The sequence below is a fragment of the Geodermatophilus ruber genome, assembly GCF_900114385.1.
Taxonomy (GTDB): domain Bacteria; phylum Actinomycetota; class Actinomycetes; order Mycobacteriales; family Geodermatophilaceae; genus Geodermatophilus; species Geodermatophilus ruber.
Window position 1 is genome coordinate 1 of record NZ_FOSW01000011.1, and the last position, 54829, is coordinate 54829.

The following is a 54829-nucleotide window of genomic DNA, read 5'->3' on the forward strand; positions in this document are numbered from 1 at the left end:
CCGAAGTCGGCGGTCAGCGCGGTCTCCAGCACGTACTGGCGGCCGTCGAACTCGCGCAGCTCCTTGGGCTTGCTCACCTGGGCGACGGCCCCCTCGGGGGTGTAGCGCACCGGGATGCCGCCGTCGGCGACCAGCGTGCCCACCCCGGTGGGGGTGTAGAAGGCCGGGATGCCCGCGCCGCCGGCGCGCAGCCGCTCGGCCAGCGTGCCCTGGGGGGTCAGCTCCACCTCCAGCTGCCCGGACAGGTAGAGGCGGGCCAGCTCCTTGTTGCCGCCCACGAAGGAGGAGATCGTCCTGGTGATCCGCCCGGCGTAGAGCAGCACCCCCAGGGCCTGGTCGTCCACCCCGCAGTTGTTGCTGATCGTGGTCAGCCGGGAGGCGCCCTGCTCCAGCAGCGCCCCGATCAGCGCGATCGGCACCCCGCACAACCCGAACCCGCCCACCGCCAGCACCGCCCCGTCCGGGACATCGGCCACCGCCGCGGCAGGGCTTTCCACCACCTTGTCCATGCAGTTCTCCTCGTCGGTCTCTCAGGGGCGGGCGGCGGAGGCGCTCGGTGCCTCCGCGCGCTTCTCGGTGATCAGCCGGGGCCGGGCGGCGTACAGCCCGGCGGCGAGCTGGCAGGCCTGGAGGACCAGGAGCAGCGCCAGGCCGGCGCGCCAGCCGCCCGACACGTCGTGGAGCAGGCCGACGGCCAGTGGACCGGTCGCGGCCAGCAGGTAACCGGCGCTCTGCGCGGCGGCCGAGAGCCGGCCGGTCTGGGCGACGTCCCGGGTGCGCACCAGCACGAGCGTCATGGCCAACGGGAAGAGCAGGCCGGTGCCCAGCCCGTAGAGCAGCGCCCACACGGCAGGTGCGGCCGCGGGCGCCACCAGCAGGCCGACGATCGCGACCACGATGGGCAGGCCGCCGGCGAGCACCCAGGGGGTCTGGCCGGGACGGCGGGCGGCCAGCGGCGGCACCACCAGCGCGCACGGGGCGCCCAGCGCGGCGGCGACCGCGAGCAGCCCACCGGCGGCGGCGGGGGAGAGCCCGGCGTCGTCCTCCAGGATGTTCGCCAGCCAGGTGAGCATCGCGTAGAACGACAGCGACTGGAGCCCGAAGAAGGCGGTCACGGCGAGCGCCACCCGGTCCCGCAGCACGGCGGCCACCGGCAGGCGGGCCGCCGGGGGGCCGGGTTCGACCCGCCGGCGCCGGGCGAGGACCGCGACCCCCGCGGTGGCCGCCAGCACCGGCAGCAGCCACAGCGCCAGACCGGCCGTGGCGCTGCCGCCCGCGGCGGTCAGCGGCTGCGCCAGGCCGGCACCGAAGCTGGCCGAGAGCGCCATCGACGCGGTCGTCGCCCCCAGGACGGCGGCGCTGCGCGGCCCGTACTCCGCCCGGACGGCGGCCGGCAGCAGCACGTTGCAGACCGCGATCCCCCCGGAGAGCAGCACGGTCCCGGCGAACAGCCCCCAGGTGCCGGCCAGGCGCAGCGCCACGCCCGCCGCGAGGACCGCGGCGCCGACCAGCACGGCGCGGTGGACGCCGAGCCGCGCGGCGAGCGCCGGGGCGGTGGGGGAGAGCAGGCCGAAGCAGACCAGGGGCAGGGAGGTGAGCACCGCGAGCACCGTCGTGGAGACGGCGAGCTCGTCGCTCAGCACCCCGAGGACCGGGCCCACGGCGGCGAACGGGGCGCGCAAGCACAGCGCGAGCAGGACCAGGGCGGCGGCGGGCGCCAGCAGCACCAGCCACCGCATCCGGCCGCGAGGCGGCGTGGTCGGCGGGGGCGTCACGTCGCGCGACGCCGCGTGCGCAGCAGGTCGTGCTCGATGTCGGCGGCCGTCCGCAGCAGCGCCGGGACGAGCTCCTCCTCCAGCTGGGCCATCGAGGTCCGGCTGGCGTGCGCCGAGATGTTGAGCGCGGCCACGACCTCGCCGTCGTCGCCGCGGATGGGCGCCGCGGTCGAGCGCAGCCCCTGCTCGAGCTCCTGGTCGACCAGGGCGTAGCCCTGCCGGCGCACCTGCTCCACCGCGGCCCGCAGCTCGACCGGGTCGGTCACGGTGCGCTCGGTGTACGGGGTGAGCACGGCCCGCTGCAGGTAGGCCACGAGGTCGGCGTGGGACAGGCCGGCCAGGAGCACCCGGCCCATCGAGGTGGCGTGGGCGGGTAGGCGGGTGCCGACCGCGATGAGCTCGGTCATGATCCGCTTGGTGGGCACGCGGGCCACGTAGACGATGTCGTCGCCGTCGAGGACCGAGACCGAGGAGGACTCGCGGATCTCGCGGACCAGCGTCTCCAGGTGCGGTTCGGCGACCTCGGGCAGCGTGAGCCCGGACAGGTAGGACCAGCCGAGCTCCAGCACCCGGGGGCGCAGCGAGAACTCCCGGCCCTCCATCCGGACGTACCCGAGCTGCACCAGGGTGAGCAGGAAACGGCGGGTGGCCGCGCGCGTCAGCCCGGTCGCCCGGGCCACCTCCGACAGCCCCAGGCGCGGGTGCTCGGCGTCGAAGGCGCGGATGACGGCCAGCCCGCGATCGAGGGACTGTACGAACGTGCTGTCCCTCGGCGGCAGGACGGCCGGCTCTCCCGGCACGTCGGCGATCTCCACGCAACTCCTCCGGTAGCGGGACACGGATCGACGCGGCAGAGACGCACGTCGCACTCCGGGGCCATTGTGCGCAGAGTGAACGTGTGTTCGGCAAGCAGCATCGTCAGGGTGTCACGGCACGGTCACGGACAACGTACGGTGCTTGACGGTGACCGGCTTCACCTGTTTCCGTTCACAGGAAGAACATCGGTTCGCAAAGCGAACAGCTGCTCCGTACTCCTCCAACACGCACCGTGGAGCCTTCATGCGCCGGACCATCGCGGCCTTCGTAGCCGCGCCCCTGCTGTTCACCGCCGCCTGCGGCGGCTCGGGCGACGACGGCGACACCGACGGCACCGCCGGCGGTGGCGGGACCGACGAGGTGACCGTCGGTGTCATCCCGATCGTCGACGTCGCCCCCATCTACCTCGGCGTCGAGCAGGGCTTCTTCGAGGAGCGCGGCATCGACGTCACGCTGGAGAGCGGCCAGGGCGGCGCGGCGATCGTGCCCGGCGTGGTCAGCGGCCAGTTCCAGTTCGGCTTCAGCAACGTGACCTCGCTGCTGCTGGCCTCCTCCGAGGGCCTGCCGCTGCAGGCGGTGGCCAACGGCGTCACCTCCACCGGCGAGCAGGGCAACGACTTCGGCGCCGTCGTCGCGCTGCCCGACAGCGGCATCGCCGACGCCGCCGGCCTCGCCGGCAAACGGATCGCCGTCAACACCCTCAACAACATCGGCACGACGACGGTCAACGAGTCCATCCGCACGGCCGGCGGTGACCCCTCGTCGGTGCAGTACGTCGAGCTGCCCTTCCCGGACATGACCGCGGCCCTGAGCCAGGGCAACGTGGACGCCGCCTGGGTCGTGGAGCCGTTCGTCGCGCAGGCGAAGGCGGCCGGCGCGCAGGTCGTCGCCTCCAACTTCGTCGACACCGCCGACGACCTGACCGTCGCCACCTACTTCACCAGCCAGCAGGTGGCCGGCGAGGACGCCGACCTGGTCGCCCGGTTCACCGAGGCGATGAACGAGTCCCTCGCCTACGCCGACGCCAACCCCGACGCCGTCCGCGAGATCCTGGGCACCTACACCCAGATCAGCCCCGAGGTGGCGGCGGCGATGGTCATGCCCCGCTGGCCGACCGAGATCAACCGGGACTCCATGCAGGTTCTCGCCGACCTGGCCGTCGAGGACGGCCTGATCGAGGAGGCCCCCGACCTGGAGACTCTGCTGCCATGAGCGACACCGCACCCGTCACCGTCGTCGAGCCGGCCGCGGCCGACGCCGGCGCGCCGGCCGCTGCCACGCGCGGCCGATCGCGCGGCGCCTCACCGGTGCTGCTCGGCGCGCTGGGCCTGATCGCCCTGGTCGCGCTGTTCGAGATCCTGCCGCGGATCGGCGTGCTGCCCGCGCAGTTCTTCCCGACCTCCACGGAGATCGGCTCCGCCCTGGTCGACGAGCTGGGCCGGTCCGCGTTCTGGACGGCCCTGCTGGACACCCTGCAGGGCTGGGCGCTGGGCCTGGCCATCGCCGCGGTGGCCGGGATCGTGCTGGGCATCGTGATCGGCAGCTCGCCGCTGCTGCGCGAGCTGACCGCCTCCACGATCGAGTTCCTGCGGCCGATCCCGTCGGTGGCCCTGATCCCCCTCGCCGTCCTGCTGTTCGGCACCTCGATCGAGAGCAAGCTGCTGCTGGTCGTCTACGCGGCCTTCTGGCAGATGCTCATCCAGGTGCTCTACGGCGTGCAGGACGTCGACCCGGTCGCCCAGGACACCGCCCGGGCCTACCGGTTCGACTTCTGGGCGCGGGTCCGCTACGTCACCTGGCCCACGGCGCTGCCCTACGTCATGACCGGCCTGCGGCTGTCGGCCGCGGTGGCGCTGATCCTCGCGGTCACCGCCGAGCTGGTCATCGGCAACCCGGGGGTGGGCAACCGGCTCGCGGTCGCGCAGAGCAGCGGGGCGATCGCGACCACCTACGCGCTGGTCGTCGTCACCGGCCTGGTCGGCGTCGTGGTCAACCTGCTGTTCCGGTTCATCGAACGACGGGCGCTGAGCTGGCACCCGTCCCAGCGTGGAGAGGTGGCCCTCTGATGCGGGTCCTGCGCCGGATCGGCTTCGCGGTCGGCCTGCCGGTCGTCCTGTTCGCCCTCTGGTGGGTGACGTCGGCGAGCAGCACCGACTTCTACTTCCCGCCGCTGTCGCGGATCGTCGACAGCCTGGTCGAGGAGTGGTTCGGCCCGCGGCTGGCCGACGACGTCCTCCCCAGCCTGCTGCGGCTGGCGGCCGGCTTCTTCATCGCGGCGGTGGTCGGGATCACCCTCGGCGTGCTCATCGGGACCTACAAGCGGCTGCGGGACCTGCTCGAGCCGGTGCTGGAGTTCTTCCGCGCCATCCCGCCGCCGGTCGTGGTGCCGATCCTCATGCTGATCTTCGGCATCGAGGACACGATGAAGATCGTCGTCATCGCGTTCGGCTGCATGTGGCCGATCCTGCTCAACACCGCCGAGGGTGTGCGCGCCGTCGACAGCGTGCTGTCCGACACCGCCCGCACCTACCGGATCGACGGCGTGGCCCGGCTGCGGAACCTGATCCTGCCCGCGGCCAGCCCGCAGATCTTCGCCGGACTCCGGCAGGGCCTGTCGGTCGCGATCATCCTCATGGTGATCAGCGAGCTGTTCGCCGCCAGCGACGGCCTGGGCTTCGCGATCGTGCAGGCGCAGCGCAGCTTCGCCATCCCGGAGATGTGGGCGGGCATGCTCATGCTCGGGTTGCTGGGCTTCCTGCTGTCCCTGCTGTTCCGCATCGTCGAGAGCCGGTGGCTGGCCTGGTACCACGGCCTGCGCCGCGCCCAGCGGGCGTCGTGACCAGCGACCGTCCCGCACACCCCTGACCCCCTGATCGGAAGGCGCAACACGATGCTCGAGGTCACCGGCCTCAAGAAGGTGTACGAGGGCAAGTCCCGCACGGTCGAGGCCGTCCGCGACCTGACCTTCACCCTGGACACGGGCGAGCTGGTCTGCCTGGTCGGCCCCTCCGGCTGCGGCAAGACGACGCTGCTCAAGTGCATGTCCGGGCTGCTGGAGCCCACGTCGGGCTCGGTGCGGCTGCAGGGCAAGGAGGTCGACGGCCCGCCCCCGGGCATGGCCATCGTCTTCCAGGAGTACGGCCGCAGCCTCTTCCCCTGGATGAGTGTGCGGGAGAACGTCGAGCTGCCGCTCAAGCAGAAGAAGGTGCCGTCGGCCCGCCGCAAGCAGCTCGTCGACGAGTCGATCGCCGCCGTCGGCCTGGCCGACTCCCACAGCGCCTACCCGTGGCAGCTGTCCGGCGGCATGCAGCAGCGCGTGGCGATCGCCCGCGCGATCGCCTACGAGCCGCAGGTGCTGCTCATGGACGAGCCGTTCGCCGCGGTGGACGCGCAGACCCGCGCCGACCTCGAGGACCTCATCCGCTCCCTGTGGAAGCAGTTCCAGGTCACCACGCTGTTCGTCACCCACGACATCGACGAGGCGGTCTACCTCGGGCAGCGGGTGCTCATCCTGTCCAAGTCGCCGACGGTGATCCGGCAGGACCTCGCCATCGACCTGCCCGACGAGCGCGACCAGCTGCACACCCGCTCCTCGGCGCGGTTCGCCGAGCTGCGGGCGCAGGTCTACTCGCAGATCCACCGACCGCGCGAGGAGCAGGACGCGCCGGTGGCCGCTGTGGCCCCGGCCGTCGCCGGCCAGCCGTGAGCTGACGGCACCGCGCGACCCAGGGACGCCGGTCTCCCCCACGCGCGTGGGGGAGACCGGCGCCGCGCCCAGCGCCCTGTCGGAGAGCGAGAGCAGCGGTCAACGCCGGGCGGCCACGACGGGGCTCGCGCTCAGCGAGCGGGACACCCCGCGGGCGGCGGCGAGCAGCGCGGGCACCTGCGCCGGGGCCCGGCCGTCGTTGGGCACGATCACCGACAGCGCCGCGACCACCTCCTGCAGCCCGTCGCGCACCGGGACCGCGACGCCCGCGGCGTCCGGGTGCACGTGACCGGGGGTGACCACGAACCCCTGCCGGCGGATCTCCGCGAGCGTGGCGCGCAGCCGCTCGGCGGTGGTGATCGTCCGGTCGGTGTGCTGCTCGAGCGGCCGGGCGAGGACGCGCTCCTGCAGCTCCGGGGGGCCGTAGGCGAGCAGCACCAGGCCGGACGAGGAGATGTGCAGCGGGAGCCGGCCGGCGATGCGGGAGTAGTTGACGACGGCGTCGCGTGCGGTGAGGCGCTCGAGGAAGAGCACGTCGTCGCCGTCGCGCACGCCGAGCTGGGCGTGGTGGCCGACGACGGCGTGCAGGTCCTCCAGGTAGGGCATCGCGGCGTCCCGCAGCGAGAGCGTCAGCGACGCCCGGGAGGCCAGCTCCCACATCCGCATGCCGACCCGCACCTCGCGGTCCGGCCCCCGCTCCAGCAGCCCGTGGGAGACCAGCTCGGCGATCAGCCGCGACGCGGTGGCGATGTGCAGGCCCGTCCGGCGGGCGATCTCCGAGACCTGGAGGACCTTCTCGTCGGGGGAGAAGGCGTCGAAGATGCGGATGGCCCGGGACAGCACCGACTCCCCGGTCCGCACTCGCCCCACGGCCGCAGTGTGGCACGGGGAGCGCGGCTCACCGCCCGCGGACGGTCCCCCGGAACCGCAGGGTCTGGCCCGGGCGCAGCTGGCCGCAGCGGTCGACGTCGTCGTCGTCGACGTAGGCGATCACCGGGTAGCCGCCGGTCACCGGCGCGTCGGCGAGGAACAGCACCGGCTGGCCGGACGGCGGCACCTGAAGGGCGCCGCGCACCATCCCCTCGCTGGCCAGCTCGCCTTCCCGGGTGCGGGCCAGCGCCGGCCCGGCCAGGCGCAGGCCGATCCGGTTGCTCTCGCCGGTGACCGTCCAGGCGCTGCCGGTGAGCGCCGCCGCGGCGTCCTCGGCGAACCAGTCCGCCCGCGGGCCCGGCAGCACCCGCACGGCGACCTCGCCGCCGGGCGGGTCGGGGACGGGGGCCAGGTCCACCCCCGGCATCGGGGCCGCGGGGCCCCCGACCGGCAGCACGTCGCCGGCCGAGACGACCGGCGGGCCGAGCCCGGAGAGCAGGTCGGTGGCGCGGCTGCCGAGCACCGGCTCGACGGCGATGCCGCCGCGGACGGCGAGGTAGCTGCGCAGCCCGCTCGCGGGCAGGCCCAGCCGCAGCTCCGCGCCGGCCGGCAGCCACACCGGGGCGTTGTGCGCGCGGGAGTCGGGGCAGCGGGCGCCGGTGGTGGCGACCACGAGGTCGGCCCCGGCCCGCACCGCCAGACCGCCCAGGGTCACCTCCAGCACGGCGGCGTCCGGGTCGTTGCCGACCAGCCGGTTGGCCAGCCGGGCGGCGGCCCGGTCGCAGGCGCCCGAGCGGCCGATGCCGAGCGCGCCCTGCCCGGGCCGGCCGGCGTCCTGCACGGTGGTCAGGGGGCCGGTCGCCAGCACCGTCAGCGTGCGGCTCACCGGCGCGGTCACGTCGCCGCCACGAACCGCACCCGGACGCCGGGGCGCAGCAGGGCCGCCGGCTCGCGGGCGAGGTCGAAGACGGCGACGTCGGTGCGCCCGATGAGCTGCCAGCCGCCGGGGGACTCCCGGGGGTAGACGCCGCTGAACTCCCCGGCCAGCCCCACCGCGCCGGCCGGGACCCTGGTGCGCGGCGTCTCCCGCCGGGGCACCTGCCACGGCTCCCCGTCGGGGACGCAGTAGCCGAAACCGGGGGCGAAGCCGCAGAAGGCCACCGTCCACTCCGTCCCGGTGTGCCGGCGCACCACCTCCTCGGGCGCCGTGCCCAGGTGGGCGGCGACGTCGGCCAGGTCGGCGCCGTCGTAGACCACCGGCAGCTCGACCCGCTCCGCCGACCCGGCGCGGCCCGGCCGCGGACGGGTGCGCCGGAGGGCCTGGCCCACGGCGGCCAGGGTGGTCCGCGCGGGGTCGATGACCAGCAGGACCGTGCGCGCGGCGGGGACGACGTCGACCACCCCCTGGAGCGGATCCTCGGTGAGCGCCGCGTACAGGCCGAGCACCTGCTTCAGCCCGTCGAGCTCGACCAGCAGCGCCGTGGAGCCGCTGGGCAGGATGCGCATCAGGGTGCGAAGGGGGCCAGCTCGAGGCCGGCCTCGGTGAGCGCGGCCTGCACCTTCCGCGCGATCGCCACCGCGCCGGGGGTGTCGCCGTGCACGCAGATCGAGTCGGGGGTCAGGCGCAGCGGGCTGCCCTCGACGTCGGTGACCGGCTGCCCGGTGGCCATGGCGAGGCAGCGGCGGGCGATCTCGTCGGCGTCGTGCAGCACCGCCCCGGCCTGCCGGCGGGGGACCAGGGTGCCCTCCGGGGTGTAGGCGCGGTCGGCGAAGGCCTCGCGGACGACGGTCAGCCCCGCCTCCTCGGCCCGCCGCAGCCACGCCGACCCGGGCAGGCCCAGCACCGGCAGGGCGCGGTCGTACTCGACGACGGCCCGTACCACCGCGGCGGCCTGCTCCTCGTGGGCCACGATCGCGTTGTACAGGGCGCCGTGCGGCTTGACGTAGCGGACCCGCGAGCCGGCGACGCGGGCGAAGGCGTCCAGCGCGCCCAGCTGGTAGAGGACGTCGTCGGTCAGCTCGGCGGGGTCCATGTCGATGAACCGGCGGCCGAAGCCGGCCAGGTCGCGGTAGGACACCTGGGCGCCGATCGCCACCCCGGTCAGGACGGCACGCTCGCAGACCCGGCGCATGATCGACCCGTCGCCGGCGTGGAACCCGCAGGCGACGTTCGCGCTGGTGACCACCTCCAGCAGCGCGTCGTCGTCCCCGAGCTGCCACTGGCCGAAGCCCTCGCCGAGGTCGGAGTTGAGATCCATGCGCTGCATCCTCCTCAGGAGAACAGCGCGATGACCGGCCGCACCGAGTTGACCGCCAGGTAGACGGTCAGCAGCCACGCCGCCCAGCCGATGGCGAGCAGCCAGCGCGGGTAGCGGTAGCCGCCCAGGAGATCGGCGCGGCGGGTGGCCACCCACAGCAGCACCGCGATGCCGATCGGCAGCAGCAGGCCGTTGAACGCCCCGGCGAACACCAGCAGCGTGGTCGGGGCCGCACCGACCAGCAGGAAGGCCAGCGTGGTGACCGCGATGAAGGTGACCACCAGCAGCGTGCGGGCGCGGTCGCTGGTGCGGGTCGAGGAGGTCACGAAGGTGATCGACGTGTACGAGGCACCGATGATGCTGGTGATCGACGCCGCCCAGAGCACCACGCCGAAGGCGCGCAGGCCGAATTCGCCCGCGGCCTGGCCGAAGGCCGTGGCGGCCTGGTTCTCCGTGCCGAGGTCGGCGCCGCCGGCCACGACACCGAGGATCGCGAGGAACAGGACCACCCGCATGATCCCGGTGATGACGATGCCGGTGACCGAGCCGCGGGTGATGTCCCGGACGTGCGCGGGCCCGGTGACGCCGGAGTCGAGCAGCCGGTGGGCGCCGGCGTACACGATGTAGCCGCCGATCGTGCCGCCGACCAGCGTGGTGATCGCCAGGAAGTCGACCTGCTCGGGGAGGACGACGTTGCGCAGCACCCGGCCGATCGGCGGGCCCGAGGTGACCGCGATCCAGGTGGTCAACCCGATCATCAGCAGCCCGAGGGCGACGACGATCCGGTCGACGGCCACCCCGGCGCGCTTGGTGACGAACACCCCGATCGCCACGAGCGCCGACAACGCCCCGCCGATCTTCGGGTCCAGCCCGAACATCGCGTCCGTGCCCAGCCCCGCGCCGCTGACGTTGCCGATGTTGAACACCAGACCGCCGAGCACCAGCAGCGCGGCCATCGCCCAGCCCAGCCCGGGGGCGACCAGGTTCCCCAGCTCCTGGGCCCGGCGCCCGCTGACCCCGATGACCCGCCACACGTTCAGCTGCAGGGCGATGTCGATGACGATCGAGACGGCGATCGCGAAGGCGAACGCGGCGCCCAGCTGCACGGTGAACGCGGTGGTCTGGGTGATGAAGCCGGGGCCGATGGCGGAGGTGGCCATGAGGAACATCGCGCCCAGCAGCGTGGAGCGGGTGCTCGCCGCCATGCGGCCGGACGCGGGGGCGGGCGTGGGCTCGTGACTCGAGGTCATGGGCGCTCTCCACGGCAACAGGTGGTCTGCGCACGCTAGGGCCGTTCGCGGAGCCCGGCAAACGCGGGACGGGCGGCCGCTGGGGGACCATGGCGACCATGGCGCAGATGGTGTCCACAGCCCGCCCGGCCGAGGTCCGGGCCGCCTGCCGCAGCGGGTCGGCCGTCCACACCTCGGGGCAGGCGCCCGGGTATGCGCAGGCCAACCTGGTGGTCCTGCCCCGGGACTGGGCCTTCGACATGCTGCTGTTCGCCCAGCGCAACCCGCAGCCGGTGCCGCTGCTCGACGTCACCGACCCCGGGTCCTACCGCACCGCGCTGGCGCCCGGCGCCGACCTGCGCACCGACCTGCCGCGCTACCGGGTCTGGCGGGACGGCGAGCTGGTCGACGAGCCGACCGACGTCGCCGGCCTGTGGACCGACGACCTGGTCGCCTTCCTCATCGGCTGCAGCTTCAGCTTCGAGACGGCGCTGCTGGACGCCGGCGTGCCGGTGCGCAACATCGAGCAGGGCACCAACGTGTCGATGTACCGCACCGCCCGGGACTGCCGCCCGGCCGGCCGGCTCTCCGGGCCGCTGGTGGTCTCGATGCGGCCGGTCCCCGGCGAGCTGGTCACCACCGCGGTGCAGGTGACCGCGCGGATGCCGCAGGTGCACGGGGCCCCGGTGCACGTGGGCGCGCCGGCGGCCCTCGGCATCGCCGACCTGGACCGGCCCGACTTCGGCGACCCGGTGCGGTTCGCCGAGGGCGACGTCCCGGTCTTCTGGGCCTGCGGGGTGACCCCGCAGGCCGCGCTGATGGCCTCCCGGCCACCGTTCGCGATCACCCACGCGCCGGGCCACATGTTCGTCACCGACGTCCCCGACCGCACCTACCGGCAGCCCTGAGGGGCGTTCCGCGCGGACAGTCGATGGGACCGGCTACGGGACGGCGGCGAACCGGGCCCGCAGCTCGGGCTTGCGGATCTTGCCGGTCGCCGTCTTCGGCAGCTGGTCGACGAACTCCACGAGCTTGGGCACCTTGAACCCGGCCAGTCGCTCGCGCAGCGCGGCGCGCAGCGCCTCGCCGTCCTCCGGCGCCCCCGGCCCGGGGACGACGATCGCCAGCCCCACCTCGCCCCACCTCGCGTCGGGCACCCCGATGACCGCGGCCTCGACCACGCCGGGCAGTTCCAGCAGCGCGGACTCCACCTCGGCCGGGTACACGTTCTCCCCGCCGGAGATGATCATGTCCTTGTAGCGGTCGCGGATGGAGAGGAAACCCTCGCCGTCGATCGAGCCGGCGTCGCCGGTGTGGTACCAGCCGTCGCGCAGCACCGCGGCGGTCTGCTCGGGATCGTTCCAGTAGCCGGCCATCACGTTGGGGCCGGAGACGACGACCTCGCCGATCTCGTCCACCGCCGCCTCGGTCCCGTCGCGGCGGACCACCTTGACGTCGGTGAAGAACACCGGCTTGCCGGCCGAGCCGACCTTGCGCTCGGCGTCGGCGGAGTCCAGCACCGTGCAGCCGGGCGCGGCCTCGGTCATGCCGTAGGCCTGCTGCATGGTCACCCCGCGGTCCAGCCAGGTGCGCAGGGTGGGCAGCGGGACGGCGGCGCCCGCCGCGCCGATGCTGCGCAGCGAGGACAGGTCGCGGCTGGCGAAGTCCGGCTCGCGGCTCATCGCGTCGAGCATCGTGGGGACGGCGAAGAAGGAGTTGACCCGCTGCTCCTCGATCACCTGCAGCGTGGCCGCGGGGTCGAACCGGCGGACGATGACCGCGCAGCCGCCGCGCAGCAGGGTGGGGTTGACCGTGCCGTTGAGCCCGCCGATGTGGAACAGCGGGGCCAGGGCGAGGGTGCGCTCGTCGGCGGCGAAGTCGAAGCCGAGCAGCTGGTTGGTCGCGTTCCACGTCATGTTCCCGTGGGTGAGCACCGCGCCCTTGGGCCGGCCGGTCGTACCCGAGGTGTACATGATCAGGCACGGGTCCTCGAGGCCCACCGGCTCGTCGCGGGCCTCCGGCGGGCTGTGCGCCAGCAGCTCCTCGTAGGGCAGCGAGTCCGCCCCGCCGGCGACCGGCGGCTCGGCCGCGAGCCACGCGCGGACGCCGGGCAGCCGGTCGCGCAGCGCGTCGGCGAGCTCCCCGTGGTCGCGGCCGTGCACCACGACGGTGGCGCCGGAGTGGGTGAGCACGTACTCGGCCTCCGGCGCGGTGAGCCGGGCGTTGACCGGCACCCAGATCGCGCCCAGCTGCCCGCAGGCGTAGAGCGTCTCCAGCGCCGAGGGGTGGTTGCCACCGGTCCAGGCCACCCGCTCGCCGGCGCGCACCCCGAGGGCGGCCAGCGTCCCGGCTGCGCGGCGCACCCGCTCGGCGAACCCGGCGTGCGAGGTGGTCGCCCCCTCGAACCAGATCGCGTCGCGCTCGGGGGAGATGCGCAGCCGGCGCTCGGGCCAGGAGCCCAGGCCGGAGTTACGCATCCTTGGCCAGACCCAGGGCCCGGACGGCGTTCTCCTTCATGACCAGCGGGCGCACCTCGTCGCGGATCTCGAGGTTCTCGAAGTCGCGGATCCACCGCTCGGGGCTGATCAGCGGGTAGTCCGAGCCGAACAGCACCTTCTTCTTCAGCAGCGTGTTGGCCGCGCGGACCAGCTGCGGCGGGAAGTACTTCGGCGACCAGCCGGACAGGTCGATGTAGACGTTGGCCTTGTGCTGGGCGACGGAGATCGCGGCGTCCTGCCAGGGCACCGAGGGGTGGGCCATGATGATCGTCAGCCCGGGGAAGTCGGCGGCGACGTCGTCGAGCAGCATCGGGTCGGAGTAGCGCAGCTTGATCCCGCGGCCGCCGGGCAGCCCGGAGCCGATGCCGGTCTGGCCGGTGTGGAACAGCGCCGGCACGCCGAGGTCCTGCAGCTCCTCGTAGAGCGGGTAGACCCGCCGGTCGTTGGGCTCGAACGCCTGGATCGACGGGTGGAACTTGAACCCGCGCACGCCGTGCTCGGTGACCAGCTTCCGGGCCAGCCGGACGCCGGCCTTTCCGCGGGCCGGGTCGATCGAGCCGAACGGGATGAGCACGTCGGGGTGCGCCGCGGCGGCCTCGGCGATCTCCTCGTTGGACAGCGTCGGGTGCCCGGTGGCCAGCTCGCTGTCGACGGTGAAGACGACGGCGGCCATGCGCTGCGCCCGGTAGTGCTCGGCGATCTCCGGCACCGTCGGGTGGTGCGGCTCGCCCTTGAAGTAGGCGGCCGCGGCCTCCAGCAGCTCGTCGTCCATCGACAGGTGGCCGTGCAGATCCTGCTCGACGTGCACGTGCACGTCGATCGCGACCAGATTCTCGAGGTCCATGACTGCTCCACGCGAGAGGGATGTGACGCACGACGCTAGGCCGTTATCGTAGAGAACGTCAACGATGGAGGTCCTCATGGACGGCACCACGCTCACCGACGACGTCGGCTTCCTGCTCTCGCGGGCCAGTGGCCTGCTCGTCCGGGCCACCAACGCGGCGCTCGCCGCGCACGGGCTCCGGGTCCGGTCCTACTCCGCGCTGCTGCTCGCCTGCGGGTCGGAGGCCGGCATGTCGCAGCGCGACCTGGCGGTGATCCTCGGGCTGGACCCGAGCCAGGTGGTGCTCCTCGTCGACGAGCTCACCGAGGCGGGGCTGGTGGAGCGGCGCCCGTCGGAGAGCGACCGGCGCACCAAGCTCGTCGCGGCCACGCAGGCCGGCCGGGCTGCGTGCCGGGCGGCCGAGCGGGCCGCCGGTGCGGTGCACGCGGAGCACCTGGCCGTGCTGACGGGCGAGGAGCAGGCGCAGTTGCGGGCGCTGCTGGGCCGCCTCGTCGTCGGCGAGCCGGCCCCGGCGCGCACCTGATCGGGCCGGGGGGCTTGCCCCCGGTCGCTGTGACGTGCATCATCCCGATCATCAACCATTGAGGTTGTCACCGTTTCTGAGATCGGGAGAGACAATGCTCCGCAAGTGGGTCCCTGTGCTGGCCGCGACGACGCTCGCGCTCGCCGCCTGCGGGGGAGGCGACGACGAGGCGGCCGGTGGCTCCGGTGGTGACACGGGCGAGCTCCGTCAGGTGACCGCCGGTCTGCTGCCGGTGGCCGTGACCGGGGCGCTGCAGGCCGGTATCGACCAGGGCTTCTTCGAGGAGCGCGGGATCGAGCTCACCATCGAGACCGGGCAGGGCGGGGCCGCGCTGCTCCCGGCCGTGGCCTCCGGGGAGATGGAGTTCGCCACCAGCAACCCGGTCTCGCTGCTGCAGGCGCGTGGCGAGGGCCTGGACGTGCGGGTCGTCGGGCACTGGACGTCGACCCGCGCCGAGGGCGAGGACGTCAACGGCGTCGTGGCCCGCGGCGACTCCGGCATCACCTCCGCGGCCGGCCTCGCCGGCAAGCGGATCGCGGTCAACACCCTCAACGGCATGGGGCAGCTGACCATCGACGAGGCGGTCCGCAAGGACGGCGGCGACCCCAGCGGCATCCAGTACGTCGAGCTGCCCTTCCCGGACATGCCGGCCGCCCTGGAGGCCGGCAACGTCGACGCCGTCTGGGTGCCCGAGCCGTTCCTGACCCGCCTGGTCGACGCCGGCCACACGATCGCCAGCTACTCGAGCCAGGAGTCGGTGCCCGGTCACCCGACCCAGCTGTTCTTCACCTCCGGCCAGCTGGCCGAGTCCGACCCCGAGCTGGTCGCGGACTTCACCGAGGCGCTGGAGGAGACGCTGGTCTGGGCCGACGAGAACCCCGACGCCGTCCGGACCGCGGCCGAGGAGTTCATGGAGGCCCCCGCCGGCTCCATGGCCAACATCAAGATCGAGAACTTCGGCACCGACCTCCGTCGGGAGCAGATCGAGCGGATGGGCGAGCTGATGGTCGAGGCCGGCCTGCTCGACGAGGAGGCCGACATCGACGGCCTGCTCCCGCAGGAGTAGATCTCGGGAGTGCATTCCGACTCCCTCCCGCAGGCCCGTCCGGACTCCCGGGCGGGCCTGCGGCCTGTTCCGGGCACCGGCCTGCTGCTGGCCGCCGTGCTGCTCACCGGGCTGAACCTGCGCGGGGCGATCGCGGCGGTCTCGCCGGTGCTGCCCGAGATCCGCGCGGAGCTGGACCTGTCGCCGACGGTCGCCGGCCTGCTCACCACCCTGCCGGTGCTCTGCTTCGCCGCCCTCGCCCCGGCGGCGGCCTGGCTGGGGCGGCGGCTGGGGCCCGGCACCGCCGTGCTCGCCGGGCTGGTCGCCGTCGCCGCCGGCACCGCGCTGCGGGTGCTCGACGGCCCGGCGGTGCTGCTGGCCGGGACCTTTCTCGCCGGCGCCGGGATGACCGTGGGCAACGTGCTCCTGCCCGCGGTCACCAAGCGGGAGTTCGCCGAGCGGGCCGGCACGGTCACCGGGCTCTACACCGGGGCGCTGTGCGCGGGAGCGGCGCTGATGGCCGCGCTCACCGCCCCGCTGGCCGCGCTCACCGGCTGGCGGGTGGCCCTGGCCGCCGGGGCGGTGCTCGCCGTCGCCGCCGCCGTCGTCTGGGTCGCGGCCACCCGAGGGCGCCCCGGGGGCGGGCGGCCAGGGGGAGCCGAGCCCGGCGACGCCGGGTCGCCCGGCGCTCCCCAGGTGCAGGTCTGGCGGTCGGGCACCGCGTGGGCGGTCGGCCTCGTCCTGGCGCTGCAGTCGGTGCTCTACTACGCGCTCACCGCCTGGCTGCCGACCGTGCTGATCGACGGCGGCATCGACGTGGGCGCCGCCGCGTTGGCCGCCACCCTCTTCCAGGTCCTCGGCATCCCCGGGACGCTCGTCGTCCCCGCGGTCCTCGCTCGTCAGCACCGGGCGCGCCGGGGGCGGTCCGGCCGGGACGGGCAGCGCGGGCTCGGGGTGGTCGTCGCGGCCGGATGGGGGGTGCCGCTGCTCGGGCTGCTCCTCGCGCCGGCCGTCTGGCCGCTGTGGACGGTGGTGGGCGGCCTCGCTCAGGGGGCCGGGATCTCGCTGGCGTTCACCCTCGTCGTGCTGCGCGCCGGGGACGACGCGGTGGTGCGCCGGCTGTCGGGCATGTCCCAGCTGATCGGCTACTCGCTGGGCGCCACCGGGCCGCTGCTGGCCGGGGCGCTGTATGCGGCCACCGGCGGCTGGACGGCGCCGCTGCTCCTGCTGCTGGTCCTGACCGGCGTGCTGGCCGCCGGGCTCGCCGTGGCCGGACGGCCGGGAAGCATCGGACCGAAAGGGCTTCCACATCGTGGAAGTCCGGTATCCGGGGGCCGGTGACGGCGGTCACCGTGGAGCCCGAGCTACGAGTCCGAGGAGAGGCAGGAATGACGTCGATCGTCCAGAACCAGTGGTACGTGGCCGCCTATGGCCGGGAGATCGGTCGCGAGCTGTTCAGCCGCACCATCTGCGGCGAGTCGATCCTCTTCTGGCGCACCGAGGCCGGCGAGGTCACCGCGATGAGCGACCGCTGCGTGCACCGCCGGTTCCCGCTGTCGCAGGCGCCGAGCCACCTCGACGGCGACACCGTCGTCTGCGGCTACCACGGCTTCACCTACGGCGCCGACGGCAAGTGCGTCGCCGTCCCGGGCCAGACCCGGGTCCCGCGGACCGCCCGGCTCAAGTCCTACCCGGTGGTGGAGCAGGACACCCTCGTGTGGATCTTCATCGGCGATGCGGACAAGGCCGACGCCACCCGCATCCCGCGGGCCCCCTGGCTCGACCAGGAGGGCTGGACCACCGTCTCGGGCATGGAACCGCTCGCCGCGCGGGCCAGCCTGCTGGTGGACAACCTGATGGACCTCTCGCACGAGACGTACCTGCACGGCGGCTACATCGGCACGCCCGAGGTCGCGGAGACCCCGATCACCACCGAGGTCGACGAGGAGGCCGGCATCGTCTACGTGTCCCGGCACATGGCCGACGCCGAGTGCCCGCCCTTCTACGCGAAGAGCACCGGGATCGAGGGCCGGATCACCCGCTGGCAGGACATCGAGTTCGCCCCGCCCTGCCTGTACAAGCTGCACAGCCGGGTCGCGCCGGTCGGCGTCCTGCCCAACGAGGACGGCACCGACCCGCACGCCTTCCATGTCGAGGTGAACTACGCGATCACCCCGGAGACCGAGAACTCGACCCACGATTTCTGGATGGTCTCCCGTGACTTCGCCCTCGACGACGAGGCCGTCACCGACTTCCTCCGCGAGAGCAACCGCACCGTCGTCCTGCAGGACGTCACCGCCCTGGACGTGCTCGAGCAGGTCATCGCCGGCGAGCCGGACGGCTACCAGGAGCTGTCGATCAACATCGACACCGGTGCCCTGGCCGCCCGGCGGATCATCGCCCGGCTGGCCGCCGAGGCGTCGGGTGCTGCGGCCGAGCAGGCGGCGGCGACCGCCCGGTGAGCTCTCCGGGAGGCGTCCCCACGGAAGGTGACGGCATGACCCTGCCCCCACCGCGCGAGGTGCTCGCCGGCGACAAGGTGCTGCGGATCAACTGGCTGCCCGGTTCCGACCGGCTCCGCGGCCGGTGCCACTGCGGCGCCGAGGCCGAGGGGGAGGACCCGATCGAGATGTGGGAGTGGCTGCTCGCCCACCCGAACCACCCGGAGGGCGGGCCGGACGTCCCGCCCGTGCCCGACGTCCTGCCGCCCCCGCCCGCGCACCGGGTGACCGACCCGTCCATCATCAGGAGCCGCATCCCGGTCCTGGTCTGAGCACGCTCCGTCCCCGGCCCGCCGTCCGCACGGCGGGCCGGGGACGTCGCGTGCGCACGTCGAAACGGAGTACTCCCGTGCACACCACGCACGACGAGGTCGACCTGCGCCTGCGGGTGGCCTCCCGCATCGAGGGCGCCGAGGGCGTCGTCGTCCTCCAGCTGCGCGACCCCTCCGGTGCCGAGCTGCCGGCCTGGGCCCCCGGGGCGCACATCGACCTGCAGCTGCCGGAGGGCCGCACCCGCCAGTACTCGCTGTGCGGCGACCCGGCCGACCGCTCGGTCTGGCGGATCGGGGTGCTGCGCGAACCCGACGGCCGCGGCGGCTCGGCGTACGTGCACGACGAGCTGGCCGAGGGCGCCGAGATCGACGTCCGCGGCCCGCGCAACAACTTCCCGCTGGTGCCCGCGCGGCGCTACGTCTTCATCGCCGGCGGCATCGGGATCACCCCGATCCTGCCGATGATGGCCGCCGCCGAGGCCGCCGGCGCGCAGTGGGAGCTGCACTACGGCGGTCGCAGCCGCCGGTCGATGTGCTTCCTGGAGTCCATGGAGGAGGCGACCGGCACCACGGTCACCCTCCACCCGCAGGACGAGGTCGGCCTGATCGACCTCGACGCGATCCTGGGCACGCCGCGGCCGGACACGCTGGTCTACTGCTGCGGCCCCGAGCCGCTGCTGCAGGCGGTCGAGAAGCACTGCGCCGCGTGGCCCGAGGGTGCGCTGCACGTCGAGCGCTTCTCGCCCAAGGAGCAGGGCGAGCCGCTGCGGGCGGACTCCTTCGAGGTCGAGCTGACGCAGAGCGGTGTGACCCTCACCGTGCCGCCGGACAGGACCATCCTCGAGGTCGTGGAGGAGGCCGGGATCCCGGTGCTGTCCTCGTGCCAGGAGGGAACGTGCGGAACGTGCGAGACGCCGGTGCTCTCGGGGGAGGTCGACCACCGCGACTCCCTGCTGACGGCGGCAGAGCAGGCGGCCAACGACACGATGTTCATCTGCGTGTCCCGGGCCGCGTGCCCGAAGCTGGTGCTCGAGCTCTGACCCCGGCGCCCCCCGCTCCGTCCCGGACGTCGGGGGGCAAGCTCCTGGCCGTCCTCGACGCGTTCAGCCGGGAGCGCCCCGCGCTCACGCTGTCGGAGATCGCCCGCGCGATCGACGTCCCGCTGTCGACCGCCCACCGGCTGGTCGCCGAGCTGCGCCGGTGGGGCGGGCTGGAGCGGGACGCCGACGGGCGCTTCCGCATCGGGCTGCGGCTGTGGGAGCTCGGCGCGCTCGCCCCGCGCGGCCTGGGCCTGCGCGAGGCGGCCCTGCCGTTCATGGAGGACCTCTACGAGGTCACCCACCAGAACGTGCAGCTGGCCGTGCGCGACGACACCGAGGTGGTCTTCGTCGAGCGGTTCGCCGGCCGCGACGCGGTCATGGTGCTCACCCAGGTCGGCGGCCGGTTCGCCATGCCACCGACCGGGGTCGGGCTGGTGCTCCTGGCGCACGCGCCGCTCGAGGTCCAGGAGCGGGTGCTCGCCGCACCGCTGAAGCGGTACACGCCGCACACCCTCACCGACCCCCGCCAGCTGCGCCGTGTGCTGGCCGAGGTGCGCCGCACCGGCCTGGCCGTCAGCGACCGGCAGGTGACCGTCGACGCGGTGTCGGTGGCCGCGCCGATCCTGCTCCGCGACAGCGTCGTCGCGGCGCTGTCCATCGTGGTGCGCGGCGACTCGCCGGCCGCGGTCCGCGCCACCGCCCCCGGGGTCCGCGCGGCCGCGCGCGGCATCTCCCGGGTGCTCACCCAGTCGGCGCGGGCCGGCTGGCCGGTCGAGTCGCCGGCCGGCCCCGCCGACGAGCCCCGTTGACCCACCCCGTGAGGAACCCGCGTGAGGCCGGCTGGTCGAGTAGTTCCGGCTGGAGAAGATCGAGGACGCCGTCGAGGCCTCCTACAGCGGGGCCGTGGTCAAGCCGCTCCTGCGCATGCCGCGCTGAGCGGTCGCGGCGGGCGGCGGCGTCCCTGTTTCTGTCTCGAGCTGACGCGGCGTCGGCTCCGGCGGAGGATGGGGGCGCTGACCGCGAACGTCCCATCGACGGGAGGGCCCCATGGCCATCGCCACGATCAACCCGGCCACCGGGGAGACGCTGAAGACCTTCGAACCGCTGTCGGAGGAGGCGATCGAGGAGAGGATCGCCCGTGCCGCGAGGGCGTTCGCCGGCTACCGGCTCACCACGGCCGAGCAGCGCGCGGGCTGGCTGAGCTCGGCCGCCGACGTCCTCGAGGCCGACACCCCCCAGGTCGCCGAGCTCATGACCACCGAGATGGGCAAGACGCTGGCCGCGGCCAGGGCCGAGGTCGGCAAGTGCGTCAAGGGGCTGCGCTACTACGCCGAGCACGGCCCCGGCATGCTGCAGCCCCAGCCGCGCGACGCCGCGGCGGTCGGCGCGCAGGAGGCCTACGTCGTCCACCAGCCGCTGGGCCCGGTGCTGGCGGTCATGCCGTGGAACTTCCCGCTCTGGCAGACGATGCGCTTCGCCGCCCCGGCGCTCATGGCCGGCAACGTCGGCCTGCTCAAGCACGCCAGCAACGTCCCGCAGACCGCCCTCTACGTGGAGGAGCTGTTCAGCAAGGCCGGCTTCCCGGCCGACGTCTTCCAGACCCTGCTCATCGGCGCGTCGACCGTCGAGCGGGTGCTGCGGGACCGCCGGGTGGTCGCGGCGACCCTGACCGGCAGCGCGGCTGCCGGCCGGTCGGTGGCCGCCGTCGCCGGCGACGAGATCAAGAAGACCGTCCTGGAGCTGGGCGGCAGCGACCCGTTCATCGTCATGCCCTCTGCGGACCTGGCGCGGGCCGCGGAGGTCGGGGTGACCTCCCGCTGCCAGAACAACGGCCAGAGCTGCATCGCGGCCAAGAGGTTCCTGGTGCACGCCGACATCGCCGAGGAGTTCACCCGGCTCTTCGCTGACAAGCTGGCCGCCCTCACGATCGGCGACCCCACGGCCGAGGACACCCAGATCGGCCCGCTGGCCACCGAGTCCGGTCTGCACGACGTCGAGCGCTACGTGCAGGACGCCGTCGAGAAGGGCGCCACCGTCGTCGTCGGCGGCAAGCGGGTGGACCGCCCCGGGTGGTTCTACGAGCCCACCCTCGTCACCGGCGTCACCCCGGAGATGGCGATGTACTCCGAGGAGGTGTTCGGCCCCGTCGCGGCGCTGTTCACCGTTCCGGACCTCGACGAGGCGCTGCGGATCGCCAACGACCACGACTACGGGCTCGGGTCGAACCTGTGGAGCGAGGACCAGGGGGAGCGGCTGCGGTTCATCCGCGACATCCAGTCCGGCATGTCGTTCATCAACGGCATGACCACCAGCTACCCGGAGCTGCCCTTCGGCGGGATCAAGCAGAGCGGCTACGGCCGGGAGCTGACCGAGCTAGGCATGTACGAGTTCACCAACGCCAAGACGGTGTGGATCGGCCCACCGAGCAGCGAGCAGAGGGAGGGGAAGACCGTCTCGGCCGCTTCCGAGTGAGGCCGGGCCCGACCGCCCGGGGAGGCCGGTGCCGAGACCGGGGCGTCCTTCCCGATCAGCAGCCGGCGTAGGAGCCGGACTCGAGGTCGGTCAACAGCGAGGCCTCGGACGGTGCCCAGCCGAGGTCGGCGCGCGCCTTCGCGCCGGTGGCCTGCTGGTCGAGCAGGAGCGGACCGGCCAGCGGGCCGAACAGCTCCCGGGTCTCCTCCTCCGAGGAGCCGACGACCGCGCCGCTGCCGCCGGCGCCGCGGGCGGCGGCGACACCGATCTCGCGGACGGTCGGGTTCTCGCCGCCGGCGGCGATGTAGTACGAACCGGCCGGGGCCGCCGTGAGGGCGAGGGTGTAGAGCCGGCCGAGGTCGGCGGTGTGCACCGTCGTCCAGCGCTGCTCACCGTTCCCCGGCAGGCGCAGCGCGCCGTCGGGCGTGCGGGGGGCCGAGCGCAGCACCGCGGGCAGCCCGCCGCTGCGGCCGTGGACGATCCCGGGGGCGAGGACGACGGTGCGCACCCCGTCGGCTGCCGCGGCACGCACCCGGGCGTCGAGCGGCAGCCGCCAGGCCGACGGGGCGGCGGGGTCGAACGGGGTGGACTCGTCGAGCGTGCCGCTGCCGAAGGTCCACACGCCGCTGGTGTGCACGTAGGGCTTGCCGGTGCCGGCGAGTGCCCCGAGGACGGCGTCGAGCACCCCTGAGTCGGCCTGCGCGGTCGAGGCGGTGTGCACCACCCCGTCGGCCTCGCGTGCGGCCGCGGACAGGGCCGCGCGGTCGGTCACGTCGCCGGGGACGGCGGTCGCACCTCGCGCGGTGACGGCCGCGGCGGACTCGGCGCTGCGCGCCAGGGCGGACACCGTGTGGCCGGCGGCGAGCAGGGCCGCCAGCACGCCGGAGCCGATCAGGCCGGTGCCGCCGGTGAGGAAGACGTTCATGGGGAAGCTCTTCTCCTGGAAACGGGGGGGCGAGGTCGGAGTGGTTGTACCCCTGGGGGGTATGTTCGTCAAGCCGGGGCGTGCCGCTGAGCCAGCACCAGGGCACCCAGGGCGAGGGCGGCGCCCAGCAGCTGCGCCGGGCCCAGTGCCTGGCCGAGCACCAGCCAGCCCACGGCCGCGGCGACGACGGGGGAGAGCAGGCCGAGGAAGCCGACCCGTGAAGCGGGCAGGGAGCCGACCCCGCGCAGCCACAGGGCGTAGGCCAGGGCGGTGTTGACCGTCGCCAGGTAGAGGAAGCCACCGACCTCGCCGGTGCTCACGCCGGCCGGGAGCCCCTCGATCGCGACCGCCACGGGGGCGAGCAGGGCGCCGCCGGCGGCCAGTTGCCAGCCGGTGAACGGCAGCACCGGCACCGGGCGGCCCCAGCGCCGGGTGAGTACGACGCCGGCCGCCATGGACGCGGTCCCGGCGAGGCCGGCAGTCAGCCCGACGGCATCCAGTCGGGCGGCGTCGGTCAGCACGACCAGCCCGACCCCGGCCATGCCGAGCAGGCCGAGCCGCACCGTCCGGGCGTGCAGCCGCTCGCCGAGCAGGGGGACGGCGAGCAGCGCGACCAGCAGTGGCTGGGCCGCGCCGAGCAAGGCGGCGACGCCGCCGGGCAGTCGGTAGGCGGCGACGAACAGCAGTGCGAAGAACGCCCCGATGTTGAGCGTGCCGAGCACCGCGGCCTTCCACCACCACGCGCCCCGGGGCAGCCGGCGGCCCAGGGCGACCAGCAGCAGGCCGGCCGGCAGTGCCCGGACGGCGGCGGCCAGCAGCGGGCGGTCCGGGGGTAGCCACTCGGTGGTGACGACGTACGTCGTGCCCCAGGTCGCCGGTGCCGCGGCGGTCGCCAGGGTCAGTGCCCGGACCCGTGGGGATCGGGAGGGGCTGGAGACGGGTGGGGGCGCGGTGGTGGTCACGGCGGGCTCACTCTCACGAAGGAAAGTTTCTTGCTAGCAAGATACTTTCTGGCAAGCATCTGTCAACCGTGAGACGTGGGAGGATGCGGGCATGACCCGGCAGGACGGCGTGGACCTCGTCGTGGGGCAGTGGGCGCGGGAACGCCCCGACCTCGACACCGAGGCGATGGCGGTGTTCGGACGCATCTACCGGGCCGCCCGGCTGGCCGGTGACGCCCAGGAGCGGTGCTACGCCCGGTTCGGCATCACCCGTGCCGACTTCGACGTCCTCGCCACGTTGCGCCGGGCGGGCGACCCCGACGGCCTCTCACCGGGACGGCTGACCAGCGCGCTCATGCTCACCAGCGGAGGGATGACCAGCAGGCTGGACCGGCTCGAGCGCGCCGGCCACCTGCTGCGCACGCCTGATCCCGGCGACCGGCGGGCGCTGCTGGTGAGGCTCACCGACTCCGGCCGCGCGCTCATCGACGAGGCGGTCGCCGCCGGTCTCGAGGTCCAGCAGCAACTGCTCGGCGGGCTCACCGCGGTCCAGCGGCGGCAGGTCAGCGACCTGCTGCGCGACCTGCTCACCTCGGTGGAGGAGAACGCGCCGGCCTAGGCAGCAGCGGCGAGGCCGGCACGCGGACGGGCTGGTGCGGGTCCCGCCGGGTGCGCTCAGACCTCCTCGACGTCGAACGTGCGCGACGGCGAGACGAACTCGTCCTGCGCCGCCACCAGCAGGATCTCCCGCGACCCGGCGTCCTCCGTGGCCTTGAGCAGCCCGTACACCGAGGCGGCGGCGCGGCCCAGGGCCTCGCCGGCCGAGCCGGTGTCCAGCCAGTGCGCGAGGAACAGCGCCGCGATCGCGTCACCGGCCCCGTTGACGTGCACGCCGAGCCGGGGAGTGCGCACCCGGTAGTGCCGGCCGCCCTCGGAGGCCAGCAGGTCGACGGCGTCGTCCGGGGTGTCCTCGGCGTCCAGCGAGGTGGTGAGCACCACCCGCGGGCCGAGCTCCTGGACGGCGGCGACCGCCTCGGTCACCGACTCCAGGGACCTGGTGGTCAGGCCGGAGAGGTAGTCCAGCTCGTAGTGGTTGGGCGTGACGATGTCGGCGGCGGGGACGGCGACCTCCCGCATGAACTCGGGGATGCCCGGGCGGACGAACACCCCGCGGCCGACGTCGCCGATGACCGGGTCGCAGCAGTAGACCGCCGCCGGGTTGGCCGCCCGCACCCGCTGGACGGTCTGCACCACCGCGTGCCCGATGTCGGCCGAGCCCAGGTAGCCGGAGAGCACCGCGTCGCAGTCGCCGAGGACGCCGCGCTCGGTGATGCCCTGCACGACCTCCTCGATCGCCGGTCCGTCGAAGACCCGCCCGCGCCACTCGCCGTAACCGGTGTGGTTGGAGAACTGCACCGTGTGCACCGGCCACACCGCGATGCCGAGCCGCTGCAGCGGGAACACGGCCGAGGAGTTGCCGACGTGACCGTAGGCGACGTGGGACTGGATGGAGAGGACGGCGACCATGGCAGAAACGGTCGCACAGCGCCGACAACGCACCGCACGACCCGGCCGCCCCCTGCACGCCCACCACCTGCGCGGCGGGCAGGATGGCGGCATGGCAGTGCCTCCTCTGACCTCCTCCGGCGTCGTCGGCGCCGCGGGCCGGATCGCCGAACCGGTCGAGATCCGCACCGGGGACCTGTGGCTGGCCGGCCGGCCGCTGCCGGTGACCAGCCCGGCCCGCGTCTACGTCTGCGGCATCACCCCCTACGACGTGACCCACCTCGGACACGCGGCCACCTTCGTGTGGGCCGACGTCCTCGCCGCGGTGCTGCGCATGGCCGGGGCCGAGGTGATCAGCAGCCGCAACGTCACCGACGTCGACGACGTGCTCACCCGGGCGGCCGACGCCCGCGGCCGGCACTACGACGAGTTCGCGCTCAGCCAGGAGTTCGCCTTCGAGCAGGACATGCGGGCCCTCGGCGTGCGGCCGCCGACGCACGCGCCGCGGGCGCGGCACCACATCGCGCACGTCCAGCAGCTGGCCGCGGCGCTGCTGCGCAACGACCGCGCGTACGTGCGCGAGGGCCACGTCTACTTCCGGGCCGGCGACGTCCTCGCCCGGGCCGGCCTCGACGCCGACCGGGCCCGGCAGCTCGCGGCAGAGTTCGGCGACACCCCCGACGACCCGCTGCGCGAGGACCCCTTCGACGTCCCGGTGTGGCGGCCCTCGGAGGAGCGCGACCCCGCCTGGCCCAGCCCCTGGGGCTGGGGTCGGCCGGGCTGGCACGCCGAGTGCGCGGCGATGGCGACGGCCACCCTGGGCCACGGTGTGGACGTCGTCGTCGGCGGCGCGGACCTGGCGTTCCCGCACCACGCCCACCAGGCCGCGATGGCCGAGGCGGCGTCCGGCGTCGGCCCGTTCGCCCGGGCGCAGGTGCACGTCGGCGCGGTGCACCAGGGCGGCGCCAAGATGGCCAAGTCCACCGGCAACCTGACGCTGGTCGCGGACCTGCTGCGGATCACGACCGGCCCGGTGCTGCGGCTGCTGGTCCTGGACCGCCCGTGGTCGCAGCCGTGGGAGTACCGGCCGGAGCTGCTCGAGCAGGCGCAGGCGCGGCTGGACGCGCTGTACTCCGCCGCCGGCCGCCCGTCCTCCCCGGGGTCGGCCTCCCGCGCGGTCACCGACCGCCTGCTCGACGACCTCGATGTCCCCGGCGCGCTGGACGTCGCCGTCACCGAGGGCGGGGACGCCGCCCGGCTGCTGGTCCGGGTGCTGGCACTCGGGTAGCCACCGGGCTCAGGCCCGGACCCGGCGGGTGACGACGTCGACGACCGCGGCCTCAGCGCACCCGGCCCTGGACCAGGCACGTCGCGCCCGCCACGCGGATGCGGGCGTCGGGCACGTGCCGGCGCACCTCATCGAGCACCTCGCTGCTGCCGTGCGGGAGGGCGGCCAGCAGCGGCCGCTCGGACCGCAGCGCGGCGTGCCGGAACACGTCGCGCGCCAGGTCGGTGCCCAGCCGCACCGGCTCCGGGACGGCGGAGACCTCGAACTCCACGCACACCCGATCGCCCTCCTCGCGGATCTGCGCCCAGGCCAGGGGGCCGCGCTCGCCGAGCGCCGTCACCCCGCAATCGTCGTGGACCAGGTACCAGCGGGGCCGCGGCGGCTCGGGCGTGGAGTCGGGGCGCCTCATGCCCGCCGCCGGGAGAGCGAGCAGGCCACGATGCTGCGGCCACCGAGGAGGGTCATCCCCCCACGCTGCCCGCGGCCGGCGCCCCCGGCGAGAGGCGGAAGGCCCCGGTCGCGGCAGGGCGGCCAGCACCTCACGGTGCGGGCACGGTGACCTCCGGTCAGGGAACGTGGTCCCGGGACCTTCGACTCTGCAAGGAAGGGTCCTCCGTCTGCCTAGCCTGTGCAGACCTGCCACCCGGCCGGCGGGTGGCACCCGTGGCCGCGCGCGCGGCGGAACGGAACGAGATGGCTGTAAGCGACGGCGGCCGGTCCCCGATCCGGGTGTTCCTGCTCGACGACCACGAGGTCGTCCGGCGCGGGGTCGCCGACGTGCTGGAGAGCGATCCCGGCATCAAGGTCGTCGGCGAGGCGAAGAACGCCGCCGAGGCGCTGGCCCGGATCCCCGCGCTGCGGCCGGACGTCGCGGTCCTCGACGTCCGGCTGCCGGACGGCGACGGCGTCTCGGTGTGCCGCGAGGTGCGGTCGAAGATGCCCGAGCTCAAGGTGATCATGCTGACCAGCTACAGCGACGACGAGGCCCTGTTCGAGGCGATCATGGCCGGCGCGTCGGGGTACCTGCTCAAGCAGATCCTCGGCCACGATCTGGTCAACGGCGTCCGGGCCGTCGCCGCCGGCGGCTCCCTGCTGGACCCCGCCGCCACCACCGCCGTGCTCGAGCGACTCCGCCGCGCCGCCGAGCCCGCCGGCCCGCTGGCCAAGCTCAGCGAGCAGGAGCGCACGGTGCTCGAGCTCATCGGCGAGGGGCTGACCAACCGGCAGATCGGCGAGCGGATGTTCCTGGCCGAGAAGACCGTGAAGAACTACGTCTCGCACCTGTTGGCCAAGCTCGGTCTCGAGCGGCGCACCCAGGCAGCGGTGCTCGCCACCGAGCTGCGCGGCGTCCCGCCGGCGCCCCGGCAGGGCTGACCCGAGGCCCTCTGCAGGGTCCCGCCGCGGGCCGGCGAGTGGCGGGGGGCAGAGGGGTCCTCTCTCAGGGCAGCGGCGCCCACCAGCGCGCCCGGGTGCCGCCGTCGGGCAGCGCCTCCACGGTCGCGTCGCCCCCGCGCCGGCGGGCACGGTCCTCGAGGTTGTGCAGCCCGCTGCGAGCGGACCGCGGGTCGATGCCGCGGCCGTCGTCGATGACCTCGAGGACCACCCCGTCGGCCACGTCGAGCGTGACCGTGACGTGCGCGGCGCCGGAGTGCCGGGCCGCGTTGCTCACCGCCTCGCGGGCCACGGCCTCCACGTCGGCGGCCAGGTCGCCGGTGACCAGGCTGTCCACGGCGCCGGACATGCGCACCGTGGGGTGCAGGTCGCGCCCGGCGGTCTCGGTGACGATGTCGAGCACCCGCCGGCGCAGGCTCGGGGAGCGGTCGTCGGCGTCCTCGGCGGAGTGCAGGTCGAAGATCGTCGTCCGGATGTCGCGGACGGTGTCGTCGAGCTGGCGGACCACCGCGCGGATCCGGCGCTGGGCTTCGGCGTCTGCGATGCGGGGCAGCACCGACTGCAGGCTCAGCCCGGCGGCGAACACCCGCTGGATCACGTGGTCGTGCAGGTCCTGGGCGATCCGGTCGCGGTCCTCGTACACGTCGAGCTGGCGGGCCAGCCGCTGGCGCGCGGCCATGTCGAGGGCCGCAGCGATCTGGTCGCCGAACGAGCCGATCAGGGGCTCGAGGGACGAGGGGAAGCCGGCTGCGCCGGCACGGCGGGCGGCGATGAGCGCAGCCTCCTGGCTGTGCGTGCCCGGCAGCCGGACGGCGATGCAGGGACCCCACGCCACGTGCGTGTTGGGACCGTCGTAGGGCAGGCCGGTGATGTCCATCGTGATCACCGAGTCGGTGTTCTGGACCGCCGCGAGCACCGGGTTGCTGGCGGGATCGACCCTGGCGCCCCGGGGGTCGTCCAGCCCCTCGCCGGTCTGGGCGCGGATGATGAAGCCGTCCTCGGAGTCCGGGCTGGCCAGCAGCAGCCAGGTCGCGTCGGCCTCGGTGAGCGCGTTGACCCGGTCGGTGATCAGGGTGAGCGCATCGTCGGGGGAGGTGGCGCTGAGCAGGCAGGCGCGGACGTCGGAGACCGCGGCCGTCCACCGCCGCCGCTGCTCGCCCTCCTCGAAGAGGCGGGCGTTGTCGATGGCGGTCCCGGCGGCACCGGCCAGGGCGGTGAGCACCGCCTCGTCCTCGGCGGTGAACTCCCCGTGCCGCTTCTCGGTCAGGTAGAGGTTGCCGAAGACCTCGCCGCGGACGAGAACGGGAACACCGAGGAACGTGTGCATCTCCGGGTGGTGCGGCGGGAAGCCCACCGACGCCGGGTGCTGGACCAGGTCCGGGACGCGCAGCGGGTAGGGCTCGGTGATCAGCTGGCCGAGGACACCCTTGCCCTCCGGCAGCGGCCCCATCCGCGCGACCAGCTGCGCGTCGATGCCGACGTGGATGAAGGTGGCCAGCCCCCCGCCGGGGGCCAGCACGCCCAGCGCCCCGTACCGGGCGTCGACCAGGTCGGTCGCGACCGTGACGATGCGTTCGAGCGTGGTCTCCAGGTCCAGCCCGGAGGAGACGCTGAGGAAGGCGTCGAGGAGGTGCTGCACCCGGCTCTGGCTGCGGGCCACGGTCTCCAGCCGCTCCTGCACCTCGGCCAGCAGCTCGGTGAGGCGCCCGGCGAGGGGCAGCTCCGCGGGAGCGGAACTGCCCTCTCGATCGCGCGGCCTGGGAAGCATGGGGAGCTACCTCCTCCGTGCCGTCGAGGCTGCCACTCGGCATCGGGCAGGGGAAGGCATCGAGCGGTCCGGGTCCCCGTGCTCCTGCTTACCGGAACCGGACTGTCTGGTGCTACCGGAGGGCGGCCTCGAGCGCCGGGGCCTCGTGCGCCACCGGTCCGGTCGCCACGGGGACCAGCAGGACCGGGCAGCCGGCCACCGCGGTGACTGCGGTGGCCAGCACGGCGGCGCGCAGCGGCACCCGCCCGAGGACCAGGAGCTCCGCGGTCCGGGAGGCGGCCACGAGGGCGTCGTAGGGGAGCCCGTGGCGAACGTCCACCACGACCGGCACGTCCGGGAGCTCGGCGCGCAGCGGGTCCAGGTACTGCTCCACGAGGTCCCGTTCGGCCGCGTCCACCGCCGGGTCGAAGCGGTCGTGCTCCGGCCCGCGGGCGGCTTCGGACCGCCGCACCCACGTGTGCAGGGCCCGCAGCGTCGTGTTCCGCAGGGCGGCCGCGGTGCCCGCCCCGGCGAGGACCGTGCCGCTCCCGGGCCCGCCGTCGACGCCGACGACGACCCCCGAGCCGGCGGCCGGCCGGTGGGCCAGCACCGGGCAGGCCGCCCACCGGATCAGCGCGGCCGGGACGCGGCCCACCCGGCCGGGCACGGCGACGACGACGAGCGTCGCCGAGCGCGACTCGTCGGTCATGACCAGGGAGGCCGGGCCGTAGCGCAGCGCGGCCTGCACCGCCCCGTCGGGCCGCTCCGGCGCGAGCGCGCGGAGCAACTGCTCCAGCTCCGCCGCGGCCCGATCGCCGTGGGCGGCCTCCGGTGCGGGCACGGCCCGCACGAGGCGGAGCGGCAGCCCGCGGGCGGCGGCCTCCGCGGCGGCCGCGTGCGCGGCGGCGGCCGCCTCGGACGTCCCGTCCACCCCCACGACGACGGGGTGGGACCGGCTGATCACAACCACGTCGTCCCCCCGCGGCCGTCGGAGACGGGGTGGGAGTGCACCGGCTCGAGGAGCCGGTGCCGGGGCGGTGGCGGGGACGGCGGGCACGGCGGGGGGCCGGTGGGCGGTGCGGCCGGCCGGTTGCTGTTGCGCACCACGTCCTCCCGTCGCCGGCGCGACGCCGGCGCGGTGGGCTCCGCGTGCCCGATGAGCAGCAGCAGCTGCGGGTGCGCGGCCCAGGCCAGCGCCGAACGCAGCTGCATGCGGGTCAGCGGGATCTCCAGCGCCTGCGGAACCGGGCTGGCGACCCAGCCGCGCGCGGTCAGCTCCAGCAGGACGTGCTCGAGCGCCTCGCCGACCCGCAGCCACGCCTGCGGGTCGTCGCTGGTGGTGGTGAGCAGCACGATCGTCTGCCCCGGACCGGTCACCGGATCGCAGGGCAGCGGCCGGCCGCTGTCGTGCGCCACCGCTGCGGTGAGCACCCCGTCGTCGGCCGGGCGCGACCGCGTCGTCCAGTGCCGCACCTCGGCGCGGACGACGGGGTCGTCGTGCAGGATCCTCCCGGCCTCGTCGGCCAGGCGGGCGACCAGCCGGCGGTGGTGGGCACGGCGCACCGGCACCAGCTCGACGTCGGCGCGCGCGGAGACCTCGGTCAGGCGCGCGAGCACGTCCCCCGGCAGCGGACCGCAGGTGCGGCCGCGGCGGCTGGCGCGGCGCCGGTCGATCAGCGGTTCGAGGTCGCCCAGGGCGGTGTCCGCGGGGCCGGGCACCGGGCGGACGACGGCGAGCAGGTCCGGGTCGGCGCGCCGCGGCGAGCGGTCCACCTCCACGGCGAAGTCGCGCGCCGCGAGCGCGATCCGCAGGTCGAACACTGCCGCACCGAGGCTCATCACGAGTTCGCGGCCGAGCGGGTCGAGGGCGGTGAGCTGCCGGGTGCGGTCGGCGCGGACCTCGATGCCCTCGGGGTGCAGCACCAGCAGCCACGGTTGCGTGTTGTGCACCGACGGCGCGAGCAGCGCCCGGTCCACGGCGTCCTCCATCGCCTCCCAGCGGGCGGCGACGGCCACCGCGTCCGGTCCGGCCGCGGGCGGTGCCCCCGGCTCGGCCCCGGTGGGATCGCCGGGCGGTGAGGACGGGGACCCGGGCGGCTGGGACATGGGTGCTCCCTCGGGAATGCCGGTGCCCTGCCAGCATCGGTCGCAGGTCCGGGCAACGGTGGGAGCCGGGAGTCCCGCCGGCCAGCGACCAACGTCCCGCCCCGGCGGGACGCCGAGCCGGTGCCGGGGGACGGCGGGGCCGCCATCATGGAGACCGTGCCCGGTCGGCCGCACCGGGAGAGGGCGGGAGCAGTCATGGGGACCGCACCGACCGGCGCACGGGGCTGAGCGTGCACGCCTGGGTCGTGGAGCGGCCGGGGCCGGTCGACACCGGGCCGCTGCGCCGGGTGGTGCGGCCGCTGCCCGAGCCGGGGCCGGGCCAGGTGCGCGTCGACGTCGTCTGCTGCGGCGTCTGCCGCACCGATCTGCACCTGGCCGAGGGGGACCTGCCGCCGCATCACCCGTCCGTCGTCCCCGGGCACGAGGTGGTCGGCCGGGTGGCGGCCTGCGGGCCGGGCGTGACCCGGTTCGCGGTGGGGGAGCGCGTGGGGGTGGCCTGGCTGGGCCGCACCGACGGCACCTGCCGGTTCTGCCGCCGGGGGGCGGAGAACCTCTGCACCGCACCGGTGTTCACCGGCTGGGACGTCGACGGCGGCTACGCCGAGGCCTGCCTGGCCGACGAGCGGTTCGCCTACCGGCTGCCCGACGGCGTCGACGACGAGCGGGCGGCGCCGCTGCTGTGCGCCGGGATCATCGGCTACCGCGCGCTGCGGCTGGCCGCGGTGCCCCCGGGCGGGCGGCTGGGAATCTACGGCTTCGGGGCCAGCGCGCACCTGACCGCCCAGGTGGCCCTGGCCCAGGGGATGCGCGTGCACGTCTTCACCCGCGGCGAGCGCAATCGCGAGCTGGCCCGCGGGCTCGGTGTCGACTCCGTCGGGCTGGCGGCCGATCACGCACCCGAGCCGCTGGACGGCGCGGTGCTGTTCGCCCCCGCCGGCGAGCTCGTGCCGGTGGCGCTGTGGGCGCTGGACCGCGGCGGCACGCTGGCCGTCGCCGGCATCTGGCTCTCGCCGATCCCCGGCCTGGACTACGCCACCCAGCTGTTCGAGGAGCGGCGGCTGCGCAGCGTCACCGCCAACACCCGCCGCGACGGGGAGGAGTTCCTCCGCCTGGCCGAGCGGCTCGGCGTGCGCGCCACGACCGTCGGCTACCCGATGGACGAAGCCCCGCGCGCGTTGGCCGACCTCGCGCACGGCCGCTTCGCCGGCGCCGCGGTCCTGCGCACCTGAGCCACCCACCCGCCCCCGGCCGTCGGGGCCGGCGGTGCTCAGCGCACGCGGCGGGCCCACACCGGTTCGACGGCGGCCCACTCCCGCGCCCACCGGCGGCGCCGCTGACGGTCGAGCAGCCAGCACAGCGCCAGGTGCGCGGCGGAGCCGGCGATCAGCATCCCCACCCACGCGAGGCCGCCCAGCACGACGGCGTTCTGGGTCGCCTGCTCAGCGGTCAGCGGCGGTGTGGTGACCTTCCCGTCGGGGGTCAGCCAGACCGGCACGGTCCCCCCGGCCCGGGAGCCGACCTGCGCGGGGACGGTGCCCTCGCCGGGGGTCCCGTCGGGAGCCGTCCACCGGGCGGGCGTGGGCGGCCGGTAGTCGGGCTCGCTGCCGACCAGCACGGGCGCGTCGGCGGTGAGGACCGCCGTCGTCCGGACCCGCTCGGGCTGCTGGTCCACGGAGGCCAGCAGGTCGCTGCGGACGACGGTGCCGACGGTGAGGGCGAGGGGCAGCGAGAGCAGGACGAGGGCGAGCAGCAGCAGGCGGGCGGCGAACTGGACCCGGTCGGAGCCGCGCTTGAGGGGGCCGTTGCCCAGGGTGAACCGGCGGAGGGCACAGCGGACGGTGCTCGTGGCGGAGGCGGCCACGATGATCTCCTCTCCCCGTCTCCTCTCCCGTCCTCTCGCCGGAGGAACCGGGCACCCCGGGCTCAGGACCTCCGGCCCGGCGGGGCCGGCCGGAGGTCGGTGTCTGAACCCGCGGGTCGTGCCGAGGCTGGGACCGTCCCGTGCCCGGCCGGGGAGGGGAGGTCCGGCGATGCACGACGAGTGGGAGATGGACTGGGACTCGGACTGGGGGTGGGGCTGGGCGTTCTGGCTGCTCCTGCTCGTCGGGGCGGTGCTGCTGCTGGTCGTCGTGACCGCCCGCTTTCTCAGCGGCCCGGCCCGGGGGCGGCAGCGCACCGGGACTCCGATGGGCAGCGTCGGGCCGCCAGCACCCGCCGCGGCGGCGCCGGCGCACGGCCGGGCCCGCGAGATCCTCGACGAGCGCTACGCCCGGGGTGAGATCAGCACCGAGGAGTACCGCGAGCGCCGGCGGGGCCTGATGGAACCGGGCTAGGCGGGCGGCCGGGGGTCACATCACCAGGTGCGCGGGGGCGCCGCTGTTCTGCTCGATGTCGTCCGTCGCGGTCCCGAGCAGCCGCCGGCTGAGGTCCGACAGCGCCCGGGCGGCGGCGATCTCGTCGCCGATGTCCGGGACGTCCTTGTCCACGGGGTTCAGCCGCGCGAAGCCGAGACCGGCGATCTCGTCGTTCTTCCCGGTGTGCAGCTTGGCCACCGCACGGGTGTGCCCGTCGTGCTCGCTGATCTCGATCGTGACGGTCCAGTTCTTCGTCGCGTCCACGGAATCCCCCTGCCGGTCGACGCTCGATGTCGCCGGCTCTCTCCGGCCACCACACCAGGAAACGCGGTCCGAGGGCGGTACCGGGAGGGACTTCGGGCCCCGGTGCCCGCGGCGTCCGGCGGCCGGGCCGCTCCGGGGACCCGATCGCCGTCCCCCGGAGCGGCACACCCCGGTCGCGCGCTGCCGGGCCTCGCGGGGCCGCGCCGCGCGACGCCTTCGGCCCTACGCCCAGCCGAGCACGGCGGCGCCGACGCCGACGTGCAGCACCGAGCCCGGCACCACCCCGACCGCCGTCCCCAGCGCGTAGGGCGCCAGCCGCACCCCGGTCAGGCCGGCCGCGTAGGTCACCGCCACGAACGGCAGCGGGGTGATCCGGGCGGTGAGGACGGCGAGGAAGCCGCGGTCGCGCAGCAGCCGGTCGGCCCGGGCCAGCAGGGGCCGCCGGCTGATGACCGGTCCGGCCAGGCGGGCCACCGCCTCGCGGCCGAGGGCCCGGCTGAGCCCGAACCCGACCAGCCCGCCCAGCAGGCCGCCGGCCACGGCGACGGTCAGCCCGGCGGTGAACCCGACGGCCGCACCCAGCAGCAGCGCGACCGCCGTCCGCGGCACCGGCGTGAGCGAGGCCAGCGCCACCCCGAGGACGAGGGCCAGCCAGCCGCCGGGCCCGGCCGCGTCGAGCCGGTCGCGCAGCAGCGAGACGGTCGGCCGGTCGACGGTGAGCGCCAGGACGACGGCCAGCACGAGCACGCCGCCGAGGGCGGCCAGGCGCCACCGCGCCCGCCCGGCGGGCGCGGCCGGCCCCGCCGCCTCCTCGCGCACCGGGTCAGGCGTCCACGACGATCGGGATGATCATCGGGCTGCGCCGGTAGGTCTTGTTCGCCCACGTGCCGACGGCGCGGGCGATGAGCTGCTCGAGCTGCACCGCGCCGCCGACGCCCTCCTCGGCCGCCTTGGCCAGCGCCTTCTCGATCAGCGGGACGACGTCTTCGAAGGTGGCTTCGTCGTGCACGAAGCCGCGGGCGAGGAAGTCCGGCTCCTCGGCCAGCAGGCCGGTGTCGGCGTCGACGATCGCCACCACGGAGATGACGCCCTCGTTGGCCAGCGTCCGCCGGTCCCGCAGGTGCGCCTCGGTGGCTCCGCCGACGGTCATGCCGTCGACGTAGACGTTGCCCGCGGGCACCTTGCCGGTGATCCGCACCCGGCCGTCGACCAGGTCGACCACGACGCCGTCCTCGGCGATGACCACGCCGCGCGGGTGCACGCCGGTGCGCACGGCGATGTCGGCATTGGCCTTCAGGTGCCGCCACTCGCCGTGCACCGGCAGCACGTTGCGGGGCCGCACGACGTTGTAGCAGTAGGCCAGCTCCCCGGCGCTGGCGTGGCCGGAGACGTGCACCTTGGCGTTGCCCTTGTGGACGACGTTCGCGCCCCACCGGGTCAGCTCGTTGATCACCCGGTAGACCGCGTTCTCGTTGCCCGGGATGAGCGAGCTGGCCAGCAGCACCGTGTCGCCCTCGGTGATCCGGATGACGTGGTCGCGGTTGGCCATCCGCGACAGCGCCGCCATCGGCTCGCCCTGGGAGCCGGTGCAGACCAGGCAGACCCGGTCCGCCGGCAGCTTCTCCAGCGCCTTCATGTCGACCAGGAGCCCCGGGGGCACGGTCAGGTAGCCGAGCTCCTGGGCGATGCCCATGTTGCGGACCATCGACCGGCCGACGAAGGCCACCTTGCGGCCGTGCGCGTGCGCGACGTCGAGGATCTGCTGGATCCGGTGCACGTGGCTGGCGAAGCTGGAGACGATCACCCGCCGCGGCGCGGTGCGGAACACCGTCTCGATCGCCGGCACCAGCTCGCCCTCGGAGGTGGTGAACCCGGGCACCTCGGCGTTGGTCGAGTCGGTGAGGAACAGATCCACGCCCTCCTCGCCGAGCCGGGCGAACGCGCGCAGGTCGGTGATCCGCCCGTCGAGGGGGAACTGGTCCATCTTGAAGTCGCCGGTGTGCAGCACCAGCCCCGCGGCGGTGCGGATCGCCACGGCCAGGCTGTCGGGGATGGAGTGGTTGACCGCGACGAACTCGCAGTCGAAGGGCCCGAACGCCAGCTCGTCGCCCTCGCTCACCTCGACCTTCACCGGCCGGATCCGGTGCTCCTTGAGCTTGGCGTCGATGAACGCCAGGGTCAGCTTCGAGCCGACCAGCGGGATGTCGGGGCGCTCGCGCAGCAGGTAGGGGACGCCGCCGATGTGGTCCTCGTGGCCGTGGGTGAGCACGATCGCCTCGACGTCGTCGAGCCGGTCCCGGATCGAGGTGAAGTCCGGGAGGATCACGTCGACCCCGGGCTGGTGCTCCTCGGGGAACAGCACGCCGCAGTCGACGATCAGCAGCCGGCCCGCGTGCTCGAAGACGGTCATGTTGCGGCCGATCTCCCCGAGGCCGCCGAGGGCGACCACTCGCAGGCCGCCGGCGGGGAGCGGCGGGGGCGTGCGGAGTTCGGGGTGTGCGTGGCTCATGCGGAGTACGCTACGGCGCACCCGCGAGGGCCCTGGTAGGCCCGCCGTCAGCGGGCGGCCAGCTCCCGGTCCGGAGCGGCCGGCTGCCCGGCGTCCCGGCGACCGTCGCGCCGGTGGGGGCGATCCGCTCCCGCGGGTAGGGGGATCTGCCCGCGGGCGTGCCGCACCGACTCGACGAAGCGTCCGAGCCGCCCCGACGGGCCCGCGTCCGGTGAACCGGAACCCCATCGGTCGAGCCCGGGGGCGGCCTGAGCAGGATGAACCCATGGCATCCGACTGGCCCGTCCGGGACGCGACCGGCGACGACGCGCAGCGCTGCCAGGAGATCTACACCCCGTACGTCCGGGACACGGCGATCTCCTTCGAGACCGAGCCGCCGACCACGGCGCAGATGGCCGACCGCATCGAGGCCGCGCTGCGCGACCACGCCTGGGTGGTGCTGGAGGACGGCGGCCGGGTCGCCGGCTACGCCTACGGCGCGCCGTTCATGGTGCGCGCCGCCTACCGGTGGTCGGTCTCCGTCAGCGTCTACACCGAACCCGGACGGCGTCGGCCCGGCGCGGGTCGGGCGCTCTACACGGCGCTGTTCGACCGGCTGGCCGCCCGCGGCTTCCGCATGGCCTTCGCCGGCATCGTGCTGCCCAACGAGGCCAGTGCCGCCCTGCACCGCGCGCTCGGCTTCGAACCGGCCGGTACCTACCGGCGGGTGGGCTGGAAGCTGGGCCGCTGGCACGACGTCGCCTGGAGCCAGCGCCCCCTCGGGGACCACGCTGACACGGCCCCACCCGATCCGCCGCACTGAGGGAGCCGAGGCATGAGCACGCTGGCCGAGCACGAGCGCGAGATGGTCCCGCTCACCGCGTAGTTCGGCGGCGAGCGGGTGCGCCCGCGGGTGGCGGAGTTCGCGGCGGAGGACCGCTATCCGGAGGACCTCGTCGAGGAGAAGAAGAAAGCTCGGCTTCTTCGTCGGCGTGCGTGCGCATCGCCTGCAGGTCGCTGGCGCCGCCGGGTTCGGTGAGTTCGACGTCGAGCGCTACTTCCGCGACGCGCCGCTGATGATCCTCGGCGAGGGCACCAGCGAGATCCAGCGCACCGTCATCGCCGCGCAGTGGATCGCCCGCCACCGGATCTGACCCGCCGTCGGACCGGACGTGGACACCTCGACCCTCGAGCGAGATACTAGGACGTCCAACTAATTCGGTCCGGGGTCCACCGGGCCGGAGACCAGGGAGTGTCATGCCCGACTCGTCGCCCGCCCTGCACGTCCCCGTCCACCCGGTGCGGTTCGTGACCGCGGCGAGCCTGTTCGACGGGCACGACGCGGCGATCAACGTGATGCGCCGGCTGCTGCAGGCGCAGGGTGCGGAGGTGGTGCACCTGGGGCACGACCGGAGCGTGGATGCGGTGGTGCGGGCGGCGCTGGAGGAGGACGTGCAGGGGGTGGCGATCTCCTCCTACCAGGGCGGGCACCTGGAGTACTTCAGCTATCTGGTGGAGCGGCTGGCGGCGGCCGGTGCCGGGCACGTCCGGGTGTTCGGTGGCGGGGGCGGGGTGATCGTGCCGGAGGAGATCGCGCTGCTGCGCGAGCGCGGGGTGACGATCTTCTCCCCGGCGGACGGCGCGCGGCTGGGCCTGCCGGGGATGATCAACGAGCTGGTCCGGGCCTGCGACGAGGACCTGACGGAGCAGGGGCCGGACGTCGAGGCGCTGTGCACCGGTGATCCGGCGGCGCTGGCCCGGGCGATCACGGTGCTGGAGGCCGGCCGCGATCCGGGGCTGGCGGCCCGGCTGCGGGCGGCGGCGGCCGGGCGGACGGTGCCGGTGCTGGGGATCACCGGCACCGGTGGGTCGGGCAAGTCCTCGCTGACCGACGAGTTGCTGCGCCGGCTGCGGACCGATCAGGAGGACAAGCTGCGGATCGCGGTGCTGGCCGTCGACCCCACCCGCCGGCGCGGCGGGGGGGCGCTGCTGGGCGACCGGATCCGGATGAACGCGCTGGAGTCGGGGGACGGGCAGCAGACCTTCTTCCGGTCGCTGGCCACCCGCTCGGCCGGCGCGGAGATCCCCGAGCACTTCGACGATGTGCTGGCCGCGGTGAAGGCGGCCGGGTTCGACCTGGTGATCGTGGAGACGCCGGGCATCGGGCAGGGCGACGCGGGGATCGTGCCGTTCTCCGACGTCTCGCTGTACGTGATGACGCCGGAGTTCGGCGCCGCGTCGCAGCTGGAGAAGATCGACATGCTCGACTTCGCCGACGTGGTGGCGGTCAACAAGTTCGAACGCCGGGGGGCGGAGGACGCCCGGCGCGACGTGGCCCGGCAGATGGTGCGCAACCGGGAGGCGTTCGGGCAGTCGTGGGAGGCGATGCCGGTGTTCGGCACGTCGGCGGCCCGGTTCAACGACGACGGGGTCACCGCGCTCTACCAGCACCTGCTGGCCCTGCTGACCGAGCGGGGGCTGCCGGCCGGCGCCGGCGTGCTGCCGCGGGTGGACGTGAGGGCCTCCACCGGGTTGTCGTCGGTGGTGCCGTCGTCCCGGTCGCGGTATCTGGCCGAGATCGCCGAGGCGGTGCGCGGCTACCACGCGACCACCGCGGCGCAGGCCGAGGTGGTCCGCCGCCGGTCGGCGCTGCGCACCACCGCCGACCTGCTGGGGGCGGACGCCGCCGCCGGCCGGGTGCGGGAACTGGCCGAGGACGCCGAGGGCGAGCTGCTGCCGGAGGTGCGCTCGCTGCTGGCGGAGTGGCCGGCGCGGGTCGAGGAGTACGCCGGCGACGAGCTGGTCTACCGGGTGCGGGACAAGGAGATCCACACCCCGCTGACCCGGGAGACGCTGTCGGGCTCGAAGGTGCGCCGGGTGGCGCTGCCGCGCACCACCGACGAGGCGGAGCTGCTGGGTTTCCTCCGCCGGGAGAACCTGCCGGGCTTCTTCCCGTTCACCGCCGGGGTGTTCCCGTTCAAGCGGGCCGGGGAGGCCCCGGCCCGGATGTTCGCCGGCGAGGGGGACGCGTTCCGCACCAACCGCCGCTTCACGCTGCTGTCGGCCGGGGGGGAGGCGACCCGGCTGTCCACCGCGTTCGACTCGGTCACCCTCTACGGCCGCGACCCCGACCCGCGCCCGGACATCTACGGCAAGGTCGGCACCTCGGGCGTCTCGATCGCCACCCTGGACGACATGAAGGTGCTCTACTCCGGGTTCGATCTGTGCGCGCCGACCACCTCGGTGTCGATGACGATCAACGGCCCGGCGCCGGCGATCCTGGCGATGTTCCTCAACACCGCGATCGACCAGCGCCTCGACGCGTTCCGCGCGGAGGAGGGGCGCGAGCCGGACGCGGGCGAGGCGGAGGAGATCCGGGCCTGGGTGCTGGCCACCGTCCGGGGCACGGTGCAGGCCGACATCCTCAAGGAGGACCAGGGCCAGAACACGTGCATCTTCTCCACCGAGTTCGCGCTGCGGGCCATGGCCGACATCCAGCAGTGGTTCATCGACCACCAGGTGCGCAACTTCTACTCGGTCTCGATCTCCGGCTACCACATCGCCGAGGCCGGGGCGAACCCGATCAGCCAGCTGGCCTTCACCCTGGCCAACGGCTTCACCTACGTCGAGTCCTACCTGGCCCGCGGGATGGACATCGACGACTTCGCGCCCAACCTGTCCTTCTTCTTCTCCAACGGCATGGACGCCGAGTACTCCGTCATCGGCCGGGTCGCCCGCCGCATCTGGGCGGTCGCCATGCGGGAGAAGTACGGCGCCGGTGAGCGGTCGCAGAAGCTGAAGTACCACGTGCAGACCTCCGGCCGCTCGCTGCACGCGCAGGAGATGGACTTCAACGACATCCGCACCACGCTGCAGGCGCTGTGCGCGATCTACGACAACGCCAACAGCCTGCACACCAACGCCTACGACGAGGCGGTCACCACCCCGTCCGAGCACTCGGTGCGCCGGGCCCTGGCCATCCAGATGATCATCGACCGGGAGTGGGGGCTGGCCGGCAACGAGAACCCGCTGCAGGGCTCCTTCGTCATCGACGAGCTCACCGACCTGGTGGAGGAGGCGGTGCTGGCCGAGTTCGACCGGATCGCCGAGCGCGGCGGCGTGCTCGGCGCGATGGAGACCGGCTACCAGCGCGGCCGGATCCAGGACGAGTCGATGCTGTACGAGCACCGCAAGCACGACGGCAGCCTGCCCATCGTCGGGGTCAACACCTTCCTCGCCCCCGACCGCGACCAGGAGCCCCCGAAGCCGGTCGAGCTGGCCCGGGCCACCGAGGCGGAGAAGCAGTCCCAGCTGCAGCGCCTGGCCGACTTCCACGCCCGCCATGCCGACACCGCCCCCGCCGCCCTCACCCGCCTGCAGCAGGCGGCGACCGACGGCGGCAACATCTTCGCCGCGCTCATGGACGCCGTCCGGGTCTGCTCCCTCGGCCAGATCTCCGAGGCGTTCTTCGAGGTCGGCGGCCAGTACCGGCGCAACGTGTGAGAAAGGACCCCCGTGCCCCGACCGTTCGCAGGCTCACGGCGGGCCCCTGCACGAGGGCCGATGACCTCGGCTACCCGGTCGACCTGCCGCGCCCGCCGCGGCGGGTCGTCTCCCTGGTCCCCTCGCTGACCGAGGCGCTGGCGGTCACGGTGCCCGACCGCCTGGTCGGCGCCACGGACTGGTGCACCCACCCCGCCGACCTCGACGTGACCCGGGTGCGGGGGACGAAGAACCCCGACCGCGCGGCGATCGAGGGCCTGGCCCCCGACCTCGTGGTGGCCAACCGGGAGGAGAACCGGCGGCTGGACGTCGACCGGCTGCGCGCCGCCGGGGTGCCGGTGTGGGTGACCGTCATCGAGTCGGTCGACCAGGCGCTGGCGTCGATGCGCCGGCTCCTCGGCGAGGCGCTGGAGGCAGGCGAGCCGGGGTGGCTGGCGGAGGCGGCTGCGGTGTGGGCCGAACCGGCGCCGCAGATCGGACTGCGGGTCGCCGTCCCGATCTGGCGCGACCCGTGGATGGTCGTCGGTGCGCGCACCTTCACCGGTGACGTGCTGGCCCGGCTCGGCCTGGTCAACGTGTTCGGGGGCGCCGCCGACCGCTACCCGAAGGTCGACGTCGCCGACATCGCCGGGGCGCGGCCGGACGTCGTCGTCCTGCCCGACGAGCCCTACGTGTTCACCGCCGACGACGGGCCCGAGGCGTTCCCCGGCACCCGCTCCGCGCTGGTCTCCGGCCGCGACCTCACCTGGTACGGCCCCTCGCTCGGCCCGGCGCGCGCGCGGCTGCTGGCCGCGATCACCATCGAGCCGCGTTGACGCCGCGCGGGCGCGCCGCCAACCTGGGGCGATGACCGTCCTGCCCCTCCCGGTCCGCGGACGGTGGGTGTGGGACGCCCACGACAAGGCCCGCGCGGTCCGGGTGTCCACGCACGCTGCGGCCGGCCTGCTCAACCTGAGCCTCTGGCGGGACGAGACCTGCGTGGGCACGGTCAAGCTGCGGCCCGACGAGGTCGCCCGCCTGGTCGCCGCGCTGACCGACGGGCTCGCCGAGCTGGCCGACGCGGCGGGGGCACCGGCCGAGGCCCCCGCGCCCGAGGCGGCGCGGCTCGCGGCGGTCGAGCAGCGGGTGGCCGGGCTGGAGTCGCGGACGGGGACGCCCGGCCTGCGGCGGGCGGGACCGGCCGTCGCCGCGGCGGTCGGCCGGCTGCGCCGCCGCCTCCGCTGACCCGGGGGTCAGGCGGCCGCGCGGGCGCGGATCAGGTTCATCGCGGTCATGGTCAGGACGACGGTGCCGCCCTGGTTCAGCAGCTCGACCCGGGTGCGCACCAGCCCCCGGTCGGGCTTGGACCGCGACCGCCGGGCCTCCTCGACGGTGGTGCGCAGGATGAGCGCGTCGCCCGGCCGGACCGGCGCGATCCAGCGCAGCTCGTCCACGCCGGGCGAGCCGAGGCTGGAGACGGGGGAGAGGTACTCGTCGGCCAGCAGCCGCATCATCAGCGCGCAGGTGTGCCAGCCGCTGGCGATCAGCCCGCCGAACGGACCGGCGGCCGCGGCCTCGGCGTCGACGTGGAAGGGCTGGGGGTCGAAGCGCCGGCCGAAGTCGACCACGTCGTCCTCCGCCACCCGCAACGGGCCGAACTCGGCGGTCGTGCCGGGGGTGTAGTCCTCGAACCAGCGCTCGTCGCTCACCTGCCCGAACGTAGGGGACCGCGGGGCGCCGCGCGTACCGGGGTCGGTGTCCCCGGGCGTTGCTAGCGTGACCGCCGTGCAGCCTCCCACCGGCCCGCTGGCGGGCATCCGCGTCGTCGAGCTGGCCGGGCTGGGGCCGGCGCCCTACGCCTGCATGCTGCTGGCCGAGCTGGGCGCCGACGTGATCCGGGTGGACCGGCCCGGCGGCGGCACGCAGCTGGTGCCCCCGGAGCGGGAGGCGCTGCACCGCAGCCGCCCGTCGGTCGCCGTCGACCTCAAGCTGCCGGCCGGCCGCGACGTCGTCCTCCGGCTGGTCGACTCGGCCGACGTGCTCGTGGAGGGGCTCCGCCCGGGCGTCACCGACCGGCTCGGCCTCGGGCCCGACACGTGCCTGGCCCGCAACCCGCGGCTGGTCTACGCGCGGATGACCGGCTGGGGGCAGGACGGCCCGCTGGCCGCCCGCGCCGGCCACGACATCAACTACCTCGGCCTCACCGGTGCGCTGCACGCCATCGGGACTGCGGACAAGCCCGTCGTCCCGCTCAACATCGGGGCGGACTTCGGCGGGGGGTCGATGTTCCTGCTCGTCGGGATCCTCGCGGCCCTGCTCGAGCGGGGCACCAGCGGGCAGGGCCAGGTCGTCGACGCCGCGATGGTCGACGGCGCCAGCTCGCTGGTCACGATGATCTACGGCCTGCTCGGCGCGGGCCTGTGGCAGGACCGGCGGGCGGCCAACCTGCTCGACGGCGGCGCGCCCTTCTACGACACCTACGCCTGCGCCGACGGCCGGCACGTGGCGGTCGGCGCGATCGAGCCGCAGTTCCACGCCCAGCTGCTGGCCGGCCTGGGCATCGACCCCGAGGAGCACGGCCGCCAGGACGACGTCGCGCGGTGGCCCGAGCAGCGGAAGACGATCGCCGGGGTGTTCGCCACCCGCACCCGCGACGAGTGGGCCGCCGCCTTCGAGGGCACCGACGCCTGCGTCACCCCCGTCCTCGGGCTCACCGAGGCGCCGGCGCACCCGCACCTGGCCGCCCGCGGCACCTTCACCGACCGCGGCGGGCACCCGGAGCCGGCGCCGGCCCCGCGGTTCTCCCGCACCCCGGGCGCGGTCCGCGGCGGCCCGCGGACCCCGGGGCAGGACACCCGGGCGGGGCTGCAGGCGTGGGGCCTCCCCGCCGAGGAGATCCAGGAGCTGCTGGACGCCGGTGCCGTCGTCCAGGCCGGCTGACCCGGCACACCCACGACCCCGGCAGACGCAGAATGACACGGGAGGAGCCCCGGTGGCGGACGAGGTACTGGTCGAGCGGCGCGACGGCGTCCAGGTCATCACGATCAACCGGCCCGAGGCGAGGAACGCGCTGACCCGTGCCGTCGCCGAGGGGGTGGCCGCGGCCGTCGATGAGCTCGATGCGTCCGAGGAGCTGCGGGTCGGCGTGCTCACCGGGGCGGGAGGCACCTTCTCGGCGGGGATGGACCTCAAGGCGTTCCTCCGCGGGGAGACCCCGGCCATCGAGGGGCGCGGGCTGTGCGGGATCACCCAGACCCCGCCGCGCAAGCCGTTCCTCGCCGCCGTCGAGGGGTGGGCGCTGGCCGGCGGGTTCGAGCTGGTGCTGGCCTGCGACCTCGTCGTCGCCGCGGAGGACGCCCGGTTCGGCGTCCCGGAGGTCAAGCGCGCCCTGGTCGCCGCCGGCGGCGGTGCCCTGCTGCTGCCGCGGCGGGTGCCGCCCAACGTGGCGATGGAGATGCTGCTGACCGGCGACCCGCTGGGCGCCCTACGCGCGGCCGAGGTGGGGCTGGTCAACCGGCTGACCCCGCCCGGAGGCGCGCTGGACGGCGCCCTGGAGCTGGCCGCGAGCATCGCCGCCAACGGCCCGCTGGCGCTGGCCGCCACCAAGCAGGTCGCCCGCGGGAGCACCGACTGGACGACGGAGGAGGGCTGGGCCCGCCAGGCGGAGCTGATCGCCCCGGTGTTCACCAGTGCCGACGCCCGCGAGGGCGCCACGGCCTTCGCCGAGAAGCGTCCCCCGGTCTGGCGGGGGCGCTGAGGCCGCCGGGGGAGCGGGGCGAGCCGTGAGCGCGGAGATCACGCCCGACACACGGACCGGCGCCGCACCCGCACCGCAGCAGCTGGGCGCACTGGGGCTGCTGGGCATCGGCGGCTTCCTGGTGCTCTACCTCAACGCCGCCGCGGTGTTCCTCGGCGTGATGGGGCAGGCCATCGCCCGCAGCTGGCTGGCCTTCGAGCTCACCGGCTCCAACGCCGCCCTCGGCGGGGTGCTGCTCTCCTTCGGTATCGCGCTGCTGATCGCCACCCCCTGGGGCGGGGTGGCCGCCGACCGGCTGCCCAAGCGGCTGGTGCTGCAGCTGTCGGTGCTGATCCTCGCCACCTCGAGCGCGTGGATCGGCCTGGCCGTCGTCTTCGACGTCATCCAGTACTGGATGCTGCTCGGTGCCGGCGTCCTCCAGGCGGTCGGCTTCGCGCTGTTCAACCCGGCCCGGATGGCGTTCCTGTCCGAGCTCGTGCCGCGCGGGTCGGTGCCGCAGGCGGTGTCGCTACTGCTGGTCAACGCCGAGGTGAACCGGGTGGTCGGTCCCGCGCTGGCCGGCGTCGTGGTCGGCGCCGTGTCCTGGGGCACCGAGGCGGTGTTCCTCACCAGCGCCGGGCTGGCCACGGTCGGGGTGTTGCTCACCGGCGCCCTCCCGCCCGGTCGCCGGAGGGGGGAGCCGTCGGATCGCTCCCCGTTCGGGGAGCTGGCCGACGGTGTCCGCTACGTCCGCCGGCATCCCGAGCTGTCCGCGCTGACCTGGTGTGGCATCGGCGTCACGATGTGCGGGATGCCGTATCTGGCCTTCATGCCGACCATCTCCAGCGACCTGTTCGGGCTCGGGTCGGTGGGCTACGGGGTGCTCTCGGCGATGTCGGCCGTCGGCGGCGTCACCGCCGGCCTGCTGCTCGGACGGCGCTCGTCCCGGGCAAGGGAGAGCCGGGTGTTCGCCGGGTCGGGGGCGCTGTTCGGCCTGGCCATCTGCGCCCTGGCGGTGACCCCGAACGCGCGCGTCGCGGTCGCCGTCCTGCTGGTCATCGGCGGGTCGATGCTCGCCTTCCAGACGACCAACCAGTCGCAGCTGATCGCGCTGTCGGACATGGAGTACCACGGCCGCGTGCAGTCGCTGATCATGCTCAGCTTCGGCGCCTTCGGCATCGCGGCGCTCCCGCTGGGCCTGCTCGCTGACGTGATCGGCCTGCGCTGGACGCTCACCGGCATGGGCGTGGCCGTCATCGTCTTCGTGGCGCTGTTCGCCCTGGGCAGCCGGCGGCGGGTGGCCGCGGCGCAGCAGCTGCGCGACCTGGGCTGAGCGCCGGGGCCGGCCGGCGGCTCAGCGCCAGTCGACCCCGGGCAGGGTCGCGCTCCAGGACTCCACGATCCGGCCGCCGGCCACCCGGTGCACCACCAGCCAGGTCACCACCGACGTCTCCCCGGTATCGAGGTTGACCCCCGTCGTCGTGGCGCGAGTCCACACCCGGTCGTCGGCGGAGACCTGGTCGTCGACCGTCGTCGTCGGGTCGTGCAGCAGCTGCCAGGAGTTGCTGACCTCCCGCTTGAGGTCGGCGCGGGACAGCCGCCGGGTGCCGGCCGAGGAGTGGCGGACGTAGGGCTCGGCGATGAGCTCGTCGATGACGTCCAGGTCGCGCCGGTTCCACAGCCCGTCCCAGTAGCGCCGGACGATCGCGGTCACCGCCTGCTGCTCCACGACACCGGATCCTAGGAACCCGCTGCTCGGCCGCCACCTGGGCGGGCCGCCATCAGGCGGTGGCCACGGGCCCGACTCCGCGTCCCGGTCCGCTCCTCGCTCGCTGCGATGCCCCCGGGGCCGTCGTCAGGCGGTGGCGGTGCCGTCCTCGGCCGGCCGGGGGACGTCGACGTGCGGCCGGGACTGCCACAGCGCCCACTCGGCGCTCACGTCCCCGGCCGTGCGCAGCAGCTTCGGCAGGTGCGCGGTGAGCAGGTGCTCGGTGGAGGTCTCCGCCGCGTGCACGGTGACGTTCATGGCCGCCCGCACCGCACCGGAGCCGTCGCGCACCGGGACGGCGACCGAGCGCACCCCCGGCGCGAGCTCCTCGTCGGCCAGCGCCCAGCCGCGGGCCCGCACCTCCGTGAGCTCCTCGCGCAGCTGCTCGGTGCTGCGGCCGATGAACGGCGGGAGCCCGGCGCGGCTGGGCTGGGCCAGGGCCGCGTCCAGCTCCGCGGAGGAGAGCGCGGCCAGCAGCACCTTTCCCTGGGAGGTCTGCGACGCGGGGAAGCGGGTGCCGATCTCGACCCGCAGCGCGATCAGCTTGGGCACCGACACCCGCGCCACGTAGACGACGTCGGAGCCGTCGAGCTGGGTCATCGAGGAGGACTCCCCGGTGCTGGCGACCAGCGCCTCCAGGTGCGGCCGGGCGATGTCCCACAGCCCGAGCGCGCCGACGTAGGCCATGCCGAGCGTCAGCACCCGCGGCGTCAGCTGGAAGGCGTTGCCGACCGACCGGACGAACCCGAGCTCCTCGAGGGTGAGCAGCAGCCGCCGGGCGGTCGGGCGGGCCAGGCAGGCGGCCGTCGCGACCTCGGACAGGGTCATGCTGCGGTGGTCCGCGTCGAAGCAGGCCAGCACGTCCAGTCCGCGTGCCAGCGCCTCGACGAAGTCCGGCCCGGTCCCACGTCCGGCCATGAGGTGCTCCTTCTCTCTCCGGCGAGACCGCTGATCCCGCACACATCCGGCCGCGGATCCGTGCGAGATCGGCGATCTCGCACGGATCCGCGGTACGGGGTCAGCGCCCGAGGACCCGGTCCTCGGAGCCGGAGCGCTTCGACTCGTCCTTGAAGTCGGTGTACTGGTACGGGTTGTCCAGCACCTCGGTCGAGGGCAGGTCGGGGAACATCCCCTTCTCCCACTCCTCCTCGCCCATCTCGGCGCGCAGGTGCGCCACGGTCGCCTCGACCTCGCGGCGGGCCGCGGCCAGGTCGATGCCGACCAGTCGGTGTTCGTGCTTCACGACCCTGCCGTCGACGAGCACGGTGTGCACGTCGCCGCGCGAGGCCTGGAAGGCCACGTGGCCCAGCGGGTTGAGCAGCGGGAAGGACACCGGCGAGGCGTCGTTCTTGATGAGGACGACGTCGGCCTTCTTGCCCGGCTCCAGGCTGCCGAGGTCGGCGTCGCGGCCGATCGAGTGCGCGCCGCCGCGGGTGGCCCACTCGACCACCTGCTTGGCCCGCAGCCGCAGGTGGGTGATCGTCTCGCCCTTGAGGTGGGCGTCCATGTGCTCGGCCATGCGGTCGGCGTTGAGCGTCGCGCGGATCGCGGAGAACATGTCGCCGCTCCACCACACGCTGGTGTCCATCGACAGCGACACCGGGATGCCGTACTGCAGGACCTGCGCCGTGGGCGCGTGCCCCTGGCCGGCGCTGCACTCGGACTCGGTCGACACGGAGATGGAGCCGCCGGTCGCCGCGATCCGCTGGTAGCTGTCCGCGGTGAGGGTGGCCGCGTGCACGTACGTCGTCTCCGGGGTCATGAACCCGTGCTCGTGCATGAGCCGGATGCCGTCGTCGTTCGTCGCGGCCCAGACACCGGCGTGCGTGGTCACCGGGATGCCCAGCTCGCGGGCGGCCTCGAAGGCGGCCTTCTCCGGGAAGGCCGGGTCGCCGGTCACGTCGAAGGCGATCTGCACGCCCATCCGGTCGTCGCCGGCGTCGCGCAGCCGCTCGAGGAACGTGCGGACGGCCGGGTCGGTCATCCACTCCCACGGCCCGGCGTGGATGTTGCCGTAGGCCAGGACGAAGCGGCCGGGCACCGACCGCAGCGCGTCCACCGCCGCCTCGGCGTGGTCCACGCTCTGCAGGCCGTGCGACCAGTCGACGGAGGTGGTGACGCCGGCGTCGAGGGCCTCGATGGCCGAGAGCCGGTTCCCGGCGGCGATGTCCTCCGGCCGGAACTTCCTGCCGTGCTCGAGGTAGTACCAGACGAAGTACTGGGTGAGGGTCCAGTCGGCGCCGTAGCCGCGCATCGCCGTCTGCCACATGTGCCGGTGGGTGTCGATCATCCCCGGCATGACGATGCCGCCGCGGGCGTCGATCTCCTGGGTCCCCTCGGGCACGTCCAGGGCGGTGCCGACGGCGGCGATCCGGTCGTCCACCACGAGGACGTCCGCGCCCTGCAGCACCGTGCAGGCGTCGTCCATGGTGAGCACCGTGCCGCCGCGCAGCACCACGGGGCGCCCGGCCCGGGGAACCGCCCCGTCGTGGGAACTGGTCATCGTCTCCTCCTCGAGACAGGGGACCGTCAGCGGACCCGCGTCCGTATACCGGTCAGCACATCGGACGTCGCCACCATGCTGGGGCCGCCGGGAGGTGTCAAGACAGCACCCCGCGGCAGCGGCGGTGCTCAGCGAAAAGGGGTGTCGCTTGACAGTGACCGGCATCCCACCAAGACTCCGGGGGACGGAATTCGGACTATCGTCCGCATGCCGGTCGAACAGCGACGAGAGGTGCACGACCGATGACCGCGAATCCGCTCCTCCCGGGCTCCGCGCCGGGTCGGGGGCCCCTGGCGGGGCTGCTGGTCGCCGATTTCTCCCGCGTCCTCGCGGGCCCCTACGCGACGATGCTGCTGGCCGACCTCGGCGCCGAGGTGGTCAAGGTGGAGAGCCCGGCCGGTGACGACACCCGCAGCTGGGCGCCCCCCGTGCGCGAGGGCGTCGCCACCTACTACCTCGGCATCAACCGCAACAAGCGGTCGGTCGCCCTGGACCTCAAGGACCCCGACGACGCGGCCGCGGCCCGGGAGCTCGCCCGCCGCGCGGACGTCGTCGTCGAGAACTTCAAGCCCGGGGGCCTGGCCCGCTTCGGCCTGGACTACGACACCGTCGCCGCGGGCAACCCGGGCGTCGTCTACGCCTCGATCAGCGGATTCGGCAGCGGCCCCGAGGGTGCCCGGCTGCCCGGCTACGACCTCATCGTCCAGGCCATCTCCGGCCTGATGAGCCTGACCGGCGACCCCGACGGTGAGCCGTTCCGCGCCGGGATCTCCGTCTTCGACGTCATGGCCGGGCTGCACGCCACCATCGGCGTCCTCAGCGCGCTCAACCTCCGGCACGAGACCGGCGCCGGCCAGCACGTCGAGGTCAACCTGCTCTCCTCGGCGCTGTCCGGGCTGGTCAACCACTCGAGCGCCTACGTCGCCGGGGGCGTCGTCCCGTTCCGGATGGGCAACAGCCACCCCAGCCTCTTCCCGTACGAGCCGCTGCCGTGCGCCGACGGCGACCTGATCATCACCGCCGGCAACAACGGGCAGTTCCGCAAGCTCGTCGAGGTGCTCGGCGTGCCCGAGCTCGCCGACGACCCGCGCTTCCTCCGCAACGAGGACCGCAACGCCAACCGCGACCAGCTGCGGCCGCTGCTGGTCGAGCGGCTGCGCACCCGCACCAAGATGGAGTGGTTCCGCGACATCATCGCCGCGGGTGTGCCGTGCGGCCCGATCAACACCGTCGACCAGGGTGTGGCCTTCGCCGAGGAGGTGGGCCTCGACCCGGTCGTGACCGTGGGGGAGGGCGCGGCCGCGGTGCCCTCGGTCCGCAACCCGATCCGCTTCTCGGCCACCCCCGCCGACTACCGGCTGCCCCCGCCGGGTCTCGACGAGCACGGCGCGGAGATCCGCGAGTGGCTGGGCGCGCCGGCCGCCCGCCCCACCGGCAGCGAGGAGGGGGCCGCGTGACCGACGACCGCCCGGTCTACCCGACAGCCCTGGGGGCGTCGAGCCTGGAGAGCATCACCCTGCTCGGCACCGACCTCGCCCGCGACGTCATGGGGGAGGTCGGCTTCGGGGAGCTCGCCTTCTGGCTGGCGACCCAGCGCCGCCCCTCGACGGGGGAGACGCGGGTGTTCGAGGCGGTGCTGGCCGCGCTCGCCGACCACGGGTTCACCCCGACCGCGATCGTCACCCGGCTGACCTACCTGTCGGCGCCGGACTCCGTGCAGGGCGCGCTCGCCGCCGGCCTGCTGGGGGGCGGCTCGCGCTTCCTCGGGGTCACCGAGGACTGCGGCCGGTTCCTGCACGACGTCCTCACCTCGGTCGAGGGCGGGCTGCCCACCGACGACGCCGGCTGGGACGCCCTGGCGCTGGAGGTCGTGACCGCGCAGCGGGCCGCTCGGCGGTTCGTCCCGGGGCTGGGCCACCACGTGCACAAGCAGGGGGACCCGCGCACCCCGCGGCTGTTCCAGATCGCCGCCGAGGAGGGGCTCTACGGCCCGCACCTGCAGCTGTTCGCGGCGATCGGGCGGGTGCACCCCCAGGTGCTGGGCAAGACCCTGCCGCTCAACGGCGCCGGCGTGTGCGGCGCCGCCCTGGCCGACCTCGGCCTCCCGCTGGAGCTGCTGCGCGGCTTCGCGCTGCTGGCCCGCGCCGCCGGGCTGATCGGGCAGCTGGCCGAGGAGCTGCGGAACCCGGTGGCCAACGACGTCTTCCTGTCGGTCGACCTGAACAACCGCTCCGTCGCTCCCGACCCCTTCGTCCCGGACCCGCTGCCGGGCGCCCCCTCGGACACCGACACCATTGGAGGTCGTCGTGGCTGAAGTAGCCGCGGTCATCGCGTCCACGCACCACCCGTTCTACTACCGGGCCAGCACGGCGACCGGTGCCGACCGGCCGCCGTTCGCCGACGAGTGGGTGGCCAAGATCGAGCGGTTCCGCGAGACGCTGACCAAGGCCCGCCCGGACGTGCTGGTGATGGTCGGCAGCGACCACTTCCACCAGCTGTGGCTGGATAACATGCCCCAGTTCCTGGTGGGCAAGGCGCCGTTCTTCGACGCGAACTTCTACAACGAGGAGCGGGAGTTCGGCCTGCCGAAGATGACCCTGCGCGGGGAGGAGGAGCTCGCCGCGCACATCCTCCGCGACGGCCTGGACCGGGACTTCGACCTGGCGTTCTCCAACGAGCTGCGGATCGACCACAGCATCACGTGCCCGATCATCACCCTGCGGCCGCAGGCGGACCTGCCGATCGTGCCGATCTACACCAACATCTTCGCCCCGCCGCTGCCGCAGCCGAAGCGGTTCGTCCAGCTGGGCAAGGCGATCCGCGAGATGGTCGAGTCCTGGGAGAGCGACAAGCGGGTGGCCATCATCGGCACCGGCCACCTGTCGCTGGAGCTCGGCGGCCCGCGCCAGTTCGGCGAGCACGGCCCCGACCCGGAGTTCGACCGCAAGGCCGTGGAGTGGATCGCCAGCGGCGACATCGAGGGCTGCCTGGCCGAGGTGAGCCTGGAGAGCCTGCACCACCCCGGCAACGCCACCCACGGGTTCATGGACTTCATGCTCATGATGGGCGTCGCCGGGGAGGGCCGGAAGGCCGACCACGTCGACACCCTCGACCTCTTCCACACGATGGAGGCCTACTTCACCTGGTACCCCAACGGGGCGCCGGCCTGAGGCCGCGGACGACCGGAACGGAGACATCGGCATGAGCAAGTACCTGCTCGACAAGTTCCTCTACACCGTCGACCGCGACCCCGAGCTGGTCGAGCGCTACCGGGAGGACCCGGTCGGCACGGTGGAGTGGTGGGAGGCCGAGATGGCCAACAAGCTGCTCAACTGCATCGACGACGAGAAGACCACCTGGCTGGCCTTCACCGAGGAGGAGCGGAAGGCGCTGCGCGAGCACGACCACGTCACCCTCTTCCAGATGGGCGCGCACCCCTTCCTCACCCTCACGCTCTTCATCGCCATGTTCGAGCGCGACCACGGCCCGCTGGAGTACCAGAAGGCCTACGGCAAGGCGATGGAGCACATCACCATGCCGTACCCGGACATCACGACCTGACGTCCGCCCGATCCTGACCCGCCGCCCCCGTCCCGGTGCCCCCGGGGCGGGGGCGGTCTGGCCTGTCCCGCGAGGAGGAACCGCGATGCGCGCCGCCGTCCTGCACACTCCCGGAGCCCCGCCGTCGTACGGCACGCACCCCGAGCCGGCCGCGGGGGAGGGGCGGACGCTTGTGCGGGTCACCGCCGCGCCCGTCGTCCCGCTCGACCTGCTCTGCGCGTCGGGCACCTCCTACTTCGGCCGCCCGGCGGTGCCGTACGTGCCGGGCGTGCAGGGGGTGGGGGTCGTCGAGCGGTCCGCCGTCCACCCGGTCGGCACCCGCGTCTGGTTCGCCACCTCCGCCGGGATGGCGCCCGGGGACGGCAGCCTGGCCGAGCTGTGCGCGGTGCCCGACGGCGATGTCGTCCCGGTGACCGCGGCGGTGCCCGACGCGCTCGTGGCGGCGCTGGGTCTCTCGGCCGTCGCGGCCTGGATGGCGCTGACCTGGCGCGGCCGGCTGCGGGCCGGCGAGCGGGTGCTCGTCCTCGGCGCCGGGGGCGCGGTCGGCCAGGTCGCGGTGGGGGCGGCGCGGCTGCTGGGCGCCGGCCGGGTGGTCGCGGTCTGCCGGTCGGAGGAGGCGCAGGAGCGGGCCCGCCGGGCGGGGGCCGACGAGGTGGTCGCGCTGGTGGCGGACGTCGACGAGCTGACCGCGCGCCTGGCGCAGGCCTGCGACGGTGGCGTCGACCTGGTCGTCGACCCGGTGTTCGGCACCGCGGCCACCGCCGCCTCGCAGGTGCTCGCGCCGTTCGGTCGGCTGGTGAACCTCGGCGGGGCCTCCGGGGACGAGGCGGCCTTCTCCTCCTCGGTCCTGCGCAGCCGCAGCGCGGAGGTGCTGGGCTACACCAACAACGCGCTGCGCGCCGAGCAGCGGGAGCAGGCGCTGACCGCGGTCCTGGAGCACGCCGAGCGCGGCGCCCTCGGCCTGGAGCACCTCGTCCTCCCGCTGGCCGAGGTCGAGCACGGCTGGGCCGGCACCGCGCAGGGAGCCGGCCGGCGGGTCGTGCTCCAGCCCGGCGCCTGACCGGGTGCCGCTGTCCGCTGTGCGCGCATCTGTCCGTCCCAGGCGGGCCTGCCGGACGGGCACGCAAGGGCGTGGATGTGCTCCTTGACACAGCGCCATGAGGAAGGCATCGTCCTCATGTCCGCGACGCGGACAACTGTCCATTTCCGCAGCCCTGCGGTCCCGCGCGTTGGAAGGACCCCCTCGGACATGCCCATGACCGCCCCGACGTCGGCCCCCACGTACGACGGCGACATCTACTGCGACGCGGCGCTGCTGGAGCCGTACGAGGACTACCGCAACCTGCGCGAGCTGGGCCCGGCCGTGTGGCTGTCGCAGCACGGCGCCTACGCCGTCGCCCGCTACGACGAGGCCCGCGCGGTGCTCATGGACGGCGACACCTTCCGGTCGGCCAACGGCATCGCGCTCAACGAGCCGGCCAACCAGGCGATCCTCGGCTGCACGCTGGCCAGCGACGGCGAGCTGCACGCCCACCTGCGGCAGGTGGTGGCCCACCGGCTCACCCCCCGCGCCCTGCGCCCGATGAAGGACATGGTCGCCGAGAAGGCCGACGAGCTGGTCGCCGGGCTGGTGGAGAAGGGCTCCTTCGACGCCGTCGCCGACCTGGCCCGCGCACTGCCCCTGTCGATCGTCCCGGACTTCATCGGCTGGCCGCAGGAGGGCCGCGAGCACCTGCTGCGGTGGGCCGGCGCCAACTTCGACTCCTTCGGTCCGATGAACGCGCGGGTGGAGCAGGCGCTGCCGCAGTGCGGCGAGATGGCCGCCTTCGGCGCGGAGATCGTCCGCACCCGCAACGTCTCGCCGGGCAGCCTGGGCGCCGGCGTGCTCGAGGCCGTCGACCAGGGCACCATCACCACCG

General features: G+C 74.4%; 56 protein-coding genes and 1 pseudogene (1 of these 57 cut by a window edge). 32 read left to right on the plus strand and 25 right to left on the minus strand.

Going from position 1 to position 54829, the window contains the following annotated elements; all coding sequences use genetic code 11:
* The 3 genes from BMZ50_RS16595 to BMZ50_RS16605 form a co-directional block, all read right to left on the minus strand.
* A partial coding sequence (locus BMZ50_RS16595) for a CoA transferase subunit A (protein ID WP_143087203.1) occupies positions 1–509 on the minus strand: 509 nt, incomplete at its 3' end.
* A gap of 21 nt (positions 510–530) precedes the next feature.
* A complete protein-coding gene (locus BMZ50_RS16600; protein ID WP_245753686.1) occupies positions 531–1775 on the minus strand; it encodes an MFS transporter in 1245 nt (414 codons plus the stop codon).
* Entirely contained in the window at positions 1772–2590 is an 819-nt protein-coding gene (locus BMZ50_RS16605) for an IclR family transcriptional regulator domain-containing protein (RefSeq protein ID WP_218146305.1), read from the minus strand. The genes BMZ50_RS16600 and BMZ50_RS16605 overlap by 4 nt, the downstream gene beginning before the upstream one ends.
* A 244-nt stretch (positions 2591–2834) precedes the next feature.
* On the opposite strand from BMZ50_RS16605, the gene BMZ50_RS16610 reads away from it, so the two are divergent.
* Genes BMZ50_RS16610 through BMZ50_RS16625 form a run of 4 tightly spaced genes read left to right on the plus strand, consistent with a single transcriptional unit; the run spans position 2835 to position 6297 of the window.
* Complete coding sequence (locus BMZ50_RS16610) at positions 2835–3803, plus strand: ABC transporter substrate-binding protein (RefSeq protein WP_091326776.1); 969 nt, start codon at positions 2835–2837, stop codon at positions 3801–3803.
* A complete protein-coding gene (locus BMZ50_RS16615; RefSeq protein WP_091326779.1) occupies positions 3800–4657 on the plus strand; it encodes an ABC transporter permease in 858 nt (285 codons plus the stop codon). The genes BMZ50_RS16610 and BMZ50_RS16615 overlap by 4 nt, the downstream gene beginning before the upstream one ends.
* Positions 4657–5430 (plus strand): ABC transporter permease, encoded by a 774-nt coding sequence (locus BMZ50_RS16620; protein WP_091326782.1) that lies wholly within the window; start codon positions 4657–4659, stop codon positions 5428–5430. The genes BMZ50_RS16615 and BMZ50_RS16620 overlap by 1 nt, the downstream gene beginning before the upstream one ends.
* Before the next feature lie 51 nt (positions 5431–5481).
* The gene (locus BMZ50_RS16625; protein WP_091326785.1) at positions 5482–6297 is read left to right on the plus strand and encodes an ABC transporter ATP-binding protein; all 816 of its coding nucleotides are present in this window, start codon (positions 5482–5484) and stop codon (positions 6295–6297) included.
* A gap of 99 nt (positions 6298–6396) precedes the next feature.
* On the opposite strand, the gene BMZ50_RS16630 is transcribed toward BMZ50_RS16625, so the two are convergent.
* From BMZ50_RS16630 to BMZ50_RS16650, 5 genes are read right to left on the minus strand one after another with little or no spacing between them, the layout of a single operon-like run.
* Complete coding sequence (locus BMZ50_RS16630; protein WP_091326788.1) at positions 6397–7167, minus strand: IclR family transcriptional regulator; 771 nt, start codon at positions 7165–7167, stop codon at positions 6397–6399.
* 28 nt (positions 7168–7195) lie between these two features.
* Positions 7196–8065: a 5-oxoprolinase subunit C family protein gene (locus BMZ50_RS16635; RefSeq protein WP_218146306.1), complete on the minus strand. Its 870-nt coding sequence runs from the start codon at positions 8063–8065 to the stop codon at positions 7196–7198.
* The gene (locus BMZ50_RS16640; protein WP_091326791.1) at positions 8062–8673 is read right to left on the minus strand and encodes a 5-oxoprolinase subunit B family protein; all 612 of its coding nucleotides are present in this window, start codon (positions 8671–8673) and stop codon (positions 8062–8064) included. Before BMZ50_RS16640 ends, BMZ50_RS16635 begins: the two co-directional genes overlap by 4 nt.
* On the minus strand, positions 8673–9425 hold the full coding sequence (locus BMZ50_RS16645) for a LamB/YcsF family protein (protein WP_091326794.1): 753 nt from the start codon (positions 9423–9425) through the stop codon (positions 8673–8675). Before BMZ50_RS16645 ends, BMZ50_RS16640 begins: the two co-directional genes overlap by 1 nt.
* Positions 9426–9439: 14 nt before the next feature.
* Entirely contained in the window at positions 9440–10675 is a 1236-nt protein-coding gene (locus BMZ50_RS16650; protein ID WP_091326797.1) for an NRAMP family divalent metal transporter, read from the minus strand.
* A 98-nt stretch (positions 10676–10773) separates the two neighbouring features.
* Between BMZ50_RS16650 and BMZ50_RS16655 the strand changes: the two genes are divergently transcribed.
* Positions 10774–11562 (plus strand): putative hydro-lyase, encoded by a 789-nt coding sequence (locus BMZ50_RS16655; protein ID WP_091327214.1) that lies wholly within the window; start codon positions 10774–10776, stop codon positions 11560–11562.
* Positions 11563–11595: 33 nt separating this feature from the next.
* Here the strand turns inward: BMZ50_RS16655 and BMZ50_RS16660 are convergent, their stop codons facing one another.
* Positions 11596–13131: an acyl-CoA synthetase gene (locus BMZ50_RS16660; RefSeq protein WP_091326798.1), complete on the minus strand. Its 1536-nt coding sequence runs from the start codon at positions 13129–13131 to the stop codon at positions 11596–11598.
* On the minus strand, positions 13124–13996 hold the full coding sequence (locus BMZ50_RS16665; RefSeq protein WP_091326802.1) for an amidohydrolase family protein: 873 nt from the start codon (positions 13994–13996) through the stop codon (positions 13124–13126). The genes BMZ50_RS16660 and BMZ50_RS16665 overlap by 8 nt, the downstream gene beginning before the upstream one ends.
* 76 nt (positions 13997–14072) lie before the next feature.
* On the opposite strand from BMZ50_RS16665, the gene BMZ50_RS16670 reads away from it, so the two are divergent.
* The 8 genes and pseudogenes from BMZ50_RS16670 (at position 14073) to BMZ50_RS16705 (ending at position 21849) form a co-directional block, all read left to right on the plus strand.
* Positions 14073–14519 carry a MarR family winged helix-turn-helix transcriptional regulator gene (locus BMZ50_RS16670; protein ID WP_218146307.1) on the plus strand — a complete coding sequence of 149 codons (447 nt, stop codon included), beginning with the start codon at positions 14073–14075 and terminating at the stop codon, positions 14517–14519.
* Between the two features lie 94 nt (positions 14520–14613).
* Complete coding sequence (locus BMZ50_RS16675) at positions 14614–15585, plus strand: ABC transporter substrate-binding protein (RefSeq protein WP_091326809.1); 972 nt, start codon at positions 14614–14616, stop codon at positions 15583–15585.
* 9 nt (positions 15586–15594) lie between these two features.
* Positions 15595–16905, plus strand: a complete 1311-nt coding sequence (locus BMZ50_RS16680; protein WP_177212844.1) for an MFS transporter — start codon at positions 15595–15597, stop codon at positions 16903–16905.
* A gap of 47 nt (positions 16906–16952) precedes the next feature.
* Positions 16953–18026, plus strand: a complete 1074-nt coding sequence (locus tag BMZ50_RS16685) for an aromatic ring-hydroxylating oxygenase subunit alpha (protein WP_091326816.1) — start codon at positions 16953–16955, stop codon at positions 18024–18026.
* A 35-nt stretch (positions 18027–18061) separates the two neighbouring features.
* Positions 18062–18337, plus strand: coding sequence for a hypothetical protein (locus BMZ50_RS16690; RefSeq protein ID WP_091326819.1), 276 nt, complete (start codon positions 18062–18064; stop codon positions 18335–18337).
* Between the two features lie 29 nt (positions 18338–18366).
* A pseudogene (locus tag BMZ50_RS16695) lies at positions 18367–19377 on the plus strand (PDR/VanB family oxidoreductase); the annotation flags it as partial.
* Positions 19350–20186 (plus strand): IclR family transcriptional regulator, encoded by an 837-nt coding sequence (locus BMZ50_RS16700; RefSeq protein ID WP_245753687.1) that lies wholly within the window; start codon positions 19350–19352, stop codon positions 20184–20186. The pseudogene BMZ50_RS16695 and the gene BMZ50_RS16700, both read left to right, overlap by 28 nt.
* Positions 20187–20424: 238 nt before the next feature.
* Complete coding sequence (locus tag BMZ50_RS16705) at positions 20425–21849, plus strand: NADP-dependent succinic semialdehyde dehydrogenase (RefSeq protein ID WP_091326827.1); 1425 nt, start codon at positions 20425–20427, stop codon at positions 21847–21849.
* Between the two features lie 55 nt (positions 21850–21904).
* Here BMZ50_RS16705 and BMZ50_RS16710 read toward each other — a convergent pair whose 3' ends face one another.
* The gene (locus tag BMZ50_RS16710) at positions 21905–22774 is read right to left on the minus strand and encodes an NAD-dependent epimerase/dehydratase family protein (protein WP_091326830.1); all 870 of its coding nucleotides are present in this window, start codon (positions 22772–22774) and stop codon (positions 21905–21907) included.
* Positions 22775–22842: 68 nt separating this feature from the next.
* On the minus strand, positions 22843–23736 hold the full coding sequence (locus BMZ50_RS16715) for an EamA family transporter (protein ID WP_091326833.1): 894 nt from the start codon (positions 23734–23736) through the stop codon (positions 22843–22845).
* A gap of 91 nt (positions 23737–23827) precedes the next feature.
* Here BMZ50_RS16715 and BMZ50_RS16720 point away from each other — a divergent pair, with 91 nt between their 5' ends.
* On the plus strand, positions 23828–24334 hold the full coding sequence (locus BMZ50_RS16720; protein WP_091326837.1) for a MarR family winged helix-turn-helix transcriptional regulator: 507 nt from the start codon (positions 23828–23830) through the stop codon (positions 24332–24334).
* Positions 24335–24390: 56 nt separating this feature from the next.
* Here the strand turns inward: BMZ50_RS16720 and pdxY are convergent, their stop codons facing one another.
* Positions 24391–25242: a pyridoxal kinase PdxY gene (gene pdxY / locus BMZ50_RS16725; RefSeq protein WP_091326839.1), complete on the minus strand. Its 852-nt coding sequence runs from the start codon at positions 25240–25242 to the stop codon at positions 24391–24393.
* Between the two features lie 91 nt (positions 25243–25333).
* Here pdxY and BMZ50_RS16730 point away from each other — a divergent pair, with 91 nt between their 5' ends.
* Complete coding sequence (locus BMZ50_RS16730) at positions 25334–26509, plus strand: cysteine--tRNA ligase (RefSeq protein ID WP_091326842.1); 1176 nt, start codon at positions 25334–25336, stop codon at positions 26507–26509.
* Between the two features lie 52 nt (positions 26510–26561).
* Here BMZ50_RS16730 and BMZ50_RS16735 read toward each other — a convergent pair whose 3' ends face one another.
* Positions 26562–26918: a hypothetical protein gene (locus BMZ50_RS16735; RefSeq protein WP_143087204.1), complete on the minus strand. Its 357-nt coding sequence runs from the start codon at positions 26916–26918 to the stop codon at positions 26562–26564.
* Between the two features lie 254 nt (positions 26919–27172).
* Between BMZ50_RS16735 and BMZ50_RS16740 the strand changes: the two genes are divergently transcribed.
* On the plus strand, positions 27173–27883 hold the full coding sequence (locus tag BMZ50_RS16740; protein ID WP_281245444.1) for a response regulator: 711 nt from the start codon (positions 27173–27175) through the stop codon (positions 27881–27883).
* Between the two features lie 64 nt (positions 27884–27947).
* On the opposite strand, the gene BMZ50_RS16745 is transcribed toward BMZ50_RS16740, so the two are convergent.
* From BMZ50_RS16745 to BMZ50_RS16755, 3 genes are all read right to left on the minus strand, one after another.
* Positions 27948–29669 (minus strand): GAF domain-containing sensor histidine kinase, encoded by a 1722-nt coding sequence (locus BMZ50_RS16745; protein WP_091326848.1) that lies wholly within the window; start codon positions 29667–29669, stop codon positions 27948–27950.
* A 112-nt stretch (positions 29670–29781) separates the two neighbouring features.
* Positions 29782–30612: a universal stress protein gene (locus BMZ50_RS16750; RefSeq protein ID WP_091326851.1), complete on the minus strand. Its 831-nt coding sequence runs from the start codon at positions 30610–30612 to the stop codon at positions 29782–29784.
* A complete protein-coding gene (locus BMZ50_RS16755) occupies positions 30609–31754 on the minus strand; it encodes an Acg family FMN-binding oxidoreductase (RefSeq protein WP_091326854.1) in 1146 nt (381 codons plus the stop codon). Before BMZ50_RS16755 ends, BMZ50_RS16750 begins: the two co-directional genes overlap by 4 nt.
* Positions 31755–31984: 230 nt before the next feature.
* Here BMZ50_RS16755 and BMZ50_RS16760 point away from each other — a divergent pair, with 230 nt between their 5' ends.
* Positions 31985–32983, plus strand: a complete 999-nt coding sequence (locus tag BMZ50_RS16760; RefSeq protein WP_091326857.1) for a zinc-dependent alcohol dehydrogenase family protein — start codon at positions 31985–31987, stop codon at positions 32981–32983.
* Between the two features lie 38 nt (positions 32984–33021).
* Here BMZ50_RS16760 and BMZ50_RS16765 read toward each other — a convergent pair whose 3' ends face one another.
* Positions 33022–33615, minus strand: a complete 594-nt coding sequence (locus BMZ50_RS16765) for an Rv1733c family protein (RefSeq protein ID WP_091326860.1) — start codon at positions 33613–33615, stop codon at positions 33022–33024.
* A 169-nt stretch (positions 33616–33784) separates the two neighbouring features.
* On the opposite strand from BMZ50_RS16765, the gene BMZ50_RS16770 reads away from it, so the two are divergent.
* Positions 33785–34087, plus strand: coding sequence for an SHOCT domain-containing protein (locus tag BMZ50_RS16770; protein WP_245753688.1), 303 nt, complete (start codon positions 33785–33787; stop codon positions 34085–34087).
* A gap of 15 nt (positions 34088–34102) precedes the next feature.
* Here the strand turns inward: BMZ50_RS16770 and BMZ50_RS16775 are convergent, their stop codons facing one another.
* The 3 genes from BMZ50_RS16775 to BMZ50_RS16785 all read right to left on the minus strand — a co-directional run bounded on the left by BMZ50_RS16775 (position 34103) and on the right by BMZ50_RS16785 (position 36881).
* Positions 34103–34372: a DUF1876 domain-containing protein gene (locus tag BMZ50_RS16775; RefSeq protein WP_091326863.1), complete on the minus strand. Its 270-nt coding sequence runs from the start codon at positions 34370–34372 to the stop codon at positions 34103–34105.
* A 222-nt stretch (positions 34373–34594) separates the two neighbouring features.
* The gene (locus BMZ50_RS16780) at positions 34595–35191 is read right to left on the minus strand and encodes a TVP38/TMEM64 family protein (RefSeq protein WP_091326866.1); all 597 of its coding nucleotides are present in this window, start codon (positions 35189–35191) and stop codon (positions 34595–34597) included.
* 4 nt (positions 35192–35195) lie between these two features.
* The gene (locus tag BMZ50_RS16785; protein ID WP_091326868.1) at positions 35196–36881 is read right to left on the minus strand and encodes a ribonuclease J; all 1686 of its coding nucleotides are present in this window, start codon (positions 36879–36881) and stop codon (positions 35196–35198) included.
* Between the two features lie 265 nt (positions 36882–37146).
* Here BMZ50_RS16785 and BMZ50_RS16790 point away from each other — a divergent pair, with 265 nt between their 5' ends.
* The 5 genes from BMZ50_RS16790 to BMZ50_RS16810 all read left to right on the plus strand — a co-directional run bounded on the left by BMZ50_RS16790 (position 37147) and on the right by BMZ50_RS16810 (position 42587).
* The gene (locus tag BMZ50_RS16790) at positions 37147–37683 is read left to right on the plus strand and encodes a GNAT family N-acetyltransferase (protein ID WP_091326871.1); all 537 of its coding nucleotides are present in this window, start codon (positions 37147–37149) and stop codon (positions 37681–37683) included.
* Positions 37684–37852: 169 nt separating this feature from the next.
* Positions 37853–38014 carry an acyl-CoA dehydrogenase family protein gene (locus tag BMZ50_RS16795; RefSeq protein WP_245753689.1) on the plus strand — a complete coding sequence of 54 codons (162 nt, stop codon included), beginning with the start codon at positions 37853–37855 and terminating at the stop codon, positions 38012–38014.
* Positions 38015–38117: 103 nt separating this feature from the next.
* On the plus strand, positions 38118–41363 hold the full coding sequence (icmF, locus tag BMZ50_RS16800) for a fused isobutyryl-CoA mutase/GTPase IcmF (RefSeq protein ID WP_091326876.1): 3246 nt from the start codon (positions 38118–38120) through the stop codon (positions 41361–41363).
* Complete coding sequence (locus tag BMZ50_RS16805) at positions 41360–42178, plus strand: helical backbone metal receptor (protein WP_218146309.1); 819 nt, start codon at positions 41360–41362, stop codon at positions 42176–42178. The genes icmF and BMZ50_RS16805 overlap by 4 nt, the downstream gene beginning before the upstream one ends.
* Before the next feature lie 31 nt (positions 42179–42209).
* Positions 42210–42587, plus strand: coding sequence for a hypothetical protein (locus BMZ50_RS16810; RefSeq protein ID WP_143087205.1), 378 nt, complete (start codon positions 42210–42212; stop codon positions 42585–42587).
* An 8-nt stretch (positions 42588–42595) separates the two neighbouring features.
* On the opposite strand, the gene BMZ50_RS16815 is transcribed toward BMZ50_RS16810, so the two are convergent.
* Positions 42596–43051, minus strand: a complete 456-nt coding sequence (locus BMZ50_RS16815) for a MaoC family dehydratase (RefSeq protein WP_245753690.1) — start codon at positions 43049–43051, stop codon at positions 42596–42598.
* A 76-nt stretch (positions 43052–43127) separates the two neighbouring features.
* Here BMZ50_RS16815 and BMZ50_RS16820 point away from each other — a divergent pair, with 76 nt between their 5' ends.
* The 3 genes from BMZ50_RS16820 to BMZ50_RS16830 are packed head-to-tail and all read left to right on the plus strand — an operon-like array spanning position 43128 to position 46411.
* On the plus strand, positions 43128–44282 hold the full coding sequence (locus BMZ50_RS16820) for a CaiB/BaiF CoA transferase family protein (RefSeq protein WP_091327232.1): 1155 nt from the start codon (positions 43128–43130) through the stop codon (positions 44280–44282).
* Positions 44283–44334: 52 nt separating this feature from the next.
* Positions 44335–45099 carry a crotonase/enoyl-CoA hydratase family protein gene (locus tag BMZ50_RS16825; protein WP_091326886.1) on the plus strand — a complete coding sequence of 255 codons (765 nt, stop codon included), beginning with the start codon at positions 44335–44337 and terminating at the stop codon, positions 45097–45099.
* A 25-nt stretch (positions 45100–45124) separates the two neighbouring features.
* The gene (locus tag BMZ50_RS16830) at positions 45125–46411 is read left to right on the plus strand and encodes an MFS transporter (RefSeq protein WP_091326890.1); all 1287 of its coding nucleotides are present in this window, start codon (positions 45125–45127) and stop codon (positions 46409–46411) included.
* A 21-nt stretch (positions 46412–46432) separates the two neighbouring features.
* Here BMZ50_RS16830 and BMZ50_RS16835 read toward each other — a convergent pair whose 3' ends face one another.
* From BMZ50_RS16835 to BMZ50_RS16845, 3 genes are all read right to left on the minus strand, one after another.
* A complete protein-coding gene (locus BMZ50_RS16835; RefSeq protein WP_091326893.1) occupies positions 46433–46807 on the minus strand; it encodes an ester cyclase in 375 nt (124 codons plus the stop codon).
* 126 nt (positions 46808–46933) lie between these two features.
* On the minus strand, positions 46934–47764 hold the full coding sequence (locus BMZ50_RS16840; RefSeq protein ID WP_091326896.1) for an IclR family transcriptional regulator domain-containing protein: 831 nt from the start codon (positions 47762–47764) through the stop codon (positions 46934–46936).
* 100 nt (positions 47765–47864) lie between these two features.
* The gene (locus BMZ50_RS16845; RefSeq protein WP_091326897.1) at positions 47865–49349 is read right to left on the minus strand and encodes an amidohydrolase family protein; all 1485 of its coding nucleotides are present in this window, start codon (positions 49347–49349) and stop codon (positions 47865–47867) included.
* 242 nt (positions 49350–49591) lie between these two features.
* On the opposite strand from BMZ50_RS16845, the gene BMZ50_RS16850 reads away from it, so the two are divergent.
* The 6 genes from BMZ50_RS16850 to BMZ50_RS16875 form a co-directional block, all read left to right on the plus strand.
* Entirely contained in the window at positions 49592–50806 is a 1215-nt protein-coding gene (locus tag BMZ50_RS16850; RefSeq protein ID WP_091326900.1) for a CaiB/BaiF CoA transferase family protein, read from the plus strand.
* Positions 50803–51663: a citryl-CoA lyase gene (locus BMZ50_RS16855; RefSeq protein WP_091326906.1), complete on the plus strand. Its 861-nt coding sequence runs from the start codon at positions 50803–50805 to the stop codon at positions 51661–51663. The genes BMZ50_RS16850 and BMZ50_RS16855 overlap by 4 nt, the downstream gene beginning before the upstream one ends.
* On the plus strand, positions 51656–52519 hold the full coding sequence (locus tag BMZ50_RS16860) for a DODA-type extradiol aromatic ring-opening family dioxygenase (protein WP_091326909.1): 864 nt from the start codon (positions 51656–51658) through the stop codon (positions 52517–52519). Before BMZ50_RS16855 ends, BMZ50_RS16860 begins: the two co-directional genes overlap by 8 nt.
* Positions 52520–52550: 31 nt before the next feature.
* A complete protein-coding gene (locus tag BMZ50_RS16865; RefSeq protein WP_091326913.1) occupies positions 52551–52910 on the plus strand; it encodes a hypothetical protein in 360 nt (119 codons plus the stop codon).
* A gap of 85 nt (positions 52911–52995) precedes the next feature.
* Entirely contained in the window at positions 52996–53970 is a 975-nt protein-coding gene (locus tag BMZ50_RS16870) for a quinone oxidoreductase family protein (RefSeq protein WP_091326916.1), read from the plus strand.
* Positions 53971–54165: 195 nt separating this feature from the next.
* Positions 54166–54829, plus strand: partial view of a cytochrome P450 gene (locus BMZ50_RS16875; RefSeq protein WP_091326919.1) — the 5' portion only. Its footprint extends 536 nt past the window's final position; only the first 664 of its 1200 coding nucleotides appear in the window; it begins with the start codon at positions 54166–54168; its stop codon lies off the right edge, out of view.

Coding starts and splice junctions, on each gene's coding strand:
- BMZ50_RS16610 (WP_091326776.1), top strand. CDS start 2,835: ATGCGCCGGACCATCGCGGCCTTCGTAGCCGCGCCCCTGCTGTTCACC.
- BMZ50_RS16615 (WP_091326779.1), top strand. CDS start 3,800: ATGAGCGACACCGCACCCGTCACCGTCGTCGAGCCGGCCGCGGCCGAC.
- BMZ50_RS16620 (WP_091326782.1), top strand. CDS start 4,657: ATGCGGGTCCTGCGCCGGATCGGCTTCGCGGTCGGCCTGCCGGTCGTC.
- BMZ50_RS16625 (WP_091326785.1), top strand. CDS start 5,482: ATGCTCGAGGTCACCGGCCTCAAGAAGGTGTACGAGGGCAAGTCCCGC.
- BMZ50_RS16640 (WP_091326791.1), bottom strand. CDS start 8,673: ATGCGCATCCTGCCCAGCGGCTCCACGGCGCTGCTGGTCGAGCTCGAC.
- BMZ50_RS16645 (WP_091326794.1), bottom strand. CDS start 9,425: ATGGATCTCAACTCCGACCTCGGCGAGGGCTTCGGCCAGTGGCAGCTC.
- BMZ50_RS16650 (WP_091326797.1), bottom strand. CDS start 10,675: ATGACCTCGAGTCACGAGCCCACGCCCGCCCCCGCGTCCGGCCGCATG.
- BMZ50_RS16655 (WP_091327214.1), top strand. CDS start 10,774: ATGGCGCAGATGGTGTCCACAGCCCGCCCGGCCGAGGTCCGGGCCGCC.
- BMZ50_RS16660 (WP_091326798.1), bottom strand. CDS start 13,131: ATGCGTAACTCCGGCCTGGGCTCCTGGCCCGAGCGCCGGCTGCGCATC.
- BMZ50_RS16665 (WP_091326802.1), bottom strand. CDS start 13,996: ATGGACCTCGAGAATCTGGTCGCGATCGACGTGCACGTGCACGTCGAG.
- BMZ50_RS16670 (WP_218146307.1), top strand. CDS start 14,073: ATGGACGGCACCACGCTCACCGACGACGTCGGCTTCCTGCTCTCGCGG.
- BMZ50_RS16675 (WP_091326809.1), top strand. CDS start 14,614: ATGCTCCGCAAGTGGGTCCCTGTGCTGGCCGCGACGACGCTCGCGCTC.
- BMZ50_RS16685 (WP_091326816.1), top strand. CDS start 16,953: ATGACGTCGATCGTCCAGAACCAGTGGTACGTGGCCGCCTATGGCCGG.
- BMZ50_RS16690 (WP_091326819.1), top strand. CDS start 18,062: ATGACCCTGCCCCCACCGCGCGAGGTGCTCGCCGGCGACAAGGTGCTG.
- BMZ50_RS16705 (WP_091326827.1), top strand. CDS start 20,425: ATGGCCATCGCCACGATCAACCCGGCCACCGGGGAGACGCTGAAGACC.
- BMZ50_RS16710 (WP_091326830.1), bottom strand. CDS start 22,774: ATGAACGTCTTCCTCACCGGCGGCACCGGCCTGATCGGCTCCGGCGTG.
- BMZ50_RS16720 (WP_091326837.1), top strand. CDS start 23,828: ATGACCCGGCAGGACGGCGTGGACCTCGTCGTGGGGCAGTGGGCGCGG.
- pdxY (WP_091326839.1), bottom strand. CDS start 25,242: ATGGTCGCCGTCCTCTCCATCCAGTCCCACGTCGCCTACGGTCACGTC.
- BMZ50_RS16730 (WP_091326842.1), top strand. CDS start 25,334: ATGGCAGTGCCTCCTCTGACCTCCTCCGGCGTCGTCGGCGCCGCGGGC.
- BMZ50_RS16735 (WP_143087204.1), bottom strand. CDS start 26,918: ATGAGGCGCCCCGACTCCACGCCCGAGCCGCCGCGGCCCCGCTGGTAC.
- BMZ50_RS16745 (WP_091326848.1), bottom strand. CDS start 29,669: ATGCTTCCCAGGCCGCGCGATCGAGAGGGCAGTTCCGCTCCCGCGGAG.
- BMZ50_RS16755 (WP_091326854.1), bottom strand. CDS start 31,754: ATGTCCCAGCCGCCCGGGTCCCCGTCCTCACCGCCCGGCGATCCCACC.
- BMZ50_RS16770 (WP_245753688.1), top strand. CDS start 33,785: ATGCACGACGAGTGGGAGATGGACTGGGACTCGGACTGGGGGTGGGGC.
- BMZ50_RS16785 (WP_091326868.1), bottom strand. CDS start 36,881: ATGAGCCACGCACACCCCGAACTCCGCACGCCCCCGCCGCTCCCCGCC.
- BMZ50_RS16790 (WP_091326871.1), top strand. CDS start 37,147: ATGGCATCCGACTGGCCCGTCCGGGACGCGACCGGCGACGACGCGCAG.
- icmF (WP_091326876.1), top strand. CDS start 38,118: ATGCCCGACTCGTCGCCCGCCCTGCACGTCCCCGTCCACCCGGTGCGG.
- BMZ50_RS16810 (WP_143087205.1), top strand. CDS start 42,210: ATGACCGTCCTGCCCCTCCCGGTCCGCGGACGGTGGGTGTGGGACGCC.
- BMZ50_RS16840 (WP_091326896.1), bottom strand. CDS start 47,764: ATGGCCGGACGTGGGACCGGGCCGGACTTCGTCGAGGCGCTGGCACGC.
- BMZ50_RS16845 (WP_091326897.1), bottom strand. CDS start 49,349: ATGACCAGTTCCCACGACGGGGCGGTTCCCCGGGCCGGGCGCCCCGTG.
- BMZ50_RS16850 (WP_091326900.1), top strand. CDS start 49,592: ATGACCGCGAATCCGCTCCTCCCGGGCTCCGCGCCGGGTCGGGGGCCC.
- BMZ50_RS16865 (WP_091326913.1), top strand. CDS start 52,551: ATGAGCAAGTACCTGCTCGACAAGTTCCTCTACACCGTCGACCGCGAC.
- BMZ50_RS16870 (WP_091326916.1), top strand. CDS start 52,996: ATGCGCGCCGCCGTCCTGCACACTCCCGGAGCCCCGCCGTCGTACGGC.